Source organism: Variovorax atrisoli, assembly GCF_014195185.1.
GTDB lineage: Bacteria > Pseudomonadota > Gammaproteobacteria > Burkholderiales > Burkholderiaceae_C > Variovorax > Variovorax atrisoli.
In genome coordinates, this window is the sequence record NZ_JACIBG010000009.1 from 165864 (window position 1) to 221040 (window position 55177).

The window sequence follows — 55177 nt, forward strand, 5'->3', positions numbered from 1 at the left end:
ACGACGGCAAGGCCTTCGGCCACCTGCACGTGCGCGGTCCGTGGATCGCGAGCGGTTACTTCAAGGGCGAGGGCGGATCGGTGCTCGATGCCGAGGGTTTCTTTCCGACGGGCGACGTGGCCAACATCGACGAGGACGGCTACGTGCAGCTCGTCGATCGCGCGAAGGACGTCATCAAGTCGGGCGGCGAGTGGATCTCGTCCATCGACCTCGAGAACTCCGCGAGCCTGCACCCCGCGGTGGCCGAAGCGGCGGTGATCGGCATCGCGCATCCGAAGTGGCAGGAGCGTCCGCTGCTCATCGTGGTCAAGCGTGCGGGGATGGAAGCCACGCGCGAGGAACTGCTCACATTCCTAGCGGAGCGCGTCGCGAAATGGTGGCTACCGGAAGACGTGGTCTTCGTCGACAGCCTGCCGCATACAGCCACCGGAAAACTGCTGAAGACGAAGCTGCGCGAACAGTTCAAAGGTTACGTGGCGACGACATCTGTTTGACAGTTCGGTGACTTGTTCGATTTTTCTGTGGACAACTCTGTGAGTTGTGGGTGGAGGCGGGACAGCGGAGCGAGAACTGGCGTGGCTTCCCGCCACGTTGCCTGTTGAATAGGCAGCGGTGCCGGGCCGGTGCAAGTTCGTGCGAGCCGCTCGGATGCGGGGGGCTTCGGCGTCGATTGACGGGGGTAGGGCTGGCGGCTACATTCCAGACCGCCTGGCGATGAGCGAGGCCGGGTTTAGCAGCCTGAAGTAACCGCGGCGAAGAGCCGCATACCGCAATGGTCTCGCGGCTTTTCTATTCCAGCTTCCCGTTTCAGGCGGCTCGGATGGGAGGGCTCGCGCCCTGCCGGTTTCGCCTAGCGGTTCCCGGTCTGCTAACCCGTTCGAGCCGCCGCCTTCGTTTAGCAGCGGATGCGGCGGTTGCAGCAAAGCCGAACCGACAGGGAGGGCCGACATGGCCGATTCATCAAGTACCGCGCAAAGCACAGGCGCGGAGTTCAAGCCGTTCGCATGGAACCCCGTTGACGGGCTCGACCACGAGGAGCGACGGCGGGCCTCGTTCCTCAACGATGCGCGCGACGTGATCGACGGCGCGCACACGCTGATGCAACTGCTCGCGTGGGACGAAGAACGGCGCGACGCAGCGCAGCCCCTGCTCGACGAAACCCATCGCTCGTCGATACAGCGCCTGCTGATCGCATCGCTGGGCATGCTGCACGCGGGCATCGAAGGCCAGTGCGAAGCGCTCGAAACGGCGCGGATGTAGGCGAAAGAATCGCCGCCGGCCAAGCCGCGAAGCCGGTCTGTCGAAATTCCGAAAGCCGCGAAATCACCTGGTGGCGCCGCGCGCGAGCTGCGCGCGTCCGAAGGGCGTGATGCGCTTGATGACCGCCAGCTCCTGCGGCTCGCCGCCGGCATCCTTCCATGCCAGGGCAGGGCTGATGACGGCATCGACAAAGCCGGCCTGCTTCAGCGCCTCGACGCAGCCGATCTCCTGGCGGTCTTCCACGCGAAGGGGGAAGGCCGAACGTTCTATGGCGCGCAGGTAGTCGAGCGGTTCGAGCTTCGACTTCGATGCCTTCTTCGGCGATGCGCCGCTGCCCTCGCGGCCGCGCAGCCTCTCGATCTCGGCATGCCCCTCGTCGGTGATGCAGACCACCAGCGCGGCCTGCGCGAGCCTGTAGCTGCCCTGCGCGGTGTCGTAGGCCGGATCGATGGCGGCCTCGATGAGGCCGGTCGCCTTCAGGACCGAAACCCGACGCACGTCCCGCGCGTCGGTCACGTGCATGGGCAGGCGAGCATTCTCCAGATGGAGGAGGTAACTGAGCGGCACGGAACAACCCCTGTGTACACCTCCCTCGGCCGTCGATGCCGCCCGGAGTCACCCAGCCGGAGCAGGATCGGCGCGAACGCCCTCCTGCTCCCCGGACAACCTCACGAGCCCCCGCGCGATCCGTTCCACGAAAGGGCCGGCCGGGGAGGGGATGAATTGTGAATATTTGTCAACATTCTTCTGTGTCCCAGGGGTAGGCGCCATCACCGAAACAGGGTAGTCCCTCCGGCCAGTCTCCGTGGTGCAGGGGTGGCCGGTTCGGGCCGCTCAGTGCTTGTGGCTGCCGTGCCCGGCAGGCTGCGCCGACGCATTCAGCGCCCGCACCAGCGCCTTCACCTCGACCGATTGGCGCTGGCCGTCCTTGCCTTCGAACACCAGCGTGAGCGGCACGGTGTCGCCTTCCTTCACCTGCTGCTTGAGGTCGAGCAGCATCACGTGATAGCCGCCGGGCTTGAGCTCGACGGTCTTGCCGGCGGGCAGATCGAGCGCGGGGATCTGGCGCATGCGCATCACGTTGTCCTGCATGGCCATCTCGTGCACCTCCACCACGGGGGTGACGGGCGAGCTGGCCGAGACCAGCTTCGTGTCTTTCGCGGCGCTGATCTGCATGAACGCGCCGGTGGCCTTCTGCTGCGGCACGGTGGCGCGCACCCATGCGTCCTTCACGGTGACCTGCGCGTTCGCGGCATGCGCGGTGAGCAGCGCGGCGCTTGTGATGGCGAGGATGTGCGCAATGCGGTTCTTCATGGTCATGGTCTTTATCTCCTTGGATTCGAATGATGGAAGTCAGGCCCGCAGGATCCTGCGCAGGTCGTCGGCGCATTCCTGCGCGCTCTGCTCGTGGCGCAGCACGATGCGGATCTTGCCCTTGGGGTCGAACACATAGCTGAAGGCCGAATGGTCCATGGTGTACGAGGAGCCGGTGGGCACCTTCCGGTAGAACACCTTGAAGTCCTTCGCCGTCTGGCTGGTGCGCTGCATGTCGCCGTACAGGCCGATGAAGCTCGGGTCGAAGGCCTGGGTGTAGGCCTTGAGCACGACGGGCGAATCGCGCTCGGGGTCGACGGTGACGAAGATCACCTGCAGGCGTTCGCCGTCGGCGCCCAGCAGCTTCCTGATCTCTGCCGCGCGCACGAGGGCGGTGGGGCAGACGTCGGGGCACTGGGTGAAGCCGAAGAACATCATCACGGCCTTGCCCTTGAAGTCGGCCAGCGTGCGCTCGCGGCCGTCGGCGTCGGTCAGGCGGAAGTCCTGCGCGTAGTTGGCGCCGGTGATGTCGACGCCGTTGAAGCGCTCGGGCAGCAGCCTGTCGCAGCCCGCAAGGCTCGCGACGGCTGCGAGGCCGCCCGCGCAGAGCAGCAGGCGCCGCCGCGTCGGAGGGTGGGATTCGTTTCTGGTCATTGGATGGACTCGCTCCGGCGCCTGCAGGAGGCGCCGATGGATTCGTTGCAGGAACGCGCGCGGCGTATGAGAGACGGGCCTCGTCGGGAGGCCGGCATCACGCGCGCGAAGACTGGGGAAGAAGCCTCAGACGAGCGAGGGAGGCCCGCGGGCCGGCAGCGGCGCGGTGGCGGCAGCTGCAATGTGCGCCGACGGAACCTGCCGCACCACACGGGCCAGCGGCGCGAACGCCGGCAATTCGACGGTGGGCGTGGTCGCGGGCGGGGCACCGCTGAGCACGCACAGCGGGCAGTCCATGTGGCCCGCGCCCATCTCCTGCACGCCGTCGTCGCCATGGATGATGGCCTTGACCGACCCGGCGTTGGAGCAGACCAGCTCCACCGTCTGCGGATGCACGAGCGGTGAGGCCACGGCCACGCCCAGCGAGAGCGCGAACCACAGCAGCGCCAGGCGGACCAGGCCCACACCCGGCCGCGGCAATGCCATGCCGGGGCGGCTGGGCAGGGAGCGGAAAGGCGTCGCAGGCATCTCCGGGGATTATCGGCCAGTGCCGCGCCGCAAAGAAAAAAGCCTTGCAAGTCGTTGACCTGCAAGGCTTTTTCGGTTGTTTTGGTGGCTCTTCACGGACTCGAACCGCGGACCTGTGGATTATGATTCCATCGCTCTAACCGACTGAGCTAAAGAGCCTTTCAGTGAGTTGCTCACCGAGCCTGCGATTATAGCCCAGACTTTTGCGGCCGCTCAACCACCCGAAGGCAACCGGCCCAATTCTTCCGCTAGATCCTTCGCGCAAGGCTTTCGGCCCGCCGCCTGTGGTGCAGGTGGCCGACGATGCTGCTCATCGTGTTTTTCCCGCCCCGAACCCCGATGCGCCTCTTGGCCCGTACAAGCTCGGGTGAAAATCCTCCGATGTCCGCGCTCCCCCGCGCCCCTTCAGCCAAGAACGCCCCTGAGCGAGACGCCATGCCCGACGATCAGTTGATGCTGGCCTACGCGCAGGGCGACGCCGCCGCGTTCGACGTGCTCTATGCGCGCCACGAGGGCGGGCTGTTCCGCTTCGTCAAGCGCCTGCTCGGCGCGCGGCTCGCGGCGCAGGCCGACGAGGTGTTCCAGGACACCTGGGTGCGGATCATCTCCGCGCGCGAGAGCTTCTCGCCGCAGGGCGCGGCATGGCGCACCTGGGCCTTCACCATCGCGCACAACCTGGCGATGGACCGCCTGCGCGTGAGCGGGCGCGAAGTGGCGCTCGAATCGCACGCGGACGACGACGACAGCCCCGTGCCCACGCTCGAGCACGGCGTGCGCGGCGCAGCGGGTGACGCGGCCTCGCATCCTTCGGCCGAGGAGCTCGCGTTCTGGCGCGCCGCGGGCCGCCGACTGCTCGCCTGCCTGGACGAACTCCCGGCCGAGCAGCGCGCCGCGTTCCTGCTGCACCATGAAGACGGCCTCACCGTCGAGGCGCTGGCCACGAGCCTGGAGATCGGCTTCGAGACCGTGCGCAGCAGGCTGCGCTACGGACTGCAGAAACTTCGCGGCTGCATGGAGCGCTACCTGTCGGTGCTGGAGAAGCGGGCATGAGCGGCGGCAACGACAACTCCAACTTCGACGACCTGCACGACCCGGCGCTGCGCCGCGCGCTCGACCACGCGCCGGACAGCGAGGCCACGCCGCATCCGCGCACGCGCGAGGCGATCCTGAAGATGGCGCACAACCTGGCCGCTGCTCCCGTCGATGCAGGCGCGGCAGCCAACAACGCCAGTGCCGCGCCCTGGTGGCGCCGCCTCTTCGGCGGCGGCGAACCGCATGCGCGCATGCCGTGGAACGCCGCCTTCGCCACCGTGCTGGTTGCGGCTTTCGTGACGGTGCTCTGGCACAAGGAGCCCGTGCCGGACGCCCAGCTCGATGGCGAGGCGCGCGTGGGCGGAGCGACTGCGCCGGCACAAGCACCTGCAGCGCTGCCAGCACCGGCAGCACCGGCAGCACCGAAGCCGGCCCAGCCTCCAGCAGAGGCTGCCGCGGCGCAGGCAGAGACACAGGCAGCGCCCGCCGCAGCGGCAGCGGCACCGGCTCCCGCAAGAGCGCCCGCAGCACGTACGCCCGAATCGGAACAGCGCGCCAGGATTGCGCGCGAGTCGGCAGACTCGTCCGCCAAAAGGGCGCCGAAAGAGGCCGCCAATACGGCGAACGCGGATGCCGCACGCAAAGCCGAGCCGGCGCCTCCACTGCTGCAAGCGACGCCTGCTGCGCCTAGCGCTCCGGTTGTTCCGCCTGCTCCGGCACCTGTCGCGCCACCCGCTCCGTTCGCATCGATCGCACCGGCTCCGCCGCCTCCGGCCGTGGCCGAGCGGGCTGAACCGGCACCGCTGCCCGCGCCGCTCGCGCGCGATGAGCGTCGGGAGGCGCAGGTGGAAGGCGAACAGCGGCGCCGTGCCTACGCGGCGGGTGCGCCTGCGGCAGCCGCCCCGGCATTGCCGCCGGCGGCCGTAGCTCCTGCGCCCGCACCTGGCGCGGCGCAGGCGTATCGCGAACCGCTCCAGGATTCCGCGCCCGCGCCCGCGCTCGCCCGTCAGGACCACGCCGACGCAACTGCCTCCGGCGCGGTGCGCCCATCCGCACCGGCACCGTCGGCAGCCAAGGCCATTGCGCCCCGAAGCGCTGCGCCTTTCTCGGCGCTGGATCGATGGACTGCACTGGGCTTTACGCGCAACGGCGAGAGCGTGCGCCGCGAGCGCGGCGACGTCGAAGGCTTGGCGGCGCTGGTCGGCACCGTCGCGCGTTCGGCCACGGCGCCCGACGAGCCGCTGGCCGCACCGGTGGAGGCGCGGCTCGAGCTCTATCGGGGCAAGGCGCTGGTCGCGGTGCTGGAGATCGCCGGCGACCAGGTGCGCTGGACTTCGCAGCCCGGCGGCGCCGCGCTGGTCGGCACGCCGCCGGCCCAGGCGCTCGACGCGCTGCGTTCGCTGCTGTCGACGCGCTGACCGGATCGGCCGGCGTCAGGCGTTCTTGAAGTCGGGCTGGCGCTTGGTCAGGAAGGCGTCCATGCCTTCCTTCTGGTCCTGCGTGGCGAACAGCGCGTGGAACAGGCGGCGCTCGAACATCACGCCGTCGCTCAGGCCGCTCTCGAAGGCGCGGTTGACCGACTCCTTGGCCGCGATCACCGAGATCTGCGAGAAGCCGCAGATCACCAGCGCCGCGCCCAGCGCCTCGTCGGCGAGTTTCTCGAAGGGCACCACGCGGCTGACGAGGCCGGCGCGCTCGGCTTCGGCCGCGTCCATCATGCGTGCCGTGAGCACCATGTCCATGGCCTTGCTCTTGCCCACCGCGCGCGGCAGGCGCTGCGTGCCGCCGGCGCCGGGGATCACGCCGATCTTGATCTCGGGCTGGCCGAACTTGGCGTTGTCGGCCGCGATGATGAAGTCGCACATCATCGCCAACTCGCAGCCGCCGCCCAGCGCGAAGCCGGCCACCGCGCCGATCACGGGCTTGCGGATCGAGCGGATGGTTTCCCAGTTGCGCGTGATGTAGTCGCCCTTGTAGGTGTCGATGAAGCTGTACTTGGCCATCGCCGCGATGTCGGCGCCGGCCGCGAAGGCGCGCTCGCTGCCCGTGAGGATGATGCAGCCGATGGCGTCGTCGGCATCGAAGGCCTTCAGGGCCTGGCCCAGCTCGGTCATGAGCGCGTCGTTCAGCGCGTTCAGGGCCTTGGGGCGGTTGAGGGTGATGATGCCGACCTTGCCTGCTTCGGTCCGCACTTCGATGTTTTCGTAGCTCATGGTGTCTCCGGGGGAACGGGAAAGAGGAGGGAAAAACGCGCTTCACTATACCCAGCATGGCCGGCGGGGGCGCGGGGCATTGCCGGTTCCCATAGAGTGGCCGCCATGAACTCCAACTACGCCTTCCTGTTCGTCGCCATCGTGGCCGAGGTGGTCGCCACCAGTTTCCTCAAGGGCTCCGAGGGCTTCACGCGGCTGTGGCCCGCGCTGGCTGCGGTGGCGGGCTACGCGGTAGCGTTCTACTTCCTCTCGCTGACGCTGCGCACCGTGCCCACGGGCATCGCCTACGCGATCTGGTCCGGCGTGGGCATCGTGCTGATCTCGCTGGTGAGCTGGCTGTGGTTCGGCCAGAAGCTCGACGCGCCTGCGATCGCCGGGCTCGGGCTGATCATCGCGGGCGTGGTGGTGGTGAATGTGTTCTCGAAGTCGGTTGCCCATTGAGAGGCAAGGGTCGAGTACTCCAATTGAGAATTGCTCTCATCTAGAATGCCCGCCATGGAGTTCCCGATGCAAGAACATGCCGTGTTGCTGCGGGCCTATGCCCGGGTGCAGGAGCGCTGCTCGCGCCTGCTGGTCGAGCAGGCCGCCCTCATCGAGAGGCTCGAAGCGCAGATCGTGCGGCTGCGCGGTGCCCTGGTGGCGCGGGATTCGGCGGTCGCCATCGTGCGCGAGGAACTGGCGGCGCGCGCCCTGGCCGGCAGCGCGCTGCCGAAGCGGCTGCACGCGCTGCTGGCGCCTGGCGGCAGGCGGCACCTGAAGCCCTCCGGCACGCCTGCGCCGGCCGACCTGCGCGAGAAGGCGGTCCTGTGCGTGGGCCAAGAGCAGGAGGCGCCGTCGTCGCTCGCGCGCCAGCTGGTGGAGATCGCCGGCGGCCGCTACCTGCATCACGACGGCGCCGACGATGCCGACGACGCCGCGCTCGAAGCCAGCCTGCGCGCGGCCGATCTCGTGATCTGCCAGACCGGCTGCGTGAGCCACGGCGCCTACTGGCGCGTGCAGGACCACTGCCGGCGCACCGGCAAGCCCTGCGTGCTGCTGGGGGAGCCCCAGCCGATGATGTTCGTGCGCCACCCGAAGGCGGCGGAAAGCGCCTAGCTGCCGGCTAGCCGGCCAGCCAGCCCGTCACCTTGGCGGCATCGTGCGAGAACAGCCGCCAGGTGGTCGCGCCGGTGGGCAGCACGAGCGGCAGCCTGATGAGCTTGCGGTCGCGCGCCACGATGGCGGTGCACTTCGTCGCATCGCCCAGGTAGAGCGCCAGGTCGTCGAGCTTGGCGATGCGCCAGGCCTGGGCCGGCCGCTGCTGGCTCTTCCTGCCGGAGGCGGGCAGTTCGATGCCGATCCACTCGTCGTTCGCGGAGAAGCCGGCCTTCTCGGCAGCACCGCCGCGCAGCACCACCTTCACCTGCACGCCGCCGTTGGCTTCGGTCACGCGCAGGCCCAGCGCCTGTGCCGGCTGCGAGGGGTCTTCCAGTGTGGCGACGCCATGCGAGCGCAGCAGCAGTGCCAGCGGAAGCTCCTCGGTCGAGTGCACCCAGCGCGCCAGCTCGGCCTTGTACGAGCGGCCGCCCACGGCTTCGAGCGCCGCCGCGATGTCCTGCTCGCTGATCGGCCCGCCCTCGCTGTGCTTCCACAGGTGGCGCATCACGTCGTCGAGCGTGCCCTTGCCTTCGTGGCGCAGCGTGAGGTCGAGGCACAGCGCCACCAGCGCGCCCTTGGTGTAGTAGCTCACCGTGCTGTTGGGCGTCTGCTCGTCCTGCCGGTAGTACTTGACCCAGGCATCGAAGCTCGCGTCGGCCACCGGCTGCACGAGCCTGCCCGGCGTCTGCACGACCTGGTTGATGGTCTTGTTGAGCAGGCGCAGGTAGGCCGCGTCGTCGATGCGACCGGCGCGCCGCAGCAGCAGGTCGTCGTAGTAGCTGGTGAAGCCCTCGAAGAACCACAGCAGCTGCGTGTAGTTCTCCTGGCTGTAGTCGTAGCGCGCGAACTCGGCCGGCCGCATGCGCTTGACGTTCCAGGTGTGGAAATACTCGTGGCTGATGAGGCCCAGCAGCGTGGTGTAGCCCTCGGGCTGCCTCTTCTTGTCGCCGCGCTGCGGCAGGTCGCGGCGGTTGCAGATCAGCGCGGTGGAATGCCGGTGCTCGAGGCCGCCGTAGCCGTCGTCGACCACGTTGAGCATGAACACGTAGCGGTCGATCGGCGGCTTCGGGCCGCCGCGCTTGCCGACCTTGTCGCCGTGCCAGAAGCGCATCTCGGCCTCGCAGATGGCCTTGGTGTCGGCGATGAGCCGGTCGCCGTCGAAGGAAGCCGCAGCGCCGGCCACCACGAAGCGGTGCGGCACGCCGCAGGCCTCGAAGTCGGCGCTCCAGAAGGCGCCCATCTCCACGGGGCTGTCGGCCAGCTCGTCATAGCCCGACGCGATGTAGCTGCCGAAACCGTGCCTGTCGGCCTTCAGCGGCACGAGCGCGGTGGCGCACGACCAGCGCGCGCTGTCGTCGCCGACGTGCGCGGGCGCGACGATCTCCATCGCATGCGGCGATTCGGTCTGCCCTTCGACGCGCAGGCACACGCTGGTGCCGTTGAAGAAGCCGCGTTCTGCGTCCAGCCAGGCGGTGCGCACCGAGTTGTCGTAGGCGCAGACCTGGTAGTTCAGCACCAGGGGCTGGCCGGGCGTGCATTCGACGAGCCAGCTGCACTTGTCGAGCTGCGTCAGCGCCGGCTTGCGGCGGCCCTGCGTGGCACGCAGGCCCTGCAGGTTCTTGGCGAACTCGCGAATCAGGTAGCTGCCCGGAATCCACACCGGCAGCGACACGCGCTGCTGCGCTGCGGGCGCGTCGATGGTGAGGGTGACGCCGAACAGATGCGCGTGCGGGTCGGCGCATTCGACGCGGTAGTGCACGCCTGCCGCGTGCTGCGCTGGGGCCTTCGTCGCCATCAGCTGGACGACGCGGCGAGTTGCTTCTCGACCTGCTCCGCGGGAATGGCACCCGGCGTGCGCGTGCCGTCGCTGAAGATCAGCGTGGGCGTGCCGGTGATGTTGTACTTGCGGCCGAAGTCGACGTTGCGCTGCAGCGCGGTCACGTCGCAGCTCGCGGGCGCGGTGGCCGGGCGGGTGCTCGACTCCATCCAGTCGCTCCAGGCCTTGCCCTTGTCCTTGCTGCACCAGATGTCGCGCGACTTGACGTTCGAATCGGGGCCCAGCACCGGGTAGAGGAACAGGTACACGGTGACGTTGTCGACCGTCTTCATGTCCTTTTCGAAGCGCTTGCAGTAGCCGCAGTTCGGGTCCTCGAACACCGCGAGCTTGCGCTTGCCATTGCCGCGCACGATCTTGATCGAGTCCTTCAGCGGCAGCTGGTCGAAGGCGACGGCGCTGAGCTTCTCGACGCGCTCCTCGGTGAGGTTCTTGCGCGCCTTCACGTCGATCAGGTTGCCCTGGAAGAGGTAGTTGCCCTGCTCGTCGGTGTAGAAGATCTGCGAGCCGTTCACGCGCACTTCGTACACGCCCGGGATCGGCGACTTCGACACCTCGTCGATGGCCGGGAACTGCGGAATGCGCGCCGGCAGGTTCTTGCGGATCTCGGCCTCGCCTGCGGTGGCGGCCACGACCGCGCCGAGCGTGCAGGCGGCGAGGAGAAGGTTGCGTACGAATGTCATCGGGTGTCCGTTGGTTCGGTCGGAGTTCGGTCGGATGTCGTCTGAGGAGATGGGCCTCAGGCCTTCAGGCCCATGGCCTGCGCGGTGATCCAGTGCTTGACGAGGCGCGTGCGGTCGAAGCCGCGCATGCCCCAGTTGCGCAGCGCCTGCAGCGGGCCCAGGTTGTGCGCGAAGAGCTGCTGCAGCCCGTCGGTCGCCAGGCTCATCTGCAGCACGTCGGCGCGGCGGGCGCGTTCGTAGCGGCGCAGCAGGCGCGCGTCGCCCACGCTGCGCCAGTAGTCGCGGTTCTTGATCACGTCGGCCAGTTCGGCCGCGTCGGCCAGGCCCAGGTTCAGGCCCTGGCCGGCCAGCGGATGCACCGTGTGGGCCGCGTCCCCCGCCAGCGCCCAGGAGCGGCCGGGCTGCCCGGGCATGGTGCCGGTCCAGCGGTCGGCGATGGCGCGGGCCAGCGGCCAGGCGGTGCGCTCGCTGGTGAGCCGGAGCGCGCCGAGCGCGTTGTGGCTGGCTTCGGTGACTGCGGCGGCGAACTCCTCGTCGCCCTGCGCAAGCAGGTCCGGTGCGCGCAGCTGGTCGGCCGACCACACCAGCGCGACCGTCTTGCCGTGCGTGCCGTCCAGCGGCAGCAGTGCGAGCACTTCACCCTTGTCGTTGAACCACTGGCGTGCGATGCCGTCGTGCGACTGGGCGGCTTCCAGCCGCGCCGCGATCGCGTGCTGCGGATAGCGCGTGACCTCATAGCTCACGCCGAGAGCCTCGCGCGTGGTGCTGGACTTGCCTTCGCACACCACGGTCAGCGGCGCGGCCACGGGCTCGTTCACCACTTCGATCTGGGGCTGGAAGCGCACCGCGTCGGCCAGCTGCTTTTCGAGTGCGGGCACGTCGACGATCCAGGCCAGCGCCTCGACCTTCTGGCGCGCGGCGCTGAACTGCACCCGGCCGCCTTCGTCGCCATGCACCAGCATTTCGCGCACGGCCGTGGCGTGGGCCGCATCGGGCCAGGCGCGCAGCGATTCGAGCAGCGCGCGGGAGGCGGAATTGAGCGCGTAGGCGCGGATGTCTTCCTTGCCCTGCGCGGCCGGCGGCACCACCAGCGCGACGCGGACCCGCTCGCGGGCGAGCAGCAGGGCCAGCGTACGGCCGACGATGCCGGCGCCGCGAATGCAAACTTCTGGAGGGAGGGCCATCGAGGGATTGTATGGATTACGCCAAGGATCAGGCCCGCCCCCAGGCTTCGCGCACTTCGTGTCGCTTCGCCAACCCCCTCGCGGGGACGATACCGGCGGCCCGGCAGAGCCGGTTCCGCGCGGACCGCAACCGCCCCCAGGCTTCGCGCACTTCGTGTCGCTTCGCCAACCCCCTCGCGGGGGCGATACCAGCGGCCCGGCAGAGCCGGTTCCGTGGTATCCCTGGAAGGGGGCGGGGATTCTTCCGGGAGCTGCGGGACAATCGCGGCCGAATTTCAAGGAAACCCCACCGTGTCCCAGCCCGCCTTCGATCTCCAGGCCACCATCTCGCGCCTGTTCGTCTACCCAGTGAAATCCTGCGCCGGCGTCGAGCTTCCCGAGATGCTGCTGACCGAGACGGGGCTGGAGTTCGACCGTGCCTGGATGGTGGTCGATGCGCAGGGCGAGTTCGTCACCCAGCGGCAGCTGCCGCGCATGGCGCTGATCAAGCCGCAGATGAAGCACACCGAGGTGGTGCTGCGCGCGCCCGGCATGCTGGCGCTGCACCTGGCCTTCGACCGGGTCGAGAAGCCGGTGCGGGTGCGCGTGTGGAAGGACGAGGTGGCTGCCTACGACATGGGCGACATCGCCGCGCAGTGGTTCAGCGACTTCCTCTCCGAGCCCGGCAAGCCGCAGACTCTGCGCCTGGTGCGTTTCGACCCCGAGCACAGGCGCCTGTCGAGCATGAAGTGGACCGACGGCGTCGAGGCGCAGACGCAGTTCGCCGACGGCTACGCGCTGCTGGTGGCGAGCGAGGGCTCGCTGGCCGAGCTCAACGACCGCCTCGCGGCGCAGGGCCATGGGCCCGTGGGCATCGAGCGCTTCCGCCCGAACATCGTGCTCGCGGGCATCGAGTCGCATGACGAGGACCGCGTCGAGGCGCTGCACATCACCACCGGCGAGGGCGAGGCCGAGCTGCGCCCCGTCAAGCCCTGCACGCGCTGCCCGATCCCCGACATCGACCCGGCCACCGCCCTGAGCAGCCCCGAAGTCGGCAACACGCTGCGCGCCTACCGCGCCGACGCGCGCGTGGACGGCGGCATCACCTTCGGCATGAACTGCATCGTGATCCAGGGCGTGGAGCACACGCTCAAGGTGGGGCAGCAGGTGGGCGCGAATTACCGCTTCGAATAGCCGGAACAGGCTCTGCCTGTTTCAGGAGTACAGCGGAACCGGCTTTGCCGGGCCGCAGGTATTGCCCGCTTGCAAGGGGGTGTGCGGCCACGCGAAGTGGGCAAGCCCGGGGGCGCGTCAGAACTTTACTCCGGCGATGAGGATGATGTTCGCGTAGGGCGTGCACTCGCCGGTGCGCACCATGGCGCGGGCCTCGGCCGTGCGGCGCTTGAATTCCTCGTGCGACACGGTCTGGGGCTCGATGCCGAGCGACTGCGGGTACCAGCCCGGCAGCTTCTTCTCATCGCCGGCCAGGGCCTCCTCGGCGATCACGATGCCTTCCACCTGCATCTCCGACAACACCGCCTGCAGCACCTCGCCGAGCGTCGGCACGCCGCGCGCCACGGCAAGGTCGATGCGGCGCGGGCCGTCGGGAATGGGCAGGCCGGCGTCGCCGAGCACGAGCATGTCGCCGTGGCCCAGCGAGGCGATCACGTGGGAGAGTTCGGCGTGCAGCAGGGCGGTGCGTTTCAAAGCTTGATCCAGTCGGGGGGCATGGGGCTGCGCAGCACGGCGTCGCGCTGCGGGATGGAAGGCTGGGCGCCGGGCTGCTGGATGCACAGCGCCGCGGCGCGGATGCCCAGGCGCACGGCCTCGTCGAAGCCCTGGCCTTCGCCCAGCGCGACGGCAAGCGCGCCCAGGAAGGTGTCGCCGGCGGCCGTGGTGTCGACCGCCTGCACCTGCGGCGCGGGATGGTGGCGTGCGCCGTCGGCATCGATGGCCACCGCGCCGCGCGCGCCCAGCGTGACGACCACGCGCGCGATGCCCCTGGCGCGCAGCGCCTGGCCGGCCCGTGCCGCCTCTTCGGGGCTGTCGGCGGACTGGCCGCAAAGCGTCTGCGCCTCGATCTCGTTGACCACCAGCGTGTCGATCTTCGGCCACAGCGGCTCGGCGATTGCCTGCACCGGCGAAGGGTTCAGCAGCACCTTGCAGCCCGCCTCGTGCGCCACCGCGATGGCGCGCGCGACCTGGTCCAGCGGCGTCTCGAACTGCGCCACCAGGAAGGCGGCGCCCTGCACCTGCTGTTTAAGCGTGGCCTCGTCGGCCTCCAGCCGGGCGTTGGCGCCGGGGATCATCACGATGCGGTTCTGCCCGCTGTCTTCCACCAGGATCAGCGCCGTGCCCGTGGGCTCGCCCGCAACGGTGCGCAGGGAGGCGGTGTCGATGCCGTCGCGCTCCAGCGAATCGCGCAGGGCCTTGCCGTGCGCGTCGTCGCCGACGCAGCCGATCATCCGGACGCTGCCGCCTTCGCGCGCGCAGCTCACCGCCTGGTTGGCGCCCTTGCCGCCGGGAATGTCGGCGATCGAATGGCCCAGCAGGGTCTCGCCCGCGGCCGGCGCGTGCGGCACGCGCACGACCAGGTCCATGTTGAGGCTGCCGAACACCACGATGCGCGGTGCCGCGGCACGGCCATCGGTGCTGCTGGAAGAAGGCTTCAGGCTCACGAGGTGCGGGACTTTCGGGTTTGCGGGGAGGGCGTTCCGGCGGCCGCCGGTGCGGGAGCGGGGGCTTCGCGGAAGCTCGCGTGGCGCGCGGTCGAGGCGCGCACGCACAGCTCGGGCTGCAGCACCACCTTGCGCGCATCGCGGCGCTTGCCGCCCACGCGCTCCAGCAGCATGTCGACCGCCAGCGCGCCGATGCGCTCCTTGGGCTGCGCGACGGTGGTGAGCGCGGGGCTGGTGTAGGCCGAGAGCTCGATGTCGTCGAAGCCGACGATCGAGAGCTCGTCGGGCACCCGCACGCCGCTCTCGTGCGCCGCGCGCAAGGCGCCGATGGCCATCAGGTCGTTGCAGACGAACACGGCCGAGGGCTTCTGCTCGGTGCGCAGGATGGCGTGCATCGCCTCGTAGCCGCCCTGGCTGGTGAAGCCGCCGCGCCACAGCAGCGAATCGGTGCTGGCGATGCCGGGCGCGGCACCGGCCTCGGCCAGCGCCATGCGCCAGCCCTCGATGCGCTGCTCGCTGGGCATCACGCCCACCGGGCCGCCGATGCAGGCGATGCGCTTGTGGCCCAGCGACAGCAGGTGCCGCACGGCGAGCAGGCCGCCTTGCATGTGGGCGGTCTCGACCAGGTCGCAGACGGGGTTGGCGATCTCGCGGTCGACCAGCACGGTCGGCACGCGCAGCCCGTTGAGCTGCTTCGCCAGGTCGTCGTCGCCGCTCTCGCCGGTCGACACCACGATCAGCCCGTCGATGCGGCGCTCGGCCAGCACCTGCAGGTAGACGCTCTGGCGCCGGGGCTCGTCGTCGGTGTTGCACAGCACCAGCGTGTAGCCGGCGCCGAAGCAGCGGTCTTCCACGATCCGCACGATCTCGGCGAAGTAGGGGTTCGAGCTGTTGGGAATGAGCATGCCCAGCGTCGAGGTGGTGTTGCTCTTGAGGCTGCGCGCCATCGCGTTGGGCACGTAGCCCAGCTCGCGGATGGCGAGCTCCACCCGCTCGCGCACCTTGGCGCTCACGTGGCGCGTGTCGTTGACCACATGCGAGACGGTGGTGACCGACACCTCCGCCTTCAGCGCGACGTCCTTGATGGTGGCCATGGTTCTTTCCTGTTGCTGGATGGACGGGAGCCGATCAGGCCGGCCGGCGTTCCGCGCGGCGCTGGCGCAGCGTGTCGATGATCACCGCCACCACGATCACCGCGCCGGTGATGATCCGCTTGCTCGGCTCGCTGGCGCCCACCTGCGCGAGGCCGGCCTCGAGCACCGCGATGATCAGCACGCCGAAGAAGGTGTTGACGACCGAGCCGCGCCCGCCCATCAGGCTGGTGCCGCCGATGACCACGGCCGCGATCACCTGCAGCTCGATGCCCACGCCCGCGTTCGGGTCGGCGGCCTCGAGGCGGGCGGACTGCATCAGGCCCGCGAGGCCGGCCAGCAGGCCGGTGACGGCGAACACGATGATGCGGATGGGCCGCGGATCGACGCCCGCCAGGCGCATCGCCTCCTCGTTGGTGCCGATGCCCACCACGTGGCGGCCGAACACGGTGCGCGTGAGCACCAGCTGCCCGATGATCACCAGCACCACCGCAAGCACGAAGGCGGCGGAGATGCCGCCGATCCACGGCGCGGCCAGGCCCGAGATGGCGTCGCCCACGTACTGCGTGCGCGAATCCGTCACGAGGTAGGCGCCTCCGCGCACCGCCTCCAGCATGCCCAGCGACACGATGAAGCTCGGCAGCCGCCAGGCCACCGACACCGCGCCCGTGACCGTACCGCACACCAGGCCCGTGGCCAGTCCGAGCGCGGCGGCCAGCGGCACCGAGAGCTTCCATTCGAGGATGGCGGCGGCGGTGACGGCGGCGCTGAGCGCCAGCACCGAGCCCACCGACAGGTCGATGCCCGCGATGATCAGCACGAAGGTCATGCCGACCGCCATCACGGCCAGCGCCGGGATTTCGTTGGCGATGGAGACGAAGGTCTCGCGCGTCAGGAAGTATTCGCTGAGCGAGCCGAAGAGGGCGATCATGCCCACGAGCACGATCGTCAGGCCCAGGTAGGTGCCGAGCTGGCCCTTGAGCGCGGAAGGCGCGGGCGGCGTATTGGATTTCGGGGAGGCGGCGTTCATGGTGTGTCGGCGGCGACCGGGGTCGGGTCGGAAACGGGGGATACCGTCGGCGGTTGGGCTGCTGGGTGTCCCGTGGCGTCGCTGAATGCCGCGGCCAGCAGCGATTGTTCGGTCCATTCTCCGCGCTCGAACACCGCGACCAGGCGGCCGGCGCTCATCACGCCGATGCGGTCGCACATGGCCATGAGTTCGCGCAGGTCGCTCGACACCATCAGCAGCGCCTTGCCGGCGTCGGTCATGCGGTCGAGTTCGGCGTAGAGGTCGGCGCGCGCGCCGACATCCACGCCGCGCGTGGGTTCGTCGAGCAGCAGCACCTTGCATTCGCGGTGCAGCCAGCGCGCGAACACCACCTTCTGCTGGTTGCCGCCGCTGAGCGTGGCCACCGGCTGCTCGATGCTGCGCGAGCGGATGCGCAGCAGTTCCACCAGCTTGCGCGCGATGCTGCGCTCCTTGGCGCCGCGCAGCCAGCCGGCATGCGAGATCGCGCCCAGGTCGCTCAGCGTGGCGTTCACGCGGATCGATTGCGGCAGCAGCAGGCCCTGCGACTTGCGGTCTTCGGTGACCAGGCCGATGCCTGCGCGGATCGCCTGCATCGGCGAGCGCCAGCCCTTGCGCACGTGGTGGGTGGTCTTGCCGTCGGCGTGCAGCGTGATCTCGCCGCGGTCGGCGCGGTCGGCGCCGAACAGCAGGCGCACCAACTCGGTCCGGCCGGAGCCGACCAGGCCGGCCAGGCCCATGACTTCGCCCGCGCGCAGGTCGATGTCCACGTCACGAACGACCTGCGCGCGGCCGATGCCGCGTGCGCTCAGCAGCACGGGGCCTGCCGCGCGGCGGTCGCGACCCTCGTGCTCGTGCACCGCGCGGCCGACCATGCGCTGCACCAGTTCGGATTCGCGCACGCCGGCCATGGCGCGCACGTCCACCAGTCGGCCGTCGCGCAGCACCGCCACGCGGTCGGCGATGCGCTGCAGTTCTTCCAGGCGGTGCGACACGTAGACGATCGCCACGCCGCGCGCCTTCAGCAGGTCGATCTGCTCGAAGAGGTGCGAGGTCTCGCGCGGCGTGAGCATGGCGGTGGGCTCGTCAAGCACCAGCACGCGCGTGTCGTCCTGCAGGTTGCGCGCGATCTCGACCATCTGCTGCTGGCCGATGCCCAGTCGCGCCACGGGCGTGGCCGGGTCGATGTTCTGCATGCCGATCTTGGCGAGCTGGCGCGCGGCCAGCTCGTGCAGCCTGGCCTTGCGAATCCAGCCGGTCTTGTTGGGCAGGCGGTCGAGCAGCAGGTTCTCGGCCACCGACAGCGTGGTGACGAGGCCGAGCTCCTGCATCACCATGCGAACGCCCAGGCGCTCGGCGTCGCGGCGCGAGGTGGGCGCGAAGGGCTTGCCGTCGAGCAGCATCTGGCCTCGCGTGGGCTGCACCAGGCCGCAGACGATCTTCGACAGCGTGCTCTTGCCGGCGCCGTTCTCGCCCGTGAGGGCCAGCACTTCGCCGGGGTTGAGCACGAGCGAGACGTCGTCCAGCACCGGCGCCGCATAGTCCTTGCCCATGGCGCTCAGCGAGAGCACGGGCGCGCCGGGATCGTTGTCAGCCATCGATAAACCTTATTCCAGAAACACCGCGGAACCGGCTTCGCCGGGCCGTCGGTGTTGCCCCCGGCAGGGGTTTGGCGAAGCGACACGAAGTGTGCAAAGCCTGGGGGCGAGCAACATTTACTTCGAGTCCTTGGTGACGAGCACCACGTCGGTCTTCACCTCGGCGGGCATGTCGGCCTGCTTCTTGCCCTCGGCCAGCGCCTTCAGCGCGGTCTCGATGCCGAACACGGCCTGCTTGGCGGCGAACTGGTCGGCCGTGGCGAGCACGCGGCCGTCCTTGAGCATCGGCTTGATGGCGCCGATGTTGTCGTAGCCGACCACCAGCACCTTGCCGGTCTTGCCGGCGGCCTTGACGGCAGCCACGGCGCCCAGGGCCATGCTGTCGTTGCCCGCGAGCAGCGCCTTCAGGTCGGGGTGCTCGCGCATCATGCCGGCGGCCACGGTGTTGCCCTTGTCGATTTCCCACTGGCCCGACTGCACGCCCACCACCGTCACGCCGGCGGCCTTCATCGCGTCCTGGTAGCCCAGCGTGCGCTGCTGCGCATTGAAGGTGGTCGACACGCCTTCGATGATGCCGACCTTGTCGCCCGCCTTCAGCTCCTTGGCGAGCGCATCGCCCACCAGCTTGGCGCCGGCGCGGTTGTCGGGGCCGACGAAGGGCACCTGAATGCCCTTTTCCTTCAGCGCGGCGGCGTCGAACTGGTTGTCGATGTTGACCACCAGGATGCCCTTGTCGATGGCCGCCTTCACGGCCGGCACCAGCGCCTTCGAATCGGCCGGCGCGATGACCAGCGCGTTGATCTTCTGCGCCACCATCTGCTCGACCATCTTGATCTGTGCGGCGGTGTCGGTCTCGTCCTTGATGCCGTTGGCCACCAGCGTGTACTTGGCGGCGTTGGCCTTCTGGTGCGCCTTGGCGCCGTCTTCCATGGTGCGGAAGAATTCGTTGGCCAGCGACTTCATGACCAGCGCGACCTTGGGCTTTTCCTGCGCGAGAACGGGCGTTCCGGCCATGGCGCCCAGCAGCGTCAGTGCGGCAGCGCTTTGCAGGGTACGGCGGGTGAACTTCATGGTGGTTGTCTCCTGGGATGGGTGGATCGAAACGGTGCGCCGGTCTTGGCCGGGGCGCCGATGTTAACTTACGGAAACGTTTGCGCAAACGTTTGCCGATCGGTGCTAACCCTGATCGCCGAGGGCTCGGCCGGCGGGCTGGAAGACCTGTCGGATGGGCATCGGGACATGCTCGCCTAAAATTGCCGGTTACCCAAGAGGACCTCCCATGAGTTTGCAATGCGGCATCGTCGGCCTGCCCAACGTCGGTAAATCCACCCTTTTCAATGCGCTGACCAAGGCCGGCATCGCGGCGGAAAACTATCCCTTCTGCACCATCGAGCCCAACGTGGGCGTGGTGGAAGTGCCCGACCCGCGCCTCGACCAGCTCGCCGAGATCGTCAAGCCCGAGCGCGTGGTGCCTGCCATCGTCGAGTTCGTCGACATCGCCGGCCTGGTGGCCGGCGCCAGCACCGGCGAAGGCCTGGGCAACAAGTTCCTGGCCCACATCCGCGAGACCGACGCCACTGTCAATGTGGTGCGCTGCTTCGACGACGACAACGTCGTCCACGTGGCCGGCAAGGTCGACCCGATCTCCGACATCGAGGTGATCCAGACCGAGCTGTGCCTGGCCGACCTCGCCACCGTCGAGAAGGCGCTGGCCCGCCACACCAAGGTGGCCCGCTCGGGCGACAAGGACGCGCAGAAGCTGGTCGGCCTGCTCGAGCGCTGCCAGACCGCGCTCAACGAGAACACGCCGGTGCGCGCGCTCGAGTTCACCAAGGAAGAGCGCCCACTGATCAAGACCTTCTCGCTGATCACCGCCAAGCCCGCGATGTTCGTCGGCAACGTGTCCGAAGACGGCTTCGAGAACAACCCCTACCTCGACCGCCTGCGCGAATATGCCGCGAAGCAGGGCGCGCCCGTGGTCGCCATCTGCGCCAAGATCGAGGCCGACCTGGCCGAGATGGACGACGAGGACAAGAAGATGTTCCTCGCCGAGATCGGCCAGGAGGAGCCGGGCCTGAACCGCCTGATCCGCGCGGCCTTCAAGCTGCTGGGCCTGCAGACCTACTTCACCGCAGGCGTGAAGGAAGTGCGCGCCTGGACCATCCACATCGGCGACACCGGCCCGCAGGCCGCAGGCGTGATCCACGGCGATTTCGAGAAGGGCTACATCCGCGCCCAGACCATCGCCTTCGAGGACTACATCGCCTACAAGGGCGAGCAGGGCGCCAAGGATGCGGGGAAGATGCGCTCGGAAGGCAAGGAATACGTCGTGAAGGATGGCGACGTGATGAACTTCCTGTTCAGCTCCTGATTCCCGCCGGTGAGATGCCCCTCGGATGAGTCGTCCCAAGATCGTCATCATTGCGGGGCCCAATGGCGCGGGCAAGACCACCTTCGCCCGGGCTTTCCTCCCGCAGGAGGCGCAGGTTTCGCGCTTCATCAATGCGGACTTGATCGCTGCCGGGCTGTCTCCTTTCGCGCCGGAAGCAGAAGCGATCAAGGCCGGTCGGCTGATGCTCGATGAGATTGCGGAGTGTGTCCGTCGGCGAGAAAGCTTCGCCTTCGAAACGACCTTGTCGGGACTGGGCTATCTGCGCCATATCGGCGCCTGGAGAGCCTCGGGCTATCACGTGAGTCTTTTCTTTCTGTCATTGCCCACGGCAGAATTTGCAGTCGCGCGTGTGGCGGAACGTGTTCGCCAAGGCGGCCATCACATTCCTGAGGACGTGATTCGCCGCCGCTTCGCGTCTGGGCGCAGGAACTTCGACGACAGCTATCGCGGTGCGGTCGATGCCTGGGCTCTGTACGACAACTCCGGTGAAGAGCCGGCTCTCATCGAATGGGGAGAAGCGTCATGACCAATGAGCAGCTGTCGCAGGCTAAGGACAAGGATCTCGCCGGGTCGCTGATCGCGATCCGGCGCGCTGCCAGGGCGGCTCGGGAAGCAGCAGTACGCACCAACACCGCCATCGTGGTGCAGCGAGGCCAGAAGCCGGTTCGCATCACGGCAGACGAGTTGCGCAAGGCCGGCGTGAAGTGAAGCCGCGGCAGCGGGTTGTTGGATAGACTCCGCGCGCCCCGTCTCTCCTCCCAAGGCCAGCCCCATGCTCACCGTCCACCACCTCAACAACTCCCGCTCGCAACGCGTGCTCTGGCTGCTCGAGGAGCTGGAGCTGCCCTACGAAGTCGTGCATTACCAGCGCGATCCGCAGACCATGTTGGCGCCCGCTTCGCTGCGGGCCGTTCATCCGCTGGGAAAGTCACCGGTCGTCACGACGGATGACGGACTCACGCTCGCCGAGTCGGGCGCGATCATCGAGACGGTGATCGAGCGCTACGGCAACGGCCGGCTCGCTCCAGTCGCAGGTTCGCCGGAGGCGGTGCGTTATCGCTACTGGCTGCATTTCGCGGAAGGCACGGCCATGTCTCCGCTGCTGCTGAAGCTGATCTTCGACCGCATCGAGACCGGCAAGATGCCTTTCTTCGCGAGGCCGGTGGCCAAGGCGATCGCGGCGAAGACGAAATCGGCGTTCATCCATCCGAACATCGCGAGCCACCTGAACTACATGGAGGCCGAGCTCGGCAGGAGCGAGTGGTTCGCAGGTGATGCGTTCACTGGCGCGGACATCCAGATGAGCTTCGTGGTCGAGGCAGCGCGGGCGCGCGGCGGGCTCGATGCGAAGCGGCCGAAGCTGATGGCATACCTGGAGCGCATCCATTCGCGTCCTGCGTACAAGCGCGCGCTGGAGCGCGGCGGTCCTTATGAGCTTCTGAACTGAGTCATTCCTTCGCGATAGCCGCTTCGGAAAGGCGTCGGCGAAGCGACATGAACGAAGCGCGCGCAGTTCGGCGGTGAGCGACGACTACGACGGGAAGACGTGCAGCAGCGCGACAGTCATGGAGACATAGCGCAGGAATTTCCCGATCGCCATGTAGGCCACGCAGGGCCAGAACGGAAGCTTGAGCCAGCCGGCGACCGCGCACAGCGGATCGCCCACCAGCGGCAGCCAGCTCAGCAGGCAGGCCTTGGGGCCGAGCTTCTCGAGCCAGCCCAGAACACGCACATGATGTTTCGAGTGCGAGTATTTGTCGGCGACCTTGTGCGCGCCGTAGCCCATCCACCAGTCGACTGCGCCGCCGAGCGTGTTGCCCACGGTCGCGACTGCGATGGCGGGCCAGAACATGTCGGGATTGAGCTTGAGCAGGCCGAAGAGAAATGGCTCGGAGCCCACCGGCAGAAGCGTCGCCGAGACGAAGGCAGCCACGAACAGCGTGGAGAGTCCGTACTGCGGCAGTGCCAGCAGCGCAAGGAGAGAGTCGAGCCAGGCTTCCATAGGGTCGGCGCAGTATAGGCAGCGCAGGCACCGCCGACGCGTGGGAGAAAGCCCCGGCGCGCACCGGTATTTGTACGGGGTACCGAGGCGCAAATCGTTTCAGTCGCTGAAATGCGGCGTGGCTACAATCGTGCCTCATTTTTCAGCAGCCGAACGCGCAGCTCCCCCCTTCCAAATGACCTTGCAGATCGGCAACCACACGCTGGAGAACCGCCTGTTCGTCGCGCCCATGGCCGGCGTGACGGACCGGCCCTTCCGCATGCTGTGCCGTGCGCTCGGCGCGGGGTACGCGGTCAGCGAGATGGTCACATCGCGCAAGGAGCTCTGGGGTTCGCTCAAGACATCGCGGCGCGCCAACCACGACGGAGAGCCGGGCCCCATTGCGGTGCAGATCGCCGGCACCGACGCGGCCATGATGGCCGAGGCCGCGGTCTACAACATCGAGCGCGGCGCGCAGATCATCGACATCAACATGGGCTGCCCGGCCAAGAAGGTTTGCAACAAGTGGGCCGGCTCGGCGCTGATGCGCGACGAGCCGCTCGCGCTGGAGATCGTGCAGGCCGTGGTCGACGCGGCGCAGCCCTTCGGCGTGCCGGTCACGCTCAAGATGCGCACCGGCTGGAGCATGGAGCACCGCAACGCGGTGAAGCTGGCGCGCGACTTCGAATCGGCCGGCGTGCAGATGCTCACCGTGCACGGACGCACGCGCGAGCAGGGCTACAAGGGCTTCGCCGAGTACGACACCATCGCCGCCGTGAAGGCTGCCGTGCGCGTGCCGGTGGTGGCCAACGGCGACATCAATTCACCCGAGAAGGCGCGCGACGTGCTCGCGGCCACCGGCGCCGACGCCGTGATGGTCGGCCGCGCCGCGCAGGGGCGGCCGTGGATCTTCCGCGAGATCGCGCACTTCCTCGAGACCGGCACCCACCGCGCGCCACCGCTGGTGGCGGAGGTGCGCCGCCTGCTGCTCGACCATCTGGTGGAGCACTATGCGCTCTATGGCGACTACAGCGGTGTGCGCACGGCGCGCAAGCACATTGGCTGGTACGTGCGCACGCTGCCCGACGGCGAGGCGTTCCGCGCACGCATGAACGCCATCGAGGACTGTGCCGAGCAGCTGCGCGCCGTCGGCGACTATTTCGACGGGCTGGCGGATCGCATGGACCGCATGCCCGTGCAGCGCCCCGCGGACGACGACGCGCCGGGCGAAGAAGAGGAGACGGCCTGCACCGTCCATTGAGAGAGGAAAAGAAGAAGCAATGAGCAAGAAACACATCGAGGACTGCGTGCGCACCAGTCTGGACAGCTACTTCCGCGACCTGCGCGGCACCGAACCCGACGGCATGTACGAAATGCTCGTGCGCGTGGTGGAGAAACCCCTGCTCGATGTCGTGATGACGCGCGCCGAGGGCAATCAATCGAAGGCCGCGCAATGGCTGGGCCTGAACCGCAACACGCTTCGCAAGAAGCTGGTCGAACACAAACTCCTGAAATAAATAACTCCCCGGCATATCCAATGGCCCAGACCGCACTCATCTCCGTTTCCGACAAGACCGGCATCCTCGAATTCGCCCAGGCGCTGCACGCGCTGGGCATCAAGCTGCTGTCCACAGGCGGCACCGCCAAGCTGCTCGCCGATGCGGGCCTGCCCGTCACCGAGGTGGCCGACCACACCGGCTTTCCCGAAATGCTCGACGGCCGCGTGAAGACGCTGCATCCGAAGATCCACGGCGGCCTGCTCGCGCGCCGCGACCTGCCCGCGCACGTGGCCGCCATCCAGCAGCACGGCATCGACACCATCGACCTGCTGGTGGTCAACCTGTACCCGTTCGAGGCCACGGTGGCCAAGCCCGGCTGCACGCTGGAAGACGCGATCGAGAACATCGACATCGGCGGTCCGGCCATGGTGCGCAGCGCGGCCAAGAACTGGAAGGACGTGGGCGTGCTCACCGACTCCTCTCAGTACGCCGTGGCGCTGGCCGAACTCAAGGCCGACGGCAAGCTCAGCGACAAGACCAAGTTCGCGTTCTCGGTAGCCGCGTTCAACCGCATCGCCGACTACGACGGCGCGATCAGCGACTACCTCTCGGCCATCGACTTCGATGCCAGCATCGGCCAGCCCGCGCCCAAGCGCTCGCTCTTCCCGGCGCAGAGCAACGGCCGCTTCGTGAAGGTGCAGGACCTGCGCTACGGCGAGAACCCGCACCAGCAGGCCGCCTTCTACCGCGACCTGCATCCCGCGCCCGGCTCGCTCGTTTCGGCCAAGCAGCTGCAGGGCAAGGAGCTGAGCTACAACAACATCGCCGACGCCGATGCGGCGTGGGAGTGCGTGAAGAGCTTCGACGTGCCCGCCTGCGTGATCGTGAAGCACGCCAACCCGTGCGGCGTGGCCATCGGCAAGGACGCGGCCGAGGCTTACTCCAAGGCCTTCAAGACCGATCCGACCTCGGCCTTCGGCGGCATCATCGCCTTCAACCGTCCGGTGGACGGCCCGACCGCGCAGGAGATCGCCAAGCAGTTCGTCGAGGTGCTGATGGCGCCGGGCTACACGCCCGAGGCGCTCGAGGTGTTCCAGGCCACCAAGGCCAAGCTCAACGTGCGCGTGCTCGAGATCGCGCTGCCCAAGGGCGGCGCCACCGACTGGGACAACGGCCGCAACGCCATGGACGTCAAGCGCGTCGGCTCGGGCCTGCTGATCCAGACGGCCGACAACCACGAGCTCGCCGCCACCGACCTCAAGGTGGTCAGCAAGAAGCAGCCCACGCCGCAGCAACTGCAAGACCTGCTCTTCGCATGGAAGGTCGCCAAGTACGTGAAGAGCAACGCGATCGTGTTCTGCGCCAACGGCATGACCATGGGCGTGGGTGCAGGCCAGATGAGCCGCCTTGATTCGGCGCGCATCGCCAGCATCAAGGCCGAGCACGCGGGCCTGTCGCTGAAGGACACGGCCGTGGCCAGCGACGCCTTCTTCCCGTTCCGCGACGGCCTCGACGTGGTGGTGGACGCGGGCGCGAGCTGCGTGATCCAGCCGGGCGGCTCGATGCGCGACCAGGAGGTCATCGACGCTGCCGACGAACGCGGCGTGGTGATGGTGCTGTCGGGCGTGCGGCACTTCCGCCACTGATTCGCCACTGATCGACCTGCGCCCGTTCCAGGGCGCGGCCGGGCCGTCCGCTAGCTCTTCCCTGGCGTGCGCGACTCGGCCTTTTTCTTTTGGGGCGATGCTGCCGCTTCGGCGCTGGACTCCGCCGCGCCCGCGAGCAGCGACATGAAGAAATCCAGCGTGCCCGCCATCGTCTTGGCGGTCGACTGGCGTGAGAGGCTCCATTCCGGAAAGTGTCCGTCCACGGCCATGCGCGCCAAGCCGTAGACCAGCGCGCGCGCAGCGATCTGCGCGTGCGCGGCGTCGGCGGCATTCGTCGTGCTGCCGCTTTGCGCGAATGCCTCGTCGAAGAGCTTGCGCATCTGCGTGCGGATCTTTTCGTTGTCGCTGCGCAGCGTCGGCGAATCGTCGTAGTCGATCAGCGAGCGTTCGCTGATGACGCGAAAGTGCGTCGGGTTCGCGCGCGCCCATTCGATGTAGGCATGGCCGATGGCGCCGAAGCGCGCCAGCGGCGGCGCTTCGGACGCGGCCGCCACGGCTTCCTCCACGTGCGTGCGCAGCCGCTGTGTCGCCTGCTCGGCCACGGCCGTCAGCAGCGCGGTCTTGGTCGCGAAATGACGGAACGGCGCGCCCGGCGACACGCCCGCGCGCTTGGCCGCTTCGCGCACGCTGAGCTTGTCGAGGCCGTCGCGCTCGATCAGCTCGACGGCCGCCTCGATCAGCGCCTCGCGCAGGTTGCCGTGGTGATAGGCGCGGGGTTCGGGAGCGGGCGGAGAGGGGGAGCGAGTGGCCATGGGGATGGAGCTTGCTGCATTCAATGTAAGCGCTGCTTATTTTGCGCTAGACTGCGCCCTGCCGCGATGTATGCATTGATTACATGCGCGGTGTCCGAACCATTTCCATCCATCGTTCCAACTGGAGCTCTCATGCATATCCGTCTTGCTTTTCTGTTCGCCGCGGCCCTTTGGGCAGGCGCGGCATCGGCCCAGGAGTCCGCACCGACATTGCAGATCGTCTGGCCTCCCGAAGGGGCTGTCGTGCAACTGGGCAGCGATGCCGAGCGCTCCATCGGCGTGGTCGTGCAGAGCAACTACAGGCTGCTCGCCGCCGGCCAATGCGGCGGCGACAAGCGCTGTGGCCACATCCACATGAAGATCGATCCCGAAGGCGACAGCTGCAACCTGCCGGGCCGTCCCTACAACAGCATGAACAGCGACTTCGGCGGAGAGCTGATCAAGGCGCGCTTCGGTCCATGCCCGTCGCCGACGGGAGAGCACGTGATCGGCATCCTGCTGGCCGACGACCAGCACAAGCCTGTCCTGGTGGACGGCAAGCCGGTGACCAGGCTCGTGAAAGTCACGACCCGATAGACAAGCCGAAGGCCGGCTTACTCGTGCGTGCCGAAGCGGTACTTCAGCTGGAAGGTGACCGCGCCGTACAGCCGGTTCTTGATCGTCGGTACGTAGGCGATGTTGAGGCCCCAGTTCTTGCCCTCGATGGCGGCCACCGGAAGGATGGCGGGGAACCAGTTGCCGTTGCGGTAGTTGGGGTAGCCGTCGAAGCCGCCGACCACGGCGCCGAACTTCACGCCGTAGAACTCGAAGGGCAGCGCATACAGTCCCACGTAGTTCGACTGCCGGCGGTCGCTGTTGCGGAAGGTGCCCGCGGTGACGCGGAAGGTATCGTTCAGCGGGTACTCGAAGCCCAGGCCCTGGTTGACGTTCTCCAGGCCCTTGCCGCTGTCGAAATGCGCCGAGTAGAAGCCGGGGTTGATCCAGATGTTCTTCGGATCGAAGGACGAGTCCTGCGCCGCTGCGAAGCCGGGAATGAGAAGAGCGATGCTCAGGGCCGGCAGCGTGCGCAGGGAGTTCATGGTGGCTAGGGTGTGCTGAAGATTTGTCGTGCGGCTTCGATGGTGGCGGCGATGTCCTCGTCGCTGTGTGCCGCGCTCACGAAGCCTGCTTCGTAAAGCGCGGGCGCAATATACACGCCGCGATCCAGCAGACCATGAAACAACGCATTGAACTTCGCGTTGTCGGTTGTCATCACGGTGGCATAGTTCTGCGGCAGGTCCTTCATCAGGAAGAAGCCGAACATGCCGCCTTCGCTGTCGGCGCTGAAGGGCTGGCCTTCGGCCGCCGCGGCAGCCTTGAGCCCGTCGACGAGCGAGCGCGTCTTCTTGCCGAGCGCTTCGTAGAAACCGGGCTTCGCGATCTCCTTCAGCGTGGCGAGGCCGCATGCCGTGGCCACCGGATTGCCCGACAGCGTGCCCGCCTGGTAGACCGGCCCCAGCGGCGCGAGCTGCTCCATGATCGCGCGCGGGCCGCCGAAGGCCGCGAGAGGCATGCCGCCGCCGATGACCTTGCCGAGCACCGTGAGGTCGGGCTTGATGCCCAGCACCCCCTGCGCGCCGTGCAGGCCCACGCGGAAGCCCGTCATCACCTCGTCGAAGACCAGCAGGGCGCCGTGCTGCGTGCAGAGCTCGCGGCAGCGGCGGGCGAACTCGGGCGTGGCGCGCACGAAGTTCATGTTGCCGGCGATCGCCTCGATCATCAGGCAGGCGATGTCCTTGCCGTGCAGCGCGAAGGCTTCTTCCAGCTGCTGCAGGTTGTTGTATTCGAGCACGATGGTGTGCTGCACCACCTCGGGCGGCACGCCGGCGGAGGTGGGATTGCCGAAGGTGGCGAGGCCGGAGCCGGCCTTCACGAGCAGCGCATCGGCATGGCCGTGGTAGCAGCCCTCGAACTTGACGATGCTCTTGCGGCCGGTGGCGCCGCGCGCCAGACGCAGGGCGCTCATGGCCGCCTCGGTGCCCGAGCTCACGAGCCGCACCATTTCCATCGAAGGCACCAGCGCGAGGATGGCCTCTGCCAGCTCGACCTCGCGCTCGGTCGGCGCGCCGTACGAGAAGCCTTCGAGCACGGCCTTCTGCACCGCCTCGACCACGGCGGGGTGGCCGTGTCCCAGGATCATCGGGCCCCAGGAGCCGATGTAGTCGATGTAGCGCTTGTCGTTGGCGTCCCAGAAATAGGCGCCCTGGGCGCGCTGCACGAAGCGGGGCGTGCCGCCCACGGCCTTGAAGGCACGCACGGGCGAGTTCACGCCGCCGGGAATCACGGCGCGGGCGCGCTCGAAAAGAATGTCGTTGCGGTCGGTACTTGGCATCGGGACTCAGCAGAGGTTTTCAGTGGGAGCGGCCGCGCACGGCCGCCCGAAGCGGCCGGCGCGCCCCCGGCAAGGGGCTGGCGAAGCGGCACGAAGTGCGCGCGGCCTGGGGGCGAGCAGCATCTCAGTGGCGGGTGTCGTGTGGGGGAAGGGCGAAGTCGGGCGGGGCGTCCGGGTCCTCGTCGCCTTCCTCCTCGGGTTCGGGCTCGGCCCAGAAGAGGCGGTCGGGCAGCACGTGGCCCATGCCCGGGCGGAAGCCCGCGTCGAGGCAGCGGTCCATGTAGGCCAGGGCCTCGGTGGTTGCGGCCACCAGGTCGGCGCCGCTGGCGAGCAGGGCGGCCAGCGCGGCGGAGAGGGTGTCGCCCGCACCGGCGAAGACGGCCTCGAGCCGCTCGTACTTCTCGCTGGCGAGCACCGACTGCGGCGAGGCCAGCACGTTGTCGATGAACTGGTCGGGCAGCACCAGGCCGGTCACCAGCGTGTAGGGCACGCCGAACTCGCCTGCGGCCTTGGCGATGTCGCGCGCGCCGGGCGGACGATCGCCGTTCCAGTCCGGAAGCAGCCAGCGCCACAGCGTGCTGTGGTTTCCTACCAACACCGTCGTCTGGGGCAGGACGAGCTCGCGGAAAGCGTCGAGATAGGGCTCGATCAGGTTCTCGTCCCACCACGACAGGTTGGGCATGTAGGCCACCACGGGCACCTCCGGATAGTCGGCGGCGGTTTCCGCGATGGTGCTGAGCGCCTCGGTGGTTCCGGCGAAGCCGACCTTGATCAGCTGGACCTCCACGTCCTCCAGGATCGAGCGCGCCTGCTCGGCGATGGCCTCCTCGTCGAAGGGGAAGTGATCGAAAATCTCGGCCGTGTCGCGGGCGTAGGCGCCCGTGACGACCGGCAGGATGTGTGCGCCTACCGACCCCATGGCCAGGGCGTCCGCGCCAAGGCCGCCCGCGCCGCTGGGGTCGCTGGCGTTGAACACCAGTACGCAGGGCGGATTCAGGTCGTGCTCGGTCTGCTGGCCGGCATCCTGCGAGGGGTCGTTAAGATCGCCCGGTTTACGGGCGTTGTCTGCTGGAAGTAAGTAGATGGTCATACGCCGTGCGGAATCCCCTGGATGGTGGCATAGGCGCGACGTTTACAGTCTGCCAGAGAGATACGCATAGATACACTCGTTGCATTTAATGAACAAGGACTTTAAGCTCCGATGAATACGAAAACTTGGATGTGCCTGATTTGTGGGTGGATCTATGACGAAGCGGTTGGTGTACCGGAAGACGGCATCGCGGCAGGCACGGCCTGGGCCGACGTTCCGATGAACTGGACCTGTCCTGAGTGCGGTGCGCGCAAGGAAGACTTCGAAATGGTTGAAATCTGAAAGCATGGCATAGATAGAGCTACGCGGTCTGCGTCGGTGTTCGGCGCGGCGGGCTTCCAAGTCTCATGAGCAGGAGCGTTTGCAATGGGCCCGAATGGATCTGGTTACAAGGTGCTGGTCATCGACGACAGCAACACCATCCGGCGCAGTGCCGAGATTTTTCTGAAGCAGGGTGGGCATGAAGTTCTTCTCGCCGAGGACGGCTTCGACGCACTCTCCAAGGTCAACGACCACAAGCCGCACCTGATTTTCTGCGACATCCTGATGCCGCGTCTCGACGGCTACCAGACCTGCGCCATCATCAAGCGCAACGCCCACTTTTCCAACGTCCCGGTCGTCATGCTGTCTTCGAAAGACGGTGTATTCGACAAGGCACGCGGCCGCATGGTCGGTTCCCAGGACTACCTGACCAAGCCTTTCACCAAAGACCAGCTGCTGCAGGCCGTGCAGCAGTTTGGCACCGTTCAACAGGAAGCGCAGTAATGCCCATTCGAAAAATCCTCGTCGTCGACGACTCCAAGACGGAACTGGTGTTCCTGTCCGACCTCCTCCAGAAGAACGGCTTCGCCGTCAAGACGGCCGAGAACGCCGACGACGCCATGCGCCGCCTCGAGGAGGAGCACCCCGACCTGATCCTCATGGACGTGGTCATGCCCGGCCAGAACGGCTTCCAGCTCACGCGTGCCATCGCCCGCGACCCGAAGTACTCGGCGATCCCGATCATCCTGTGCACCAGCAAGAACCAGGAGACCGACCGCGTCTGGGGCATGCGCCAAGGCGCGCGCGACTACATCGTGAAGCCGGTCAACGCCGCCGACCTGATGTCCAAGATCAGCGCCCTGAACTGAGCGAAAGCCTGCCGAGTCCATGGCGAATCGCGATGCTCTGAGAGCCTTCCAGTCCCGGCTGGCGAGCCGCCTGCAGGCCGCTCGCACGACGGGCGTGGCCGCCACCTGGCTGGCGGTCGAGGCCGGCGAGGGCAAATACCTCTTTCCGCTGGGACACGCCGGCGAAATCTTTCCCTGGACGCCGCCGCAGCCCGTGCCCTACACGGAGCCGTGGTTCCTGGGCGTTGCCAACCTGCGCGGCGGCCTCTACGGCGTCGTGCAGCTTTCGGCATTCGCCACCGGCGTTCCTGCCGCGCTGGCCGCCACCGAGGCGGCGCGCATCCAGTCGCGGCTCGTTGCTTTCAACGAGCTGCTCGAAGTCAACTGCGCATTGCTGGTCGATCGACTGGCGGGGTTGCGGGGGGCGGAGGCCTTCACGGCGTCCGAACCTCCCGGCGCAGACGCACCCGCATGGCACGGACATCTGTTCACCGATGCGGCAGGGGAGCGCTGGCAGGAAGTCAACCTGCAGGCGCTTTCGCAGCAACCCCAGTTTTTGAGCATTGGTGCGTAGCGTCTACGCACGCCGTACCGGAAAACCACCTGAAGGACCGACCGTGAGCTCGATCGCCGACAAGTTCAAGAAATTACTGCCCGTGACCAACGGCAACGACAAGGCCCGCGTCGATGGCTCCGGTTCGATATCGATCGACGATGTCGACACGGTCCAGGTTCCGGACGAGAAGACCGTGCGCATCGACCGCAAGGCCGGCGCGCCCGACACCAGCTTCGGCGACGTCGACCTGCCCGGCGGCGGCGATGCCGCCAACGAACCCGGCGCCGCGGCTGCCGAGATCGCGCCCGACATCACCGGCGGCCGCGCGGGCTCCAACCCGGCGAAGCAGCAGCGTATCCTGGCCATCATGCTGGCGATCGTGGTGCTGCTGCTGCTGCTGGTCGCAGGCTCCGCAATCCTTCGCGCCGAACGCCTCGCGCAGCAGGTGGCGGCCACCGGCCAGTCGCTGATGCAGTCGCAGCGCCTGGCCAAGTCGATCTCGCAGGCCCTCGTGGGCAGCCCCTCGGCCTTCGTCGAGGTGAAGGACGCCGCCGACGACCTCACGCGCCGCGTGCAGGGCCTGACCAACGGCGACGACTCCCTGCGCCTGGAGCGCGTGGGCAACCAGTACGACGAGGAGATGAACAAGATCAATCCTCTGGTCGCCCGTGCCGACGCCAGCGCCAAGGTCGTGCTGGCCCAGCGCCAGATCCTGACGCAGGTGGGCGCCGCCCTGCGCGACATCAACCAGCAGTCGTCCACGCTGCTCGAGATGACGGAGACCGTCGCCTCGCTGAAGATGCAGCAGAACGCCACGCTGCCCGAGATCTCGGCCGCCGGCCAGCTCGTGATGCTGACGCAGCGCATCGGCAAGTCGACCAACGAGTTCTTCACGGTCGAGGGCGTGAACCCCGACGCCGTGTTCCTGCTGGGCAAGGACCTGAACACCTTCCAGGAAACCACCCGCGGTCTGCTCGACGGCAATGCGCAGCAGCGCTTCCCCGGCTCGAAGGACCCGCAGACGCGCCAGCAGCTCGAAGCCATCCTGAAGACCTACGAACAGATGCGCACGCAGGCATCGGCCATTCTGGGCAACCTGCAGGGCCTGGTGGCCGCGCGCGAAGCGCAGGCCTCGATCCTGACCGACAGCGAGCCGCTGCGTAAGTCGCTGGGCGACCTGCAGGAAAAGCTCTCCGCCCGTACCGGCCTGGGCGCCGGCACCATCGTGCTGCTGTTCGTGCTTTCGCTGGCCGCCCTGGCACTCGCCGGCGCCATCGGTTTCGTGCAGGTGCGCGAAGGCCGCGAACGCGCCGCGGTCGCCGAACGCGAACGTCTGGCCGCCGAGCAGGCTTCCGAAGAAGCCAGCCGCGTGAACAACGCCAACCAGGCCGCCATTCTTCGCCTGATGAACGAACTGCAGACGGTGGCCGAAGGCGACCTGACGCAGGAAGCGACCGTGACCGAGGACATCACCGGCGCCATCGCCGACTCGGTGAACTACACGGTGGAAGAACTGCGGCTGCTGGTGGGCAACGTGCAGAACACGGCGACCCGCGTGGCGCAGACGACGTCGCAGGTGGAAAGCACCTCGACCGAACTGCTGGCGGCCTCGACCGAACAGCTGCGCGAGATCCGCGAGACCGGCCAGTCGGTGCTGACCATGGCGGAGCGAATCAACGGCGTGTCCACCCAGGCGCAAGAGTCCGCCACCGTGGCGCGCCAGTCGCTGCAGGCTGCTTCCTCGGGCCTGCAGGCCGTGCAGAACGCCATCGGCGGCATGAACTCCATCCGCGACCAGATCCAGGAAACCTCCAAGCGGATCAAGCGCCTGGGCGAATCCTCGCAGGAGATCGGTGAAATCACGGAGCTGATCTCGGACATTACCGAACAGACGAACGTGCTGGCACTGAACGCAGCCATCCAGGCCGCGTCCGCCGGTGAAGCCGGCCGAGGCTTCTCGGTGGTGGCGGAAGAAGTTCAGCGACTGGCCGAACGCTCCGCGGACGCCACGCGCCAGATCTCGGCGCTGGTGAAGGCGATTCAGACCGACACGCAGGACGCGGTGGGCGCCATGGAGCGTTCCACGCAGGGTGTGGTCGAGGGGGCCAAGCTGTCCGACAACGCGGGTACCGCGCTGTCCGAGATCGACCGCGTGTCGCGCCGGCTCGCCGACCTCATCGAGCAGATCTCGCAGTCCGCATCCCGCGAAGCCGATTCGGCGAACGTGGTGGCCGCGAACATCCAGCACATCTTCGCGGTGACGGAACAGACCGGAGAAGGTACGCGCACCACGGCGCAGCAGGTGCGCGAACTCTCGCAGATGGCCGAGGAACTGCGCCGCTCGGTCGCCCGTTTCAAGATTGCGTGATGACGCTCTCCCCCAGCCTTCGCGCACTTCGTGCCGCTTCGGCAACCCCCTTCCGGGGGCAACACCTGCGGCCCGGCGAAGCCGGTTCCGCGGTGTTCCCTGAAGCGGCAGCGGAAGCCTTGTGCATCCGGGGCGCCTTGCGCCCATTGAAAAACTGACAGTCAAAAGAAACGGCGAGCATCCAACGTGTCGATCCAAACCCCTGCCACGGCCCCTCACGCCGGCAACGCGCCGGTCACCGAAGACCTCGGGCCGCTGGCCTGGGTGCTGGGAGAGATCCAGAAATCCCTTGACGGTGTAGGCAAGTCGTTGCGGCGCTTCGTGCGCGAAGTGGATGCCGCGTCCGAGCCGGAGGCCGGCCCGCTGCAGATGGCCCGCCAGCAGCTGCACCAGGCCGTCGGCGCGCTCCAGATGGTGGGGCACTCCTCGCCCGCGCTGGTGCTCGGCGCCATCGAGTTCGCCGTGCAGGGCTTCATCGCCGAGCCGCAACGCTGCACCGAGGCCGCGGTGCTCAAGATCGAGCGTGCGGGCTTCGCCGTCACCGACTTCCTTGGCGCGCTGCTGGCCGGCAAGCCGGTGTCGTCGGTTGCGCTCTTCCCGCAGTACCGCGACGTGCTGGAGCTGGTGGGCAACGAGCGCGTGCACCCGGCCGACCTGTGGAGCACCGCCTGGCGCTGGGTCGAGATCAAGCCCGCCGTCACGCAGGCCGCCGTCGCCTACGACCCGGCCGTGCGCTCGCGGCTCGACCGCGAGGTGCTGCAGGTCGTCAAGAGCGGCGACACCCAGGCGGCGCGCCGCCTCCATGCGCTGTGCCTGGGGCTCGGCCGCGGTGCGCTGCTGCCGCGCGTCTCCAGCTTCTGGACCCTGGCCGCCGGTTTCTTCGAGGCCCTGGCCGCGGGGCTGATCCAGCCCGATGCCTACGTCAAGCGCGCCGCCTCGCGCGTGCTGCTGCAGTACGCCACGCTCGCGCGCGGCGACAGCCTGGTGTCCGACCGGCTCGGCCAGGACCTGCTCTTCTTCTGCGCGCAGGCCGTGCCCGGCCCCGGCGACGACGCCGCCACGCTGCGCACCGTGCGCACCGCCTGGGGCATCTCGGGCGAGCAGCGCGTCGACTACAACGTCGAGCAGTTCGGCCGCTTCGATCCGCTGGTGCTGCAGCAGGCGCGCAAGCGCATCGAAACCGCCAAGGAAATGTGGTCGGCGCTCTCCGGCGGCGACATCACCCGCACCCGCCAGGTGGCCGATACCTTCGCTCAGCTGGGCGAATCGCTGCAGAAGCTGCATCCGCCGATCCTGCCGATGGTGCAGGCCCTGACCCACGCGGTCGAGGCCTCGGTGCGTTCCGGCCAGGCGCCGGGCACCGAGCTCGCGATGGAAGTCGCCACCTCGGTGCTCTACCTGGAGGCCGCCCTCGAGGACCTGGACCCGAGCGATCCCCAGCTCACCGCCCGCACGCTGCAGCTGGCGGGCCGCATCGAGCGCGTGCGCGCCGGCGGCCATTCGGAGCCGCTCGAGCCGTGGATGGAGGACCTCTACCGCCGCGTGAGCGACCGCCAGACCATGGGCACCGTGGTCGACGAGCTGCGCAGCCACCTGAGCGAACTCGAGAAGTCGCTCGACCAGTATTTCCGCCGCCCGGCCGAGAAGGGCCTGCTGCGCACCGTGCCCACGCAGCTGCTGCAGATGCGCGGCGTGTTCTCGGTGCTCGGCCTCGAGCAGGCCGCGCACACCGTGCAGCGCATGCGCGAGGACGTCGAGGCGATGCTCGTCAGCACCTCGCCGGCCGAGGAGATGGCCGGCTTCGACGCGCTGGGCAACAACCTCGGCGCGCTGGGCTTCCTGATCGACATGCTGGGCTACCAGCCCGCGCTGGCCAAGCGCCTGTTCGTGTTCGACGCCGACGCCGGCGAACTCAAGCCGCTGATGGGCCGCCAGGGCACCGATGCAACGGCCGGCGACGCCCCGGCCGCAGGCCAGGCGCCCGCCGCCGAGGCCGTGCTCAGCATCGAGGAAGTCGACGCGCAGATCGCTTCCAAGCTCGCGGCGCTCGCCGCGCCCAAGGCCAAGCCTTCGCCCATCGAGGAATTCAGCAAGAAGGCCGACAGCTGGACCCAGAAGATCTCCGGCCCGGCCGAGCTGCCCGACACCGAAGTCACCGAGCTCGAAGAAGACGACCTGCAGAACATCTTCCTCGAGGAGGCCCGCGAGGTCGTGCAGAACGGCCTGGCCGCCATCGAGGAGCTCGCCAGCTACCCCGACGACACCGAGGAACTCACGATCCTGCGGCGTGCCTTCCACACGCTCAAGGGCAGCTCGCGCATGGTCGGCCTCACCGAGTTCGGCGACGCCGCATGGGCGCTCGAACAGGTGCTCAACACCTGGCTGGCCGACCAGCGCCCCGCCACGCCGGCGCTGCTGGAAGGCACCGAACGCACGATGAAGGATTTCGGCCAGTGGGTCGAAGCCATTGCCGCGGGCTCAGCACAGGGCTGGCAGTCCGCCCCGTTCAGCCGCGTGGCCAATGCGCTGATGGCCGGCGAGCCGGTGCCCCCGCCGGTGCGCATGGCCGATGCCGAGGCCCTGGCGGTCGCCGCGCGCCACATCGCCGCCGAAGCGCCGGTGACTGCGCCCTCGCCGCTGGAAACTCCGGCGCCCGTGGTTGCGCCGGCGCCGGTCGCGGCGGAGCTGCCGCCGCTGCGCCTTCCTGACCTGCCCGACCTGTCGCTCACGCCGGACGCGCCCGCACCCACGCCTGAGCCCGCACCGGCCGCCGCCTTCGAGCTGCCGCCGCTGCAGCCGCTCGACTGGCAGGAGCCGGTGAAGGCCGGAGCGCCCGAGGCCGACGACGATTTCGCATCCACCGACTTCCTCGATTTCGAGTCGAAGCAGCAGACCGAAGAACCAGCGCCGCTGGTCTTGCCCAGCGGCGAGATGTTCGACTTCCTCGCGCCGCCCGCCAGGACGCCCGCGACCGTCGAACTCAAGCAAGAGCCCGCCGAGCCGGCCGCCCCCGCGCCGGAACCCGTCGCCGTCACCGTGCCCACCACCGCCGGCCTGCCCGACCTGCAATGGGAGCCCGAGCCGCTGCCCGTGCAGGCCGAAGCCCCCGTCGCGGAGCCGGAACCCGAGCCCGTGCCCGCTGCGGAAGCTGTGGAGGCCGTGGAAGCCCCGCTGCCCGACGTGGCGCCGGCCGCCGTGCCCGAGCCGCTGCTGGCGGTCGAACCCGAACCGGAACCGCAGCCCGAGCCCGCCCCGGTGGCGCAGGCCGAGGAAGTGGTCGTGCCCATCTTCGAGGCGCCCGCCGTTCCCGCCGAGGCGCAGATCCTCGTCGCCGATGTGGTGGAGGCCCCTGTGCCTGAGCCCGTGGTCAGTGTGGAGCCGGCCGAGCCCGTCGAAGCCCCCGCTCCCGTCGTCGCGCAGGAAAGTGCCGAGGACCAGGTCAAGGTCATCGGCCCGCTGCGCATCGGCATCCAGCTCTACAACGTCTACCTCAACGAGGCCGACGAATGGTCGCGCCAGCTCGCCACCGACGTCGGCGAGTGGGCGCTCGAATCGCACGAGCGCCTGCCCGACTCGACCATCGCGCTGGCCCATTCGCTGGCCGGCAGCTCGGCCACGGTCGGCTTCCACAGCCTGTCGGGCATGGCCCGCCTGTTCGAGGCGGCGCTGCAGCACCTGCAGATGCAGGGCAGCGGCACGCGCGAGCAGGGCATGGTTCTGGTGGCCGCGGCCGACGAGTTGCGCCGCCTGCTGCATCAGTTCGCCGTAGGCCTGCTGCGCGACCCGGCCGAAGGCACGCTGCAGGCCCTGCGCGACATCGCCAATTCGCCGATGCCCACCGAAGTGGCCATGCGCGCCGAGGCCCGGCCACTGCATCAGGTGGTGGCCAGCGAGCCCGTCGCCGACGTGGCGCTAGACGACTCCGAGGACGCCATCGACCTGGCCGACGCGGTCGACGTCGACCTGTTCCCGATCTTCGAGGAAGAGGCGGCCGAACTGCTGCCGCAGCTCGGCGAGGCGCTGCGCCAGTGGGCGCATCACCCCGACGACAGCGCGCCGCGCGCCTCGGTGCTGCGCACGCTGCACACGCTCAAGGGCAGCGCCCGCCTGGCCGGCGCCATGCGTCTGGGCGAGCGCGCGCACCGCATGGAGTCCGAGATCGAAGTCCTGGGCTCCCAGGGCGCCGAGCGGGCCGACATCGAGAAGCTGCTGGGCCGCCTCGACGTGCTGCAGGCCACCTTCGACGCGCTGCGCGCGGCCGACGACGCCACGCAGGTCGAACTGGCCCAGATCGTTGCCGCCGCCACCTCGGCCGCGCCCGTCGCCGTCGCTTCGCAGGCGCCCGAGGCTGCCGTGCCGGCCAACGACGAAACCGTCGAGCCCGTGGCGAGCCTGGAAGACCAGCCCGCCGCCACCTCGGCGGAGGCCGCGGCCGATCACGCCGCTGCGCCGCAGGTGGCTGCCGCCGCCAGCCCGCAGCCGCGCCCGGCGCCGGCCGCGCTGGTGGCGCCGCTGCGCCCCGCGAGCGGCCAGGCGGTGCGCATCCGCACCCAGCTGCTCGACCGCCTGGTCGCGCAGACCGGCGAGGTCATCATCACGCGTTCGCGCCTGGAGGCCGAGCTCGGCCAGCTGCGCGGCTCGCTCGCCGACCTGACGGGCAACCTGGACCGCCTTCGCCAGCAGCTGCGCGACATCGAGGTGCAGGCCGAAAGCCAGATGCAGTCGCGCCTCGCGCAGGCCAAGGACTCGCAGCAGAGCTTCGACCCGCTGGAGTTCGACCGCTTCACCCGCGTGCAGGAGCTCACGCGCATGATGGCCGAGTCGGTGAACGACGTGGCCACCGTGCAGCGCACCCTGCAGAAGACGGTGCAGGCGACGGAAGACGACCTCAGCGTGCAGGCGCGCCAGACGCGCGAACTGCAGCGCGGCCTGCTGCGCACGCGAATGGTGGAGTTCGAGGGCATCTCCGACCGCCTCTACCGCGTGGTGCGCCAGGCCTCGAAGGACACCGGCAAGCAGGTGCGCCTGGACATCGTCGGCGGCTCCATCGAAATGGACCGCGGCGTGCTCGACCGGATGACGCCCGCCTTCGAGCACCTGCTGCGCAACTGCGTGGCCCACGGCATCGAGGATGCGGCGGTGCGCGAGAGCGCCGGCAAGGACGCCAGCGGCCTGATCGTCATCGACCTGCATCACGAGGGCAACGACGTGTCGGTGAGCTTCCGCGACGACGGCGCCGGCCTCGACCACAGGCGCATCGCCGAGCGTGCGCGCACGCTCGGCCTGCTGGGCGCCGACCAGGAGCTCACGGCCGAGGAGGCCACCGAGCTGATCTTCAAGCCCGGCTTCTCGACGGCGGGGCAGGTTTCCGAACTCGCCGGCCGCGGCATCGGCATGGACGTGGTGCGCGCGCAGATCGCGGCGCTCGGCGGCCGCATCGAGACGCACAGCACGCCGGGCCAGGGCACCACCTTCAAGCTGGTGCTGCCGCTGACCACCGCCGTGACGCACGTGGTGATGCTGCGCGCGGGCGAGGTGTCCATCGGCGTGCCGTCGAACCTGGTGGAGCTGGTGCAGCGCGTGGGCGCGTCCGACCTCGAGGCCGCCTACCTGCACAACAGCCATCCCTTCGGCAGCGAGCAGGTGCCGTTCTACTGGACCGGTGCGCTGCTGCAGGCCTCCACCCGCAGCGAGCACGGCCCGGCCAAGAACAACACCATCGTGGTCGTGCGAAGCGCGGCGCAGCGCGTGGCGCTGCACGTGGACGAAGTGCTGGGCAACCAGGAAGTCGTGGTGAAGAACCTCGGCCCGCAGCTCGCGCGGCTGCCCGGCCTGGCCGGCATCTCGGTGCTGGCCTCGGGCGCGGTGGCGCTGATCTATAACCCGGTGGCGCTGGCCGCGGTGCACGGCGAACAGGCGCGCGAGCGCCAGGCCGCCGCCGCGATCGCCGCCGCGGCCCCGGCGGATCAGGGCGAGGCCGAGCAGGGCGCGCCGCAGCAGCCCCTGCAGGCGCTGGCGCCGGTGGTGCCGCAGATCCCGCTGGTGCTGGTGGTGGACGATTCCATCACCGTGCGCCGCGTCACGCAGCGCCTGCTGCAGCGCGAAGGCTATCGCGTGTCGCTTGCGGCCGACGGCCTGCAGGCGCTGGAGCGGCTGCAGCAGGAGCGCCCGGCGGTGGTGCTGTCGGACATCGAGATGCCGCGCATGGACGGCTTCGACCTGGCCCGCAACATCCGCGCCGACGCGGCCCTGGCAGAGCTGCCGATCATCATGATCACCTCGCGCATCGCCGAGAAGCACCGCGACTACGCGCGCACGCTGGGCGTGAACCACTACCTCGGCAAGCCGTACTCGGAAGAGGAGCTGCTGCGCCTGGTGCGTGCGTACACGAGCGAGCCGGCGCTGGCGGTCGCGGCCTGACGCGACCGGTCTGCCGCTCCATCGAAAAAGGGCCCCTGGGGCCCTTTTTTCTTTTCCGGTTCCGGTGGTCGCTATTTCTGCAGCGCCTTCGCCCGCGCCACGCCGTAGCGCTGCAGCGTCTTCTCGCGCGCCTCTGCATGGTCGACCACCGGCTTGGGGTAGGTCTCACCGAGCTTGATGCCGGCGGCTTCCAGTTCCACCGGCGAGGCCAGCCAGGGCGCGTGGATCGTGGTGCTCGACAGCCCCGCGAGCTGCGGCAGGTAGCGGCGGATGAACTTGCCCTCGGGGTCGAAGCGCTCGCTCTGGGTCACCGGGTTGAAGATGCGGAAGTAGGGCTGGGCGTCGCAGCCGCTGGAACTGGCCCACTGCCAGCCGCCGTTGTTCGAGGCCAGCTCGAAGTCGTTCAGGTGCAGCGCGAAGTAGGCCTCGCCGCGGCGCCAGTCCAGACCCAGGTCCTTGCACAGGAAGCTCGCGGCCACCATGCGCAGGCGGTTGTGCATGTAGCCGCTCTGGTTGATCTGCAGCATGGCGGCGTCCACCAGCGGGTAGCCGGTGCGGCCGTTGCACCAGGCATCGAAGAGCTGGTCGGCGTGCTTGCCGTGGTGCCACTGGATCTTGTCGTACTCGGGGCGGAAGCTCTTCGACTCGCCGCCCTGGTGAACGTGCGGGAAGTGCGCCAGGATCTGGAAGTAGAACTCCCGCCAGATCAGTTCGCTCAGCCAGGTCGCCGCACCCGTGTTGCCCTGCAGCGAGAGCTGGTGCGACACGCTGGCCAGCTGCCGGATCGACACCGTGCCGAAGCGCAGGTGGATGCCCATGTAGCTGGGGCCGCGCACGGCGGGGAAGTTGCGTGCCTCGTCGTAGCGGTCGATGCGCTCGAAGAAGTCCTCGAAGAGCTTGCCGGCGCCGCGGGTGCCGGTGGGGATCTCCAGCGTCGAGAGGTTGCTCTTCTCGAAGCCGATCTCGCGCAGCGTGGGCACCGGCTCGCCGTAGGCCTGGGGCGAGGGGGCGAGCGCATCGGCGTGGTTGCGCACCGGGTACGACTTCAGGAAGAAGGCGTCGAGCTTCGCCAGCCAGGCCCGCTTGTAGGGCGTGAACACCGTGTAGGGCTGTCCGGTCTTGGTCATGACCTCGTCGCGGTCGAAGACGGTCGAGTCCTTGTAGGTGTGGAAGGTCACGCCCGCGTTGGCCAGCGCGCCGAAGACCTTGGCGTCGCGCTCCAGCGCGTCGGGCTCGTCGTCGCGGTTGGCGAAGACGGCCTGCACGCCGAGCTCGCGGGCCAGGGCCGGAATCTCCTGCGCCGCCACCGCATGCCGCACGATCAGCCCTCCGCCCAGCGCGCGCAGCTCGGCCTCCAGCTCCACCAGCGATTCGCGGATGAACTCCACCCGGCGGTCGACCGTGGGCAGGGCGTCCAGGATCGCCTTGTCGAACACGAACACGCACAGGACCTGCCTGCAGGCCCGGAGCGCACGGTAGAGGGCGGCGTTGTCGTCCACGCGCAGGTCGCGGCGGAACCACATGAGCCCTTTGGGATAGGTCTTGTCGACGGCCAGTAAAATCGGAGGCATATGGCCGCCGATTCTGCCCCGATGAACCTCACGCATCACTTTTTGATAGCGATGCCCGGGATGGAAGACAAAACTTTCAACCGCAGCGTCGTGTACCTCTGCGAACACAGCGAGCGCGGCGCGCTCGGCCTTGTGATCAACAAGCCCAGCGACATCAACCTCAAGGTGCTCTTCGAGAAGATCGAGCTGCACCTGGCCCGCCCCGAGCTGGGCGAAGCCCCCGTCTTCCAGGGCGGGCCGGTGCAGACCGAGCGCGGCTTCGTGCTGCACGAGCCGGTCTTCTCCCAGGCCGAGAAGCCCGAGGAATCCGTCTACGCCTCGACCATGACAATCCCCGGCGGGCTCGAGATGACCACTTCCAAGGACGTGCTGGAGGCCCTGGCCACCGGCGCGGGCCCGCGCAAAGTGCTGGTCTCCCTGGGCTACGCGGCCTGGGGCGAAGGGCAGCTCGAATCCGAGCTGGCCGAGAACAGCTGGCTCACCGTGGGCGCCGACCCGGCGGTGATCTTCGACACCCCGATCGAGCAGCGCTACGACAAGGCGCTGATGCTGCTGGGCCTGGAGGCCTGGAAGCTGTCCCCCGACGCCGGACACGCCTGATGAACCTGGCTCGCCCCCAGGCTGCGCGCACTTCGTGCCGCTTCGCCAACTCCCTGCCGCGGGCGGGCCGGCCGCTTCGGGCGGCCGTGCGCGGCGGCCCCCTGTGAACGGACCGGCGATGTCTGACAGCGCCCGGTCCCCAGCGCCTGCCGTTGTTCCCTCCCATTTCCAGAGCTTCCTGGCCTTCGATTTCGGCCTGAAGCGCACGGGCGTGGCCAGCGGCAACCGGCTGCTGCGCACCGCCACGCCCCAGCCGACCATCAAGGCCGAGGGCGACGCGCGCTTCGCGCAGGTCGAGGCGCGCATCAAGGAATGGCAGCCCGACGCGCTGGTGATCGGTGTTCCCTGGCACCCCGATGGCGCCGCGCACGAGAACACCCGCCGCGCGCAGAAGTTCGCGCGCCAGCTGCGCGGCCGTTTCAATCTCCAGGTGTTCGAGGTCGACGAGCGCTACAGCACCACCGAGGCGCTGGCCTCGGGGGCGCGCGATGCCGATGCTGCGTCGGCCTGCATCATCCTGGAGCAGTTCCTGAGGAGCCTGGAGCAATGAGGCTCTCCCCCAGGCTTCGCGCACTTCGTGTCGCTTCGCCAACTCCCTCGCCGGGGGCGACACCTGTGGCCCGGCGGAGCCGGTTCCGCGGTGTTCCCCGAGCTTTCCGTTTTCCTTGCCTTGTCCTGGAGCAATCATCTTGAGTTCTGTCGTTCCTGACGCCGAGGCGTTGTATCTCGATCTGCTGGCCGGCGTGAAGCCGCTGGTGCGCCCTGAAACGAAGCTGGTGGGCATCACCTCCGGCGGCGCCTGGCTGGTCGAGCGGCTGCAGAAGGACCTGGGCCTGCCCGGCGCGCCCGGCGTCATCTCATCGGCCATGCACCGCGACGACTTCGCGCGCCGCGGCCTTTCGGCCAGCGCGCAGACCTCGCTGCCCTTCGACGTGAACGGCGCCGACGTGCTGCTGCTCGACGACGTGCTCTACACCGGCCGCACCATCCGCGCGGTGCTCAACGAGCTGTTCGACTTCGGCCGTCCGGCCAGCGTGCGCCTCGCGGTGCTGGTGGATCGCGGCGGCCGCGAGCTGCCGGTGGCGGCCGACTTCGCCGCCGCCACGTTGACGCTGCCCGACACGCAACTGCTCGCCCTTGCACGCGCCAATGACGGCGCCTTCAGCCTCAAGGTGGAGGAGAACAGGTAAATGCTCTACAAGCGAAACCCCCAGCTCAACAAGAACGGCGAGCTGATCCACCTGCTGTCGATCGAGGGCCTGCCCAAGGACATCGTCACGCACATCCTCGACACGGCCGCCAACTTCACGAGCGTGAGCGACCGCGAGGTGAAGAAGGTGCCGCTGCTGCGAGGCAAGAGCGTGTTCAACCTGTTCTTCGAGAACAGCACCCGCACGCGCACCACCTTCGAGATCGCGGCCAAGCGCCTGAGCGCCGACGTGATCAATCTCGACATCGCGCGCTCCTCGGCCACCAAGGGCGAGTCGCTGCTGGACACCATCGCCAACCTGAGCGCCATGGCCGCCGACCTGTTCGTGGTGCGCCACAGCGAGTCGGGCGCGCCCTACCTGATCGCGCAGCACGTCGCGCCGCACGTGCACGTGGTGAACGCCGGCGACGGCCGCCACGCGCACCCGACGCAGGGGCTGCTCGACATGTACACGATCCGCCACTACAAGAAGGATTTCTCGAACCTCACGGTCGCCATCGTCGGCGACGTGCTGCATTCGCGCGTGGCGCGCTCCGACATCCACGCGCTCACCACGCTGGGCTGCGCCGAGGTGCGCGTGGTCGGCCCGAAGACGCTGGTGCCCGGCGACATGGCCGGCATGGGCGTGCGCGTGTGCCACACGCTCGAAGAGGGCATCAAGGACTGCGACGTGGTCATCATGCTGCGCCTGCAGAACGAACGCATGAGCGGCGCCCTGCTGCCGTCGTCGCAGGAGTTCTTCAAGACCTTCGGCCTCACGCAGGAGAAGCTGCAGCTGGCCAAGCCCGACGCCATCGTGATGCACCCGGGCCCCATCAACCGCGGCGTGGAGATCGACTCCGCCGTGGTCGACGGCAAGCAGAGCGTGATCCTTCCGCAGGTCACTTTCGGCATCGCCGTGCGCATGGCGGTGATGAGCATCGTGGCGGGCAACGAGGCATAGAAATGTTGCTTGCCACCAGTCTTCGCGCACTTCGTGTCGCGTCGCCAACCCCCTGCCGGGGGCAGCACCGGTGGCCCGGCGAAGCCGGCGCCACGGTGTTTCCCGAAAAGGCCCTGACTGTCAGCGGAAGTACAGACGCATGAACATCCAAATCACCAACGGCCGCGTCGTCGACCCCGCGTCGGGCACCGATCAAAAGGCCGACATCGCCATCGCCGACGGAAAGATCACCGGCATCGGCAGCAGCATCCCCGCCGGCTTCCAGGCCGAGCGCACCATCGACGCCTCGGGCTGCATCGTCGCGCCCGGCCTCGTGGACCTGGCCGCGCGCCTGCGCGAGCCGGGCTACGAGCACGAGGGCATGCTCGAGAGCGAGATGGCCGCGGCCATCGCCGGCGGCGTCACCAGCCTCGTGTGCCCGCCCGACACCGACCCGGTGCTCGACGAGCCCGGCCTGGTCGAGATGCTCAAGTTCCGCGCCGAGAAGCTGCAGGCCGCGCGCCTGTTCCCGCAGGGCGCGCTCACCCGCGGCCTGGCCGGCGGCGTGCTGACCGAGATGGCCGAGCTCACCGAGGCCGGCTGCATCGGCTTCGGCCAGGCCGACGTGCCGCTGGGCGACACGCAGGTGCTGCAGCGCGCGCTGTCGTACGCCAGCACCTTCGGCTACACCGTGTGGCTGCGCCCGCAGGACCGCGACCTCGGCAAGGGCGTGGCCGCCAGCGGCCCGCTCGCCACGCGGCTGGGCCTGTCGGGCGTGTCCGTGTCGGCCGAGACCATCGCCATCTTCACCATCGTCGAGCTCATGAAGAGCACCGGCGCGCGCGTGCACCTGTGCCGCATCTCCAGCGCCCGCGGCGTGGAGCTGGTGCGCCAGGCCAAGGCACAGGGCCTGCCGATCACCTGCGACGTGAGCATCAACTCGCTGCATCTGGCCGACACCGACATCGGCTACTTCGACAGCCGCGCCCGACTGAACCCGCCGCTGCGCCAGCAGGGCGACCGCGACGCGCTCTCGGCCGCGCTGGCCGACGGCACCATCGACGCGCTGGTGTCCGACCACACGCCGGTCGAGGCCGACGCCAAGACGCTGCCCTTCGCCGAAGCCGAGGCGGGCGCCACCGGCCTCGAACTGCTGCTGCCGCTCGCGCTGCGCTGGGGCGAGCGAAGCGGCGCCGGCATCGCGCGCGCCATCGAGGCGGTCACCGCCGCGCCTGCGCGCCTGCTGGGTGCCGACCATGCAGCCACCGGCATCGGCCGCCTGCAGCAAGGCGGCGTGGCCGACCTGTGCATCGTCGATCCCGCACTCGAATGGCAGGTGGAGCCCGGCGCGCTCAGGAGCCAGGGCAAGCACACGCCGTTCGCGGGCTATCCGCTGCAGGGCCGTGCGCGGCATACGCTGGTGGCCGGCCGCGTCGTCCACGAATAGAAATGAAGCGCACCCCGAGGCTTCGCGCACTTCGCGTCGCTGCGCCAACCTCCTTGCAGAGGGCAACACCAGCGGGCCGGCAAAGCCGGTTCCGCGGTGTTCCACGACCCTGCATGGAAGCCACCGAGAGGGCGCCCGTGCGATGCTGCATTCGCTGAAAGCCTGCTGGCGCCTGCTGCGCGCGGTGATGCATGCGGCCTCGGGCTGGTGGACGATCCGCTTCACCTTCCCGAAGCTCTCGCCCGACCAGCGCAACGCGCGCGTGCAGGCGTGGTCGCGGCGCATGCTGGAGCTGATGGGCATCACGCTGGTGGTGCAGGGCACGCCGCCCGCCAAGGGGCCGGCGCTGCTGATCTGCAACCACCTCTCGTGGCTGGACATCACCACCATCCACGCCGCGCGGCACGTGCGTTTCGTGTCGAAGTCGGACGTGAAGTCGTGGCCGCTGATCGGCACGCTGTCCAACGGCTCGGGCACGCTCTACATCGAGCGCGAACGCCGCCGCGACGCGCTGCGCGTGGTGCACCACATGACCGACGCGCTGCGCAACGGCGACCTGATCGGCGTGTTCCCCGAAGGCACGACCAGCGACGGCCGGGGCCTGCTGCCCTTCCACGCCAACCTGCTGCAGGCGTCGATCTCCTCGGGCGCACCGGTGGTGCCCGCCGCGCTGCGTTTTGCCGATGCCGCCACCGGCGAGACCAGCCAGGCGCCGCGCTACGTCGACGACGACAACCTCGTCGTGTCGCTGTGGAACACGCTGCGCGCGCCGCCGCTGCTGGCCATCGTGCGCTTCGGCGAGCCGCAGGACCCGCACGGCCGCGACCGCCGCGCGTGGGCGCAGTCGCTGCATGAAGACGTGCAGCAGCTGCGGCGCGAAACGCACTGACCGGTTCGGCAGCAAGGAAAAAGGCGCTTCGTGAAGCGCCTTTTTCCATTGTCGACAAGCCGGTGACGACCTCGATCAGTCCTGCTCGCCCGTGGGCACGAAGCCCAGCCGGCGCGAGATCTCCAGCGCGCAGGCTCGCAGCGGCGCGGCCACGCGGCCGTCCCACTCGCGGTCGAAGGTGGCTTCGGGCCCCATGGCGGTGATGCCCAGCACCAGGTTGTTGGTGGAGTCGAACACCGGTGCGCAGAAGGCGTCGATGCCGGGGATCGGCTGGCCCAGCGTGCGCGACATGCCGTGCAGCCGCGTCTCGACCAGCAGCGTCTCGATCTCTGCGCGCGAGAGCTCGGCGGTGGCGCCGCGGCCATCCGCGGGGCGGGTGCGCGCCAGGTCTTCCAGCATCATCTTTTCGACCACCTTGGGCGGCAGGTACGCCGCGAAGAGCCGGCCGGTCGCGGTGTAGGCCAGCGACATGACGGTGCCGGTGCGCAGGTTCACGTGCAGCGGGTGGATCGGCTCTTCCAGCCGCACCACGGTCGGCCCGAAGTTGCCCCACACGGCCACCGCGATGCTCTGCTCAGTCTCCGAGGCGAGCTGTTCGATGAGGGGCGACGCCTCCTTGATCGGATCGAGCCGCTGCAGCTTGGCCAGCCCCAGCTGCAGCGCCAGCGGGCCCAGCTCGTAGCGGCCTGCGCTGTCCTGCACGACGAAACCGACCTTCAGGAAGCTGACGAGATAGGGGTGCGCCTTGCCGGGGGGGACGCCCGCGGCCTTGCCCAGGTCGCGCAGCGCCATGGGCGCCACATGGCGCCCGAGCGCCACCAGCAGTTGCGTTCCGATTTCGACGGACTGAATGCCACGTCTTGGCTTTTCCATGGGGCGCCCGGCGTGGGGAGTGAGAGTGGGGGCGAGTATAGCCATCGGGGTTTCTACTGATATGGTCGTATTCAATCGATGATGATTGATCATCTGATAGTAACGAAGACACTTGACCATATCAATGTCGCTGCCTAAACTGCGCCGCAACTTTGGTCTTACACAAACACGCGAACAGACAGAGACATGGAACAGAACACTTTTGAATGCGACGTGCTCGTCGTCGGCAGCGGCGCATCGGGCATGGCCACCGCGGTCACTGCGGCATCGCAGGGGCTGAAGGTGCTGGTGGTCGAGAAGGAGCCGCGCTTCGGCGGCACCACCGCACGCTCGGGCGGGTGGCTGTGGATTCCGGGCACGCGCCTGGCCACGGAGCAGGGCATCCACGAGCCCGAGGGCGCCGCGCTCGAATACATGAAGCACGAGGCCACCACGCACTTCGACGCCGCGCGCGTGGGCACCTTCCTCGAGATGGGCCCGAAGGCCATCGACTTCTTCACGCGCAACACCTGCGTGCAGTTCGACATGCCGGCCGTCTTCCCCGACTACCACGCCGAGGCGCCCGGCGGCCAGCAGGGCGGCCGCTCGATGGTCACGCGCCCGTTCGACGGACGCGAGCTGGGCAAGCGCATCAAGCAGCTGGCGCCGCCGCTGCCCGAGCTCACCGTGTTCGGGATGATGTTGGGCTCGGGCCCCGAGATCAAACACTTCATGCGGGCCTTCAAGTCGCCCACCTCGTTCTGGTACGTGACGAAGCGGCTGAGCCGCCACTTCCTCGACGTGCTGCGCCATGGCCGCGGCATGACGCTGACCAACGGCAACGCGCTGGCCGGCCGCCTCGCCAAGGCCGCGATGGACAAGAACATTCCCGTGTGGCTCTCGTCGCCGGTGAAGAAGCTGGTGGTGGAGTACGACGGCGTCTCCGGAGCCGTGGTGCAGCACGAAGGCCAGAACGTGCGCGTGGTCGCGAAGCGCGGCGTGGTGCTGGCCTGCGGCGGCTTCCCCTACGACGTGGAGCGCCGCAAGCAGCTCTTCCCGCACGCGCCCACCGGCCGCGAGCACTACTCGCCATCGCCCTCGACCAACACCGGCGACGGCCTGCGCCTGGCCGAAGCGGTGGGCGGCCGCGTCGACGGCACCATCCCGCACGCAGCGGCCTGGGTGCCCGCGTCGGTCACCACGCGCCCGGACGGCAGCAAGGGCGTGATGCCGCACTTCATCGACCGCGCAAAGCCCGGCGTGATCGCGGTCACCGCCAAGGGCCGGCGCTTCACCAACGAAGGCAACTCGTACCACGACTTCGTGCAGGCGATGGTCAAGGCCTGCGAGGGCGAGCCCGAAGTCACGGCCTGGCTGCTGTGCGACCACAAGGCGCTGCGCAACTACGGCCTGGGCTGCGTCGCGCCCGCGCCGCTGCCCATCGGGCGGCACCTCAGGAGCGGCTACCTCAAGCGCGGCGCCACCGTCGGCGAACTGGCCAAGGAAATCGGCATCGCGCCCGCCACGCTCGAAGCCACCGTGCAGGAGTTCAACAAGGGCGCGCGCAACGGCGACGACCCGGCCTTCGGCAAGGGCAGCAAGGCCTACAACCGCTACCAGGGCGACGCGAACGTCACGCCGAACCCGTGCGTGGCGCCGCTGGAGAACGGCCCGTACTACGCCATCAGGCTGGTGATCGGCGACATCGGCACCTTCGCCGGCCTCGTCACCGACGAGAAGACGCGCGTGCTCGACGCCAACCGCCAGCCGATCAAGGGCCTCTACGCGGTGGGCAACGACGCGGCCAGCGTGATGGGCGGCAACTACCCCGGCGCCGGCATCACGCTCGGCCCGGCGCTGACCTTCGGCTACGTTGCCGGGCTGCAGGTCGCGCAGGCCGAGGCCAAGGCCGCGGCGCAGCTGAAGGTGGAGCAGCGCGAGGCCGTGCCGGTCGGCCGCGCCGCCTGAGCCTCATCCATACATACATAGACAGAGAAAGAAGGAGACACCGATGGCCTTTCCATCCACCGTCGCACCCCGCCTGCTCGAAGGCCGCCTGGCCTTCATCACCGGCGCGGGCCAGGGCAACGGCCGCGCGCTCGCGCTGGGCCTGGCGCAGGCCGGCGCGCGCGTCGTCGTCACCGACATGAACGACGCCACCGTCAGCGAAACCGCGCAGCTGGTGCGCGACGCGGGCGGCGAGGCCTGGTCCTTCGTGCTCGACGTCACCGCCCCCGAGGCCTGCCAGGCGATGGCCGAGCGCGTGGGCAGGGAGATCGGCAACGTCGACCTGCTGGTCAACAACGCCGGCATCATCATCCGCGAGAACACCAGCAGCCCGAACGCCGCGGCCAACTGGAAGAAGACCATCGACGTGAACGTGCACGGCACCTTCAACACCACGCTGGCCTTCATCCCGATGCTCAAGCAGACGAAGGGCTCGATCATCAACATCGCCTCCATCGCCGCCTATGCGGGGCAGGGCGCGAGCCTGGGCTACTCGCCCTCGAAGGGCGCGATCAAGATGCTCACGCAGTCGCTCGCGCAGGAACTCGCGCCTGCCGGCGTGCGCGTCAACGCGCTGGCCCCCGGCGTGATCGAGACGCCCATGACCGCGGCCACGCGCGAGAACCCGCAGCGCCTCGAATCGTTCATGACCCGCATCCCGATGGGCCGCGTCGGCCAGACCGAAGACCTGGTGGGCCCGGTGATCTTCCTGGCCAGCGACATGTCGCGCTACGTCACCGGCATCGTGCTGCCGGTGGACGGCGGCTTCCTCGCCGTCTGAGCCTCCTTCCTGCCTTCTGCTTTCCGCTTTTTCCGCTTCCTCGTCCGTCAACCTCAGGAGACAAAAAATGAAAACCATCCGTCTGTACAAGACGCTGCTCGCCGCAGCCGCGTTCGCCGCCTTCGCGGCCGGCGCAACCGGCGCCATGGCGCAGGACATCAAGGTCGGCTACAACGGCGACCTTTCCGCATCGCCCTCGGCGCAGAGCGGGCAGGCCGCGGTGCTGGGCATGGAAGCGGCCATCGCCGACATCAACGCCGCCGGCGGCGTGCTCGGCAAGAAGCTCGCGCTGGTCACGCGCGACGACGTGTCGGCCCCGCCCAAGTCGATCCAGAACATGAGCGACCTGATCGACAACGAGAAGGTGGTGGCGGTGTTCGGCCCCACAAACTCGGGCAACGCGATGGCGTGGAAGCACATCGCCAACCAGAAGAAGATCCCAGTGCTGGGCAACGTGGGCTCGGGCACCGACATCACCAAGCCGATGAGCCCCGGCGCCGACAACTACATGTTCCGCGTCTCGATGGTCGACCGCGAGCAGGTCGCCGCACTCATGGCCTACGTGAAGAAGAACACCGCCGGCTCCAAGGTGGTGGGCCTGATGGCCGAGACCACCGGCTACGGCCAGGGCGGCCTGAAGGACATGGAAGAGATCGCCAAGCTGCAGGACATCAAGATCGCCGCCACCGAGCGCTTCGGCGTCGGCGACACCGACATGACCTCGCAGCTGTCGAAGATGAAGGCCGCCAACGTCGACACCGTGGTGGTGTGGGCGCAGGGCACGCCCATCGCGCAGCTGGTGCGCAGCATGGAGAAGATCAACTACTTCCCGCTGACGCTCACCTCCTGGGCCGCCGACAACATCACCTTCTACGACGCGGCGGGCAAGGCGCTGGCCGAGAAGCCCATCTTCATGCGCACCGTGAGCGAGACCCGCACGCCCGCGCAGCAGAAACTGTTCGACCGCATCGGCGCCAAGCTGAAGGCGCCCGGCTCGTTCTCGTTCGCGCTGCACGGCTACGACTCCATGCAGCTGCTGGCGCAGGCCATGAAGCAGGCCAACAGCACCGACGGCGCAGCGGTGCGCGCGGCGCTCGAAGACCTGAAGACGCCCGTGCAGGGCGTGCTGAAGACCTACGACAAGCCCTTCAGCAAGACCAACCACGAGGCGCTGACCGCCAAGGACCTGGTCTGGATCCGCTGGAAGGACGGCAAGCTGCTGCCCTACAGCGACGCGCTGATCCAGGGCCTCAAGCCGGCCGACTTCAAGCAGTAAGCAAGACAGAAAGATGAGGCGCGACCGGCCTGCCCGCGCGGCAGCCGGCGCCGTCTCGCAACGGAGATACACAACATGGTTGAAGCGCTCCTGCAGGCGCTCATCAGCGGGCTCGCCGTCGGCGGTGCCTATGCGCTGGTGGCGCTGGGATTCAGCATCACGTTCACGACCACCAAGACGCTGAACTTCTCGCACGGCGAGTTCGTCTCGGCCGGCGCCTTCATCGGCATGAGCGCCCTGTTCCTGGTACTGGGCAAGCCGCTGAGCTCCACCACCTTCGGCGACGCCGTGCCCGGCGCGGGCGCGCAGCTGTTCGCGCTGCTGGCCGCGCTCGGCGTGATGGGGCTGCTGGGCTGGCTGCTCTACGTGCTGGGCGTGCGGCCCTTCGCCGGCCGCCCCGGCATGGCCTGGGTGATGAGCACGCTGGGCTTCGGCGTGATCCTGCAGAGCGTGGGCCTCGCCATCTGGGGCCCGAAGCCGGTGGTGGTGCCCGCGCCCGTGGGCGACACCGTGATCCGCCTGTTCGGCGTGGGCGTGCGTCCGCAGGAGCTGCTCACGCTCGGCGTGGCCGTGGTCGTGATGCTGGGTTTCGACCGCGTGATGAACCGCACCATGGTCGGCAAGGCGATGCGCGCGGTGGCGCAGAACGGCAACGTCGCGAGCCTGATGGGCATCAACACCAACGCGATGATGATCGGCGCCTTCGTCGTCAGCTCGGCGCTGGCAGGGCTCTCGGGCTTCCTGCTCGCGCCCATCGCGCAGGCCTCGCTCTTCATGGGCCTCACCGTGGGGCTCAAGGGCTTCTCGGGCGCGATGATCGGCGGGCTGAGCAATCCGCGCGGCTGCGTGATCGGCGGTTTCCTGCTCGGCGTGCTCGAGTCGATGGTCAACCTCTGGCAGGCGCAGTGGCGCGAGGTGGCGGTGTTCGCGCTCGTCATCCTCGTGCTGGCATTCCGTCCCACGGGCCTGTTCGGCCGCTCGACGGTGGAGAAGGTATGAAGCGCCTGGCCCATCCCCTTGCCGTGGTGCTGGTCGCGGCGGTGCTCTGCGGCATCGTCTCGATGTCGGGCAACGACTACTACCTGCGCATCGCCTTCATGATGTGCGTCTACTACCTCTGCGCCGCCGGCATGAACGTGCTGGTGGGCTACGCGGGGCAGAAATCGCTCGGCCAGGCCGGGCTGTTCGCGGCCGGCGCCTACGGGGTGGCGCTGCTGACATCGCGCACCGACATGGACCCGTGGCTCGCGCTCGCGCTGGCCGCCGTCATCTCCGGGCTGTGCGGCGTGCTGATCGCGCTGCCCTCGCTGCGCGTGAAGGGGCCGTACCTCGCCATGGTCACGCTGGCCTTCGGCATCGTGGTCGAGAAGCTCGTGGGCGAATGGACCGACGTGTTCGGCGGCGCCCAGGGCATCTACGGCATCCGGCCGCTGACCTGGAAGGGCGCGCCGCTGGACACCACGCAGTGGGTGATCCTCGGCATCGTGCTGTGCGCGGCACTGCACCTCTTGCTGCGCAACCTGCTGGGCGGCCGCTTCGGGCGCGCGCTGCTGTCGCTGCAGGCGGACGAGATCGCGTCGTCCTCCGTGGGCGTTCGCGTGTACCGCGCCAAGGTCATGGCCTTCGTGGTCGCGGCCGTCACCTGCGGCATCGCGGGCGCGCTGGTGGCGCAGCAGAACCAGTACATCAACTCCGACTTCATCACCTTCCACCTGTCGATCTTCATCCTGCTGCTGGTGCTGTTCGGCGGCGCGGGCTCGATGTACGGCCCGCTGGTGGGCGCGGTGCTGCTCACGCTGACCGACGCGCTGCTCGCGCGCTGGCCCTCGGCACAGCACTTCCTCTATGGCTTCCTGCTGCTGTTCGCGCTGTACGTGATGCCCGGCGGCGTGGTGGGCCTCTTCAACAAGTGGTTCATGAAGTCGCGCCATCGCGGCGAAGGCGCGGGCGGCAGCGGCGTGCCGGGCCAGATCGGCCCCGGCGGCGAAGGCGAGCTGCTGGTGGTGCAGGGCGTGACCAAGTCGTACGGCGGCGTGAAGCCGGCGCAGGACGTGTCGTTTCGCCTGCAGCGCGGCCACATCCATGCGCTGATCGGGCCGAACGGCGCGGGCAAGAGCACCATGATCAACATGCTCACCGGCGTGATCGAACCCGACGCGGGCTCGATCCGCTTCCTGGGCCGCAACATCGTGGGCCAGCCGGCGCACGCCATCTGCTGCATGGGCATGGGCCGCACGTTCCAGAACCTGCGCCTGTTCGCGGATCTCTCGGTGCTCGACAACGTCATGCTCGGGCGCCACAGCCGCATGAGCAACGGCTTCGTGTCGTCGCTGGTGGCCTGGCCCACCGCGAACCGGCAGGAGAAGGCGACGCGCGAGCGCGCGCTGCAGCTGCTCGACCTCGTCGACCTCGGCCACCTGGCGCACTGGCCCGCGGGCAGCCTGCCCTACGGACTGCAGCGCCGCGTGGAACTGGCGCGCGCACTGGCCACCGAGCCGCAGCTGCTGCTGCTCGACGAACCGGCCGCGGGCCTCAACCCGCAGGAGACGGCCGAGCTCGGCGAGCTGCTGCTGCGCATCGGCAAGTGCGGCGTGTCGATCCTGATGGTGGAGCACCACATGGACCTGGTGATGTCGATCTCCGACCACGTGATCGTGCTCGACTACGGCATCAAGATCGCCGAGGGCCGGCCCGCCGAGGTGCAGGCCAACCCGCGCGTGGTCGAGGCCTACCTGGGCGTGGACGACGAACAAGAAGAGGCACTGGCCACGGCCATGCCGGCCTGAGCAGAAAGACCGAAACCATCATGCTGAAAATCGAATCGGTGAAGGTCTCCTACGGCGCCATCGAGGCCGTCAAGGGCGTGAGCCTGGAAGTGCGCGCGGGCGAGGTCGTCACCATCATCGGCGCCAACGGCGCCGGCAAGAGCACGCTGCTCAAGAGCATCGTCGGGCTGGAGCCCGTGGCCGAGGGCCGCGTGCTGATCGACGGCAGCGACTGCACCCACGTGCCCTCGCACAAGCGCGTGGGCCTGGGCGTGGCGCTGTCGCCCGAGGGGCGCGGCGTGTTCCCCGACCAGACCGTGCGCGAGAACCTGATGCTCGGCGCCTATTCGCGCCGCGGCGACAAGGCCTTCGTGGAGCGCGGCATCGAGCGCGAGTTCGCGCGCTTCCCGCGCCTGAAGGAGCGCCAGCACCAGCCTTCG

54 protein-coding genes and 1 tRNA gene (2 of these 55 only partly in view) are annotated in these 55177 nt (G+C 68.7%); 33 read left to right on the plus strand and 22 right to left on the minus strand.

Translation table 11 applies throughout. The features are described 5' to 3' along the window. Together FHY06_RS27970 and FHY06_RS27975 are read left to right on the plus strand one after the other, a co-directional pair. Window positions 1-494, plus strand: partial view of a long-chain-fatty-acid--CoA ligase gene (locus tag FHY06_RS27970; RefSeq protein WP_184607037.1) — the 3' end only. The gene continues 1147 nt to the left of window position 1, outside the view; 494 of the gene's 1641 nt are visible here — the last part of the coding sequence; the start codon falls outside the window, past its left edge; its stop codon occupies window positions 492-494. A 454-nt stretch (window positions 495-948) separates the two neighbouring features. Further along, the gene (locus tag FHY06_RS27975) at window positions 949-1260 is read left to right on the plus strand and encodes a hypothetical protein (protein ID WP_184607038.1); all 312 of its coding nucleotides are present in this window, start codon (window positions 949-951) and stop codon (window positions 1258-1260) included. A gap of 63 nt (window positions 1261-1323) precedes the next feature. Here FHY06_RS27975 and FHY06_RS27980 read toward each other — a convergent pair whose 3' ends face one another. The 5 genes from FHY06_RS27980 to FHY06_RS28000 form a co-directional block, all read right to left on the minus strand. Further along, window positions 1324-1782 carry a hypothetical protein gene (locus FHY06_RS27980; protein ID WP_019656305.1) on the minus strand — a complete coding sequence of 153 codons (459 nt, stop codon included), beginning with the start codon at window positions 1780-1782 and terminating at the stop codon, window positions 1324-1326. 312 nt (window positions 1783-2094) lie between these two features. Further along, window positions 2095-2574: a copper chaperone PCu(A)C gene (locus FHY06_RS27985; RefSeq protein WP_409327473.1), complete on the minus strand. Its 480-nt coding sequence runs from the start codon at window positions 2572-2574 to the stop codon at window positions 2095-2097. A 39-nt stretch (window positions 2575-2613) separates the two neighbouring features. Beyond that, window positions 2614-3228, minus strand: a complete 615-nt coding sequence (locus FHY06_RS27990) for an SCO family protein (RefSeq protein ID WP_126184745.1) — start codon at window positions 3226-3228, stop codon at window positions 2614-2616. 126 nt (window positions 3229-3354) lie between these two features. Beyond that, the gene (locus FHY06_RS27995) at window positions 3355-3714 is read right to left on the minus strand and encodes a DUF2946 family protein (protein WP_184607134.1); all 360 of its coding nucleotides are present in this window, start codon (window positions 3712-3714) and stop codon (window positions 3355-3357) included. 124 nt (window positions 3715-3838) lie between these two features. After that, window positions 3839-3915 (minus strand) — tRNA-Met (locus FHY06_RS28000). Window positions 3916-4137: 222 nt separating this feature from the next. On the opposite strand from FHY06_RS28000, the gene FHY06_RS28005 reads away from it, so the two are divergent. Together FHY06_RS28005 and FHY06_RS34770 are read left to right on the plus strand one after the other, a co-directional pair. Next, the gene (locus FHY06_RS28005) at window positions 4138-4806 is read left to right on the plus strand and encodes a sigma-70 family RNA polymerase sigma factor (protein ID WP_132753498.1); all 669 of its coding nucleotides are present in this window, start codon (window positions 4138-4140) and stop codon (window positions 4804-4806) included. Further along, the gene (locus tag FHY06_RS34770) at window positions 4803-6206 is read left to right on the plus strand and encodes a hypothetical protein (protein WP_221404412.1); all 1404 of its coding nucleotides are present in this window, start codon (window positions 4803-4805) and stop codon (window positions 6204-6206) included. Before FHY06_RS28005 ends, FHY06_RS34770 begins: the two co-directional genes overlap by 4 nt. Before the next feature lie 15 nt (window positions 6207-6221). Here FHY06_RS34770 and FHY06_RS28015 read toward each other — a convergent pair whose 3' ends face one another. After that, window positions 6222-7001: an enoyl-CoA hydratase gene (locus FHY06_RS28015; RefSeq protein ID WP_019656299.1), complete on the minus strand. Its 780-nt coding sequence runs from the start codon at window positions 6999-7001 to the stop codon at window positions 6222-6224. Between the two features lie 105 nt (window positions 7002-7106). Between FHY06_RS28015 and FHY06_RS28020 the strand changes: the two genes are divergently transcribed. Together FHY06_RS28020 and FHY06_RS28025 are read left to right on the plus strand one after the other, a co-directional pair. Continuing rightward, complete coding sequence (locus FHY06_RS28020; protein WP_019656298.1) at window positions 7107-7442, plus strand: SMR family transporter; 336 nt, start codon at window positions 7107-7109, stop codon at window positions 7440-7442. Window positions 7443-7508: 66 nt separating this feature from the next. After that, window positions 7509-8096, plus strand: a complete 588-nt coding sequence (locus FHY06_RS28025; RefSeq protein ID WP_260310731.1) for a DUF2325 domain-containing protein — start codon at window positions 7509-7511, stop codon at window positions 8094-8096. Window positions 8097-8103: 7 nt separating this feature from the next. Here the strand turns inward: FHY06_RS28025 and FHY06_RS28030 are convergent, their stop codons facing one another. From FHY06_RS28030 to FHY06_RS28040, 3 genes are read right to left on the minus strand one after another with little or no spacing between them, the layout of a single operon-like run. Beyond that, window positions 8104-9933: a M61 family metallopeptidase gene (locus FHY06_RS28030; protein ID WP_184607042.1), complete on the minus strand. Its 1830-nt coding sequence runs from the start codon at window positions 9931-9933 to the stop codon at window positions 8104-8106. Then, complete coding sequence (locus FHY06_RS28035) at window positions 9933-10655, minus strand: DsbC family protein (RefSeq protein ID WP_019656295.1); 723 nt, start codon at window positions 10653-10655, stop codon at window positions 9933-9935. Before FHY06_RS28035 ends, FHY06_RS28030 begins: the two co-directional genes overlap by 1 nt. Before the next feature lie 56 nt (window positions 10656-10711). Beyond that, window positions 10712-11839, minus strand: coding sequence for an FAD-dependent monooxygenase (locus FHY06_RS28040; RefSeq protein ID WP_132753504.1), 1128 nt, complete (start codon window positions 11837-11839; stop codon window positions 10712-10714). A 291-nt stretch (window positions 11840-12130) separates the two neighbouring features. Here FHY06_RS28040 and FHY06_RS28045 point away from each other — a divergent pair, with 291 nt between their 5' ends. Beyond that, window positions 12131-13012: an MOSC domain-containing protein gene (locus FHY06_RS28045; RefSeq protein ID WP_184607043.1), complete on the plus strand. Its 882-nt coding sequence runs from the start codon at window positions 12131-12133 to the stop codon at window positions 13010-13012. Window positions 13013-13129: 117 nt separating this feature from the next. Here the strand turns inward: FHY06_RS28045 and rbsD are convergent, their stop codons facing one another. The 6 genes from rbsD to FHY06_RS28075 form a co-directional block, all read right to left on the minus strand. Continuing rightward, window positions 13130-13525: a D-ribose pyranase gene (gene rbsD / locus FHY06_RS28050; RefSeq protein ID WP_184607045.1), complete on the minus strand. Its 396-nt coding sequence runs from the start codon at window positions 13523-13525 to the stop codon at window positions 13130-13132. Next, on the minus strand, window positions 13522-14496 hold the full coding sequence (gene rbsK, locus FHY06_RS28055) for a ribokinase (RefSeq protein ID WP_145761429.1): 975 nt from the start codon (window positions 14494-14496) through the stop codon (window positions 13522-13524). Before rbsK ends, rbsD begins: the two co-directional genes overlap by 4 nt. Next, on the minus strand, window positions 14493-15590 hold the full coding sequence (locus tag FHY06_RS28060; protein WP_019656290.1) for a LacI family DNA-binding transcriptional regulator: 1098 nt from the start codon (window positions 15588-15590) through the stop codon (window positions 14493-14495). The genes rbsK and FHY06_RS28060 overlap by 4 nt, the downstream gene beginning before the upstream one ends. Before the next feature lie 34 nt (window positions 15591-15624). Next, window positions 15625-16617, minus strand: coding sequence for an ABC transporter permease (locus FHY06_RS28065; protein ID WP_184607046.1), 993 nt, complete (start codon window positions 16615-16617; stop codon window positions 15625-15627). Next, complete coding sequence (locus tag FHY06_RS28070; protein ID WP_132800866.1) at window positions 16614-18212, minus strand: sugar ABC transporter ATP-binding protein; 1599 nt, start codon at window positions 18210-18212, stop codon at window positions 16614-16616. Before FHY06_RS28070 ends, FHY06_RS28065 begins: the two co-directional genes overlap by 4 nt. 117 nt (window positions 18213-18329) lie before the next feature. Further along, complete coding sequence (locus tag FHY06_RS28075; RefSeq protein WP_019656287.1) at window positions 18330-19283, minus strand: sugar ABC transporter substrate-binding protein; 954 nt, start codon at window positions 19281-19283, stop codon at window positions 18330-18332. Window positions 19284-19491: 208 nt separating this feature from the next. Between FHY06_RS28075 and ychF the strand changes: the two genes are divergently transcribed. The 4 genes from ychF (at window position 19492) to FHY06_RS28095 (ending at window position 22051) form a co-directional block, all read left to right on the plus strand. Next, window positions 19492-20583 (plus strand): redox-regulated ATPase YchF, encoded by a 1092-nt coding sequence (gene ychF, locus FHY06_RS28080; RefSeq protein ID WP_019656286.1) that lies wholly within the window; start codon window positions 19492-19494, stop codon window positions 20581-20583. Between the two features lie 25 nt (window positions 20584-20608). Beyond that, window positions 20609-21130: an ATPase gene (locus FHY06_RS28085; RefSeq protein WP_184607047.1), complete on the plus strand. Its 522-nt coding sequence runs from the start codon at window positions 20609-20611 to the stop codon at window positions 21128-21130. Continuing rightward, a complete protein-coding gene (locus FHY06_RS28090; RefSeq protein ID WP_019656284.1) occupies window positions 21127-21312 on the plus strand; it encodes a hypothetical protein in 186 nt (61 codons plus the stop codon). Before FHY06_RS28085 ends, FHY06_RS28090 begins: the two co-directional genes overlap by 4 nt. A 64-nt stretch (window positions 21313-21376) precedes the next feature. Next, entirely contained in the window at window positions 21377-22051 is a 675-nt protein-coding gene (locus FHY06_RS28095) for a glutathione S-transferase (protein WP_019656283.1), read from the plus strand. A gap of 84 nt (window positions 22052-22135) precedes the next feature. Here the strand turns inward: FHY06_RS28095 and FHY06_RS28100 are convergent, their stop codons facing one another. Continuing rightward, entirely contained in the window at window positions 22136-22606 is a 471-nt protein-coding gene (locus FHY06_RS28100; protein WP_019656282.1) for a YqaA family protein, read from the minus strand. A gap of 175 nt (window positions 22607-22781) precedes the next feature. On the opposite strand from FHY06_RS28100, the gene dusB reads away from it, so the two are divergent. Genes dusB through purH form a run of 3 tightly spaced genes read left to right on the plus strand, consistent with a single transcriptional unit; the run spans window position 22782 to window position 25730 of the window. Beyond that, entirely contained in the window at window positions 22782-23846 is a 1065-nt protein-coding gene (gene dusB / locus FHY06_RS28105) for a tRNA dihydrouridine synthase DusB (RefSeq protein WP_132753518.1), read from the plus strand. Window positions 23847-23865: 19 nt separating this feature from the next. After that, entirely contained in the window at window positions 23866-24102 is a 237-nt protein-coding gene (locus FHY06_RS28110) for a Fis family transcriptional regulator (RefSeq protein WP_007838304.1), read from the plus strand. A 20-nt stretch (window positions 24103-24122) separates the two neighbouring features. Further along, window positions 24123-25730, plus strand: coding sequence for a bifunctional phosphoribosylaminoimidazolecarboxamide formyltransferase/IMP cyclohydrolase (purH, locus tag FHY06_RS28115; RefSeq protein ID WP_019656280.1), 1608 nt, complete (start codon window positions 24123-24125; stop codon window positions 25728-25730). A gap of 50 nt (window positions 25731-25780) precedes the next feature. Here the strand turns inward: purH and FHY06_RS28120 are convergent, their stop codons facing one another. Next, a complete protein-coding gene (locus tag FHY06_RS28120) occupies window positions 25781-26503 on the minus strand; it encodes a TetR/AcrR family transcriptional regulator (protein ID WP_184607048.1) in 723 nt (240 codons plus the stop codon). Window positions 26504-26746: 243 nt separating this feature from the next. Here FHY06_RS28120 and FHY06_RS28125 point away from each other — a divergent pair, with 243 nt between their 5' ends. Continuing rightward, window positions 26747-27079 carry a hypothetical protein gene (locus FHY06_RS28125; RefSeq protein WP_221404413.1) on the plus strand — a complete coding sequence of 111 codons (333 nt, stop codon included), beginning with the start codon at window positions 26747-26749 and terminating at the stop codon, window positions 27077-27079. A 17-nt stretch (window positions 27080-27096) separates the two neighbouring features. Here the strand turns inward: FHY06_RS28125 and FHY06_RS28130 are convergent, their stop codons facing one another. The 3 genes from FHY06_RS28130 to thiD form a co-directional block, all read right to left on the minus strand. Beyond that, the gene (locus FHY06_RS28130; protein ID WP_019656277.1) at window positions 27097-27582 is read right to left on the minus strand and encodes a hypothetical protein; all 486 of its coding nucleotides are present in this window, start codon (window positions 27580-27582) and stop codon (window positions 27097-27099) included. 5 nt (window positions 27583-27587) lie between these two features. Further along, window positions 27588-28874, minus strand: coding sequence for a glutamate-1-semialdehyde 2,1-aminomutase (gene hemL, locus FHY06_RS28135; RefSeq protein ID WP_019656276.1), 1287 nt, complete (start codon window positions 28872-28874; stop codon window positions 27588-27590). Between the two features lie 124 nt (window positions 28875-28998). After that, the gene (thiD, locus tag FHY06_RS28140) at window positions 28999-29964 is read right to left on the minus strand and encodes a bifunctional hydroxymethylpyrimidine kinase/phosphomethylpyrimidine kinase (RefSeq protein WP_184607049.1); all 966 of its coding nucleotides are present in this window, start codon (window positions 29962-29964) and stop codon (window positions 28999-29001) included. A 111-nt stretch (window positions 29965-30075) separates the two neighbouring features. Between thiD and FHY06_RS28145 the strand changes: the two genes are divergently transcribed. The 6 genes from FHY06_RS28145 (at window position 30076) to FHY06_RS35095 (ending at window position 40417) form a co-directional block, all read left to right on the plus strand. Continuing rightward, entirely contained in the window at window positions 30076-30246 is a 171-nt protein-coding gene (locus FHY06_RS28145) for a rubredoxin (protein WP_007838397.1), read from the plus strand. Window positions 30247-30330: 84 nt separating this feature from the next. After that, the gene (locus tag FHY06_RS28150) at window positions 30331-30729 is read left to right on the plus strand and encodes a response regulator (RefSeq protein ID WP_019656274.1); all 399 of its coding nucleotides are present in this window, start codon (window positions 30331-30333) and stop codon (window positions 30727-30729) included. Beyond that, entirely contained in the window at window positions 30729-31094 is a 366-nt protein-coding gene (locus FHY06_RS28155) for a response regulator transcription factor (protein WP_019656273.1), read from the plus strand. Before FHY06_RS28150 ends, FHY06_RS28155 begins: the two co-directional genes overlap by 1 nt. A gap of 19 nt (window positions 31095-31113) precedes the next feature. Next, window positions 31114-31647 (plus strand): chemotaxis protein CheW, encoded by a 534-nt coding sequence (locus FHY06_RS28160; protein ID WP_019656272.1) that lies wholly within the window; start codon window positions 31114-31116, stop codon window positions 31645-31647. A gap of 43 nt (window positions 31648-31690) precedes the next feature. Further along, entirely contained in the window at window positions 31691-33997 is a 2307-nt protein-coding gene (locus tag FHY06_RS28165; RefSeq protein ID WP_126184733.1) for a methyl-accepting chemotaxis protein, read from the plus strand. 186 nt (window positions 33998-34183) lie between these two features. Further along, a complete protein-coding gene (locus FHY06_RS35095; protein WP_184607050.1) occupies window positions 34184-40417 on the plus strand; it encodes a hybrid sensor histidine kinase/response regulator in 6234 nt (2077 codons plus the stop codon). A gap of 71 nt (window positions 40418-40488) precedes the next feature. Here the strand turns inward: FHY06_RS35095 and FHY06_RS28175 are convergent, their stop codons facing one another. Continuing rightward, window positions 40489-41988 carry a cryptochrome/photolyase family protein gene (locus tag FHY06_RS28175; RefSeq protein WP_184607052.1) on the minus strand — a complete coding sequence of 500 codons (1500 nt, stop codon included), beginning with the start codon at window positions 41986-41988 and terminating at the stop codon, window positions 40489-40491. Here FHY06_RS28175 and FHY06_RS28180 point away from each other — a divergent pair, their 5' ends adjacent. The 6 genes from FHY06_RS28180 to FHY06_RS28205 all read left to right on the plus strand — a co-directional run bounded on the left by FHY06_RS28180 (window position 41989) and on the right by FHY06_RS28205 (window position 47056). After that, entirely contained in the window at window positions 41989-42588 is a 600-nt protein-coding gene (locus FHY06_RS28180) for a YqgE/AlgH family protein (protein WP_019656268.1), read from the plus strand. 118 nt (window positions 42589-42706) lie between these two features. After that, entirely contained in the window at window positions 42707-43138 is a 432-nt protein-coding gene (ruvX, locus tag FHY06_RS28185; RefSeq protein WP_020723217.1) for a Holliday junction resolvase RuvX, read from the plus strand. 139 nt (window positions 43139-43277) lie between these two features. Further along, entirely contained in the window at window positions 43278-43778 is a 501-nt protein-coding gene (pyrR, locus tag FHY06_RS28190) for a bifunctional pyr operon transcriptional regulator/uracil phosphoribosyltransferase PyrR (protein ID WP_019656266.1), read from the plus strand. Next, entirely contained in the window at window positions 43779-44741 is a 963-nt protein-coding gene (locus FHY06_RS28195) for an aspartate carbamoyltransferase catalytic subunit (protein ID WP_019656265.1), read from the plus strand. It abuts the gene before it with no gap. 139 nt (window positions 44742-44880) lie between these two features. After that, window positions 44881-46167 carry a dihydroorotase gene (locus tag FHY06_RS28200; RefSeq protein WP_132753526.1) on the plus strand — a complete coding sequence of 429 codons (1287 nt, stop codon included), beginning with the start codon at window positions 44881-44883 and terminating at the stop codon, window positions 46165-46167. A gap of 142 nt (window positions 46168-46309) precedes the next feature. Continuing rightward, on the plus strand, window positions 46310-47056 hold the full coding sequence (locus FHY06_RS28205; protein ID WP_132753528.1) for a lysophospholipid acyltransferase family protein: 747 nt from the start codon (window positions 46310-46312) through the stop codon (window positions 47054-47056). Window positions 47057-47131: 75 nt separating this feature from the next. On the opposite strand, the gene FHY06_RS28210 is transcribed toward FHY06_RS28205, so the two are convergent. Next, entirely contained in the window at window positions 47132-47929 is a 798-nt protein-coding gene (locus FHY06_RS28210; RefSeq protein ID WP_019656262.1) for an IclR family transcriptional regulator, read from the minus strand. 186 nt (window positions 47930-48115) lie between these two features. On the opposite strand from FHY06_RS28210, the gene FHY06_RS28215 reads away from it, so the two are divergent. From FHY06_RS28215 to FHY06_RS28240, 6 genes are all read left to right on the plus strand, one after another. Beyond that, complete coding sequence (locus tag FHY06_RS28215; protein WP_019656261.1) at window positions 48116-49876, plus strand: FAD-dependent oxidoreductase; 1761 nt, start codon at window positions 48116-48118, stop codon at window positions 49874-49876. A 43-nt stretch (window positions 49877-49919) separates the two neighbouring features. Beyond that, window positions 49920-50696: an SDR family NAD(P)-dependent oxidoreductase gene (locus tag FHY06_RS28220; RefSeq protein WP_019656260.1), complete on the plus strand. Its 777-nt coding sequence runs from the start codon at window positions 49920-49922 to the stop codon at window positions 50694-50696. A 67-nt stretch (window positions 50697-50763) separates the two neighbouring features. Beyond that, window positions 50764-51972 (plus strand): ABC transporter substrate-binding protein, encoded by a 1209-nt coding sequence (locus tag FHY06_RS28225; RefSeq protein WP_019656259.1) that lies wholly within the window; start codon window positions 50764-50766, stop codon window positions 51970-51972. Window positions 51973-52047: 75 nt separating this feature from the next. Continuing rightward, a complete protein-coding gene (locus tag FHY06_RS28230; protein WP_019656258.1) occupies window positions 52048-52971 on the plus strand; it encodes a branched-chain amino acid ABC transporter permease in 924 nt (307 codons plus the stop codon). Beyond that, window positions 52968-54758, plus strand: a complete 1791-nt coding sequence (locus FHY06_RS28235) for a branched-chain amino acid ABC transporter ATP-binding protein/permease (RefSeq protein ID WP_184607053.1) — start codon at window positions 52968-52970, stop codon at window positions 54756-54758. The genes FHY06_RS28230 and FHY06_RS28235 overlap by 4 nt, the downstream gene beginning before the upstream one ends. A 20-nt stretch (window positions 54759-54778) precedes the next feature. Continuing rightward, a protein-coding gene (locus FHY06_RS28240; RefSeq protein ID WP_132753534.1) for an ABC transporter ATP-binding protein crosses the window boundary here: on the plus strand, window positions 54779-55177 show its 5' portion. 312 nt of this gene lie beyond the right edge of the window; the window shows 399 of its 711 coding nt (coding positions 1-399); the start codon lies at window positions 54779-54781; its stop codon lies off the right edge, out of view.

Excerpts from the sequence above, each read along its gene's own strand:
- FHY06_RS27975 (WP_184607038.1), top strand. The coding sequence starts at position 949 with ATGGCCGATTCATCAAGTACCGCGCAAAGCACAGGCGCGGAGTTCAAG.
- FHY06_RS27980 (WP_019656305.1), bottom strand. The coding sequence starts at position 1,782 with ATGCACGTGACCGACGCGCGGGACGTGCGTCGGGTTTCGGTCCTGAAG.
- FHY06_RS27985 (WP_409327473.1), bottom strand. The coding sequence starts at position 2,574 with ATGAAGAACCGCATTGCGCACATCCTCGCCATCACAAGCGCCGCGCTG.
- FHY06_RS27990 (WP_126184745.1), bottom strand. The coding sequence starts at position 3,228 with ATGACCAGAAACGAATCCCACCCTCCGACGCGGCGGCGCCTGCTGCTC.
- FHY06_RS27995 (WP_184607134.1), bottom strand. The coding sequence starts at position 3,714 with ATGGCATTGCCGCGGCCGGGTGTGGGCCTGGTCCGCCTGGCGCTGCTG.
- FHY06_RS28005 (WP_132753498.1), top strand. The coding sequence starts at position 4,138 with ATGTCCGCGCTCCCCCGCGCCCCTTCAGCCAAGAACGCCCCTGAGCGA.
- FHY06_RS34770 (WP_221404412.1), top strand. The coding sequence starts at position 4,803 with ATGAGCGGCGGCAACGACAACTCCAACTTCGACGACCTGCACGACCCG.
- FHY06_RS28015 (WP_019656299.1), bottom strand. The coding sequence starts at position 7,001 with ATGAGCTACGAAAACATCGAAGTGCGGACCGAAGCAGGCAAGGTCGGC.
- FHY06_RS28020 (WP_019656298.1), top strand. The coding sequence starts at position 7,107 with ATGAACTCCAACTACGCCTTCCTGTTCGTCGCCATCGTGGCCGAGGTG.
- FHY06_RS28025 (WP_260310731.1), top strand. The coding sequence starts at position 7,509 with ATGCAAGAACATGCCGTGTTGCTGCGGGCCTATGCCCGGGTGCAGGAG.
- FHY06_RS28030 (WP_184607042.1), bottom strand. The coding sequence starts at position 9,933 with ATGGCGACGAAGGCCCCAGCGCAGCACGCGGCAGGCGTGCACTACCGC.
- FHY06_RS28035 (WP_019656295.1), bottom strand. The coding sequence starts at position 10,655 with ATGACATTCGTACGCAACCTTCTCCTCGCCGCCTGCACGCTCGGCGCG.
- FHY06_RS28040 (WP_132753504.1), bottom strand. The coding sequence starts at position 11,839 with ATGGCCCTCCCTCCAGAAGTTTGCATTCGCGGCGCCGGCATCGTCGGC.
- FHY06_RS28060 (WP_019656290.1), bottom strand. The coding sequence starts at position 15,590 with ATGGCCACCATCAAGGACGTCGCGCTGAAGGCGGAGGTGTCGGTCACC.
- FHY06_RS28065 (WP_184607046.1), bottom strand. The coding sequence starts at position 16,617 with ATGAACGCCGCCTCCCCGAAATCCAATACGCCGCCCGCGCCTTCCGCG.
- FHY06_RS28070 (WP_132800866.1), bottom strand. The coding sequence starts at position 18,212 with ATGGCTGACAACGATCCCGGCGCGCCCGTGCTCTCGCTGAGCGCCATG.
- FHY06_RS28075 (WP_019656287.1), bottom strand. The coding sequence starts at position 19,283 with ATGAAGTTCACCCGCCGTACCCTGCAAAGCGCTGCCGCACTGACGCTG.
- ychF (WP_019656286.1), top strand. The coding sequence starts at position 19,492 with ATGAGTTTGCAATGCGGCATCGTCGGCCTGCCCAACGTCGGTAAATCC.
- FHY06_RS28085 (WP_184607047.1), top strand. The coding sequence starts at position 20,609 with ATGAGTCGTCCCAAGATCGTCATCATTGCGGGGCCCAATGGCGCGGGC.
- FHY06_RS28090 (WP_019656284.1), top strand. The coding sequence starts at position 21,127 with ATGACCAATGAGCAGCTGTCGCAGGCTAAGGACAAGGATCTCGCCGGG.
- FHY06_RS28095 (WP_019656283.1), top strand. The coding sequence starts at position 21,377 with ATGCTCACCGTCCACCACCTCAACAACTCCCGCTCGCAACGCGTGCTC.
- FHY06_RS28100 (WP_019656282.1), bottom strand. The coding sequence starts at position 22,606 with ATGGAAGCCTGGCTCGACTCTCTCCTTGCGCTGCTGGCACTGCCGCAG.
- dusB (WP_132753518.1), top strand. The coding sequence starts at position 22,782 with ATGACCTTGCAGATCGGCAACCACACGCTGGAGAACCGCCTGTTCGTC.
- FHY06_RS28110 (WP_007838304.1), top strand. The coding sequence starts at position 23,866 with ATGAGCAAGAAACACATCGAGGACTGCGTGCGCACCAGTCTGGACAGC.
- purH (WP_019656280.1), top strand. The coding sequence starts at position 24,123 with ATGGCCCAGACCGCACTCATCTCCGTTTCCGACAAGACCGGCATCCTC.
- FHY06_RS28120 (WP_184607048.1), bottom strand. The coding sequence starts at position 26,503 with ATGGCCACTCGCTCCCCCTCTCCGCCCGCTCCCGAACCCCGCGCCTAT.
- FHY06_RS28130 (WP_019656277.1), bottom strand. The coding sequence starts at position 27,582 with ATGAACTCCCTGCGCACGCTGCCGGCCCTGAGCATCGCTCTTCTCATT.
- hemL (WP_019656276.1), bottom strand. The coding sequence starts at position 28,874 with ATGCCAAGTACCGACCGCAACGACATTCTTTTCGAGCGCGCCCGCGCC.
- thiD (WP_184607049.1), bottom strand. The coding sequence starts at position 29,964 with ATGACCATCTACTTACTTCCAGCAGACAACGCCCGTAAACCGGGCGAT.
- FHY06_RS28145 (WP_007838397.1), top strand. The coding sequence starts at position 30,076 with ATGAATACGAAAACTTGGATGTGCCTGATTTGTGGGTGGATCTATGAC.
- FHY06_RS28150 (WP_019656274.1), top strand. The coding sequence starts at position 30,331 with ATGGGCCCGAATGGATCTGGTTACAAGGTGCTGGTCATCGACGACAGC.
- FHY06_RS28155 (WP_019656273.1), top strand. The coding sequence starts at position 30,729 with ATGCCCATTCGAAAAATCCTCGTCGTCGACGACTCCAAGACGGAACTG.
- FHY06_RS28160 (WP_019656272.1), top strand. The coding sequence starts at position 31,114 with ATGGCGAATCGCGATGCTCTGAGAGCCTTCCAGTCCCGGCTGGCGAGC.
- FHY06_RS28175 (WP_184607052.1), bottom strand. The coding sequence starts at position 41,988 with ATGCCTCCGATTTTACTGGCCGTCGACAAGACCTATCCCAAAGGGCTC.
- FHY06_RS28180 (WP_019656268.1), top strand. The coding sequence starts at position 41,989 with ATGGCCGCCGATTCTGCCCCGATGAACCTCACGCATCACTTTTTGATA.
- ruvX (WP_020723217.1), top strand. The coding sequence starts at position 42,707 with ATGTCTGACAGCGCCCGGTCCCCAGCGCCTGCCGTTGTTCCCTCCCAT.
- FHY06_RS28195 (WP_019656265.1), top strand. The coding sequence starts at position 43,779 with ATGCTCTACAAGCGAAACCCCCAGCTCAACAAGAACGGCGAGCTGATC.
- FHY06_RS28200 (WP_132753526.1), top strand. The coding sequence starts at position 44,881 with ATGAACATCCAAATCACCAACGGCCGCGTCGTCGACCCCGCGTCGGGC.
- FHY06_RS28205 (WP_132753528.1), top strand. The coding sequence starts at position 46,310 with ATGCTGCATTCGCTGAAAGCCTGCTGGCGCCTGCTGCGCGCGGTGATG.
- FHY06_RS28210 (WP_019656262.1), bottom strand. The coding sequence starts at position 47,929 with ATGGAAAAGCCAAGACGTGGCATTCAGTCCGTCGAAATCGGAACGCAA.
- FHY06_RS28215 (WP_019656261.1), top strand. The coding sequence starts at position 48,116 with ATGGAACAGAACACTTTTGAATGCGACGTGCTCGTCGTCGGCAGCGGC.
- FHY06_RS28220 (WP_019656260.1), top strand. The coding sequence starts at position 49,920 with ATGGCCTTTCCATCCACCGTCGCACCCCGCCTGCTCGAAGGCCGCCTG.
- FHY06_RS28225 (WP_019656259.1), top strand. The coding sequence starts at position 50,764 with ATGAAAACCATCCGTCTGTACAAGACGCTGCTCGCCGCAGCCGCGTTC.
- FHY06_RS28230 (WP_019656258.1), top strand. The coding sequence starts at position 52,048 with ATGGTTGAAGCGCTCCTGCAGGCGCTCATCAGCGGGCTCGCCGTCGGC.
- FHY06_RS28235 (WP_184607053.1), top strand. The coding sequence starts at position 52,968 with ATGAAGCGCCTGGCCCATCCCCTTGCCGTGGTGCTGGTCGCGGCGGTG.